Consider the following 47,328-nt stretch of genomic DNA (forward strand, 5'->3'; position numbering starts at 1 on the left):
GCGGCGGTGGCGGTGGCGGTGGCGGTGGCGGTGGCGGTGGCCAGGAGCATGCCACCGGCGAGGGCGGACGCCCATTTCCTGAACGCGTTCGCGCTCCGGTACCTGGACGCGTTCGCGCTCCGCGCGGGCCTCGCGCTCCGCGCGCCCTCGGCGTGCTTCGCGCGCAGCGCGCCCTGCGGGGTGGGTGTGCTCGTCGGTACGGCTCTGGGCACGGTTGCTCCTGGGGAGGTGTGACGACGGAAACGCAGGTCCGGTACCGGCCGGTAACGTTGCCGACATCGTCGTGTCCCCCCGCGCGGCAGGCCATGTACCCGAACACAGCGGTACGACGGCTGCGTTGTCCCCGTGCACAACCTCCCTGTGTGCTGCGCGCCTCTTTGTAGCCTGCCGGTCATGAGCTCCCCACCGCCGCCTCCTGCCGCGATCGCACCGGTCGCGGCCGCCCTGCTGAGCCGCGCGCAGCATCTGGGCGTCCGCATGGCCCGCCGCATCCGCGCGGAGGTCGGCTACTACGGCGGCGAAGGGCCCGTCACCCTGGAGGAGTTGACCGCCTCCTGCCGGCGCAATGCCGAGCTTGTTTTCGGGCAGTTGGCCGCCGGCACCGCGGTCGGCATGGAGCCGGCTCAGGAAACGGGGCGCAGAGCGGCACGCGAGGGAGCGCCGCTGGCGGAACTGCTGCACGCCTACCGCGTCGGTTCCGAGTTCCTGTGGTCCGAGCTGGCGGCCGAAGCCCGTGCCGCGGACGCGGTCACCACCGACACCATCGTGTCCCTGGCCGCGTGGTGGGTGAACGAAGGTCTGGCGGCGGCGGCCAGCGACGCCTACCGGGAAACGGCCTCGGAACTGCTGCTCCAGCGCGATCGTGAGCGGTCCGTGCTGGTCGAGGCCCTGTTCACGGGCGTGCTCACCGACCGCACCACCCTCTGGGAAGCCGCCGACGCACTCGGCCTGCCGGCCGAGGGGCCCTTCGTGGTGGTGGCGGCCGGTGTCCCCGCGCCGGGCCGGGAAGCGCTGCCCGGCATCGAGCCGCGGCTGCCGGCCGAGCAGATCCGGTCGGCCTGGCGGCTGCTGCCCGACGTTCAGATCGGCGTCATGGCGACCCGTGGCCCGGGCGCCGAGGACGCCGCCCTGCGCATCCTCGGCGGTTTTGCCGCGTCGAGGGTGGGCCTCAGCCCCGCCTACCGTGCCTTGCGGGACACCCCCCGGGCCCTGCGCCTGGCCCGTCTCGCGCTGGCCCGGGTGCGGCGGGAGGCGGCGGGTGTCGTCCGGTTCGACGACAGCCCGGTCGCCGCGCTGGTGGCCTCGTCACCGGACGAGGCCACCAGGATCGCGGGGGCTGTCTTCGCACGCGTACTGGAACTGCCGTCCGAGGAACGGAATCGGCTGCTGGAGACCTTGGAACACTGGTACGCGGCGGGCGGTTCGGCAGCCGGTGCGGCCCGGCGGCTGTACTGCCATCGCAACACCGTGCGCTATCGGCTGCGTCGACTGGAGGAACTGACCGGCCGCTCCCTCCAGGACCCCCGCGCGGTCACCGATCTCTCCGTGGCCCTGCATGCGCTGCGCCTGCTTCCACCTCCCTCCGAGAGCGTGTGAGCCGGCCGGGGCGGCGCGCACTGCGTGCCGTGGCGGACCCGTCACCACGACAGCGGCGGTAGGCGGTCGATGCGGGAAATCCTCTCCTCAGCGTCGGGGTACGGAGACCCTTTGTGCAGGTCAAGCGGTCGTGGCCGCCTTCGCGGACAGCAGCCCGGCCGATTGTCAGTGGCCGTCCCTAGAGTGCTTCCCATGGGAACGACGCCGTTGGAACAAGCGCTGCGCGAGGACCCGGACGACCTCGCCGCCTGGCGTGCCTACAGCGACATGCTGCTGGAGCGGAACGACGCCCGGGGCAGACTGGTCGAGCTGGAACTGCGCCTCGCGCGCGAGGTGCGGGATGACGGACGCGAGGCGCTGCAGCGCGAGATCGACCAGCTGACGCAGCAACATCAGGAGAGCTGGGAGGCCGAACTGCCGGAAGGCGTGGAGGCCGTCGCTCGCCGGTACGGCTTTGCCACCAAGGTGGCCGTCGACTGGTCACAGGAGGCACCTGCACGCATGGCCGTGGCCCTGCAGGGCCGTTTCGTGACCGCGCTGCGCATCCGGCCGGGCACCGCTGCGGAGGAAGCGGACGCCGAGTACTGGAGCGACGAGCCCGACTTCGACGAGAACGACATGCCGCTCCCGCCACCACCTCATGAAGCCGGTGCCCTCACGGACCTCGACTTCGGTGGGATCCGCGAACTGGACCTCTCGTACTTCCGTATCGCTGACCCCGGCGCCAAGAGCCTTGCCGCCGCGGCCTCGGCGGGGCGGATCGAGACGCTCGACCTGCGCTACTGCGGCATCGGCAGCGACGGCGCGGCAGCCCTGGCCGCCTCCGGGAACTTCGGCGACGTCCGGCGGCTGCACCTCCAGCACAACCGGATCACCGGCGACGGTGTGCGGGCGCTGGCCCGCTTCGAGCGGCTCGAGGAGCTCGACCTCCGGTACAACCAGATCGGCGTTGGCGGCGCACAGGCCCTGATCGATGCGCCGTTCGCCGGGTCCCTCAAGCGCCTCCTGCTCCATCGCCAGGACGTCTCCGACGCCGGTGCCGAGAAGCTGGCGTCCGCCCCGCAGCTCCCGACCACCCTGCGCAGCTTTTGGAGGAGCGTGTGAGCACGGAACTCCGCGACCGCTTCTTTGCCCTCTCGACCGGCTCGGCCTCCGAGGACGAGGTGGCCCGCTTCCGCACCGAGGTCGACGAGACCGACACCGAGGCCACCGCCGTGATCGACGGGCTGGCGGTCTCCTGGCACCCGACGGCACGTTTCAAGGCGGTGCGATTCGTCGACGCAGAGCGCCTCGAGGAGGCGGCGCGCGAGCTGTTCGCCCGGCCCAGCAAGGACGCGCCGCACCTGGCTGCCGTGTTCGTGGACCCACGCGAACTGTCTTTTCGCACCTTCGAGAACATCGTGCCTCTGGACCGGCTCTTCGAGAACGTTCCCCTGGACCTCGCACTCGCCGAGCCCGTGGAGCTCGCACAGGACGCCTACGCGGCGCAGCTGCACCTGCCGGACGACGCCCGCGGCCGCATCGAGGGACTGGACGAGCTGAACCTCTACGTCCCGCCGCTCAACTCCGGCTCTCGCGGCGGCGAACGCTTCATCTTCCACTCGGCGCTGCTGGCCGACGCGCTCACCAAGGCGCTGTCCACGGCACTGCCCGAAGCGGTGCTCGACGGCTTCTCGCACGTCAACCCCGTGTTCCGCTGCAACCGCTTCGATCCTGGAGACGCCAACTTCCACCATCACCGGGACACGCCCTACTACGACGCCGCCCGCGGACACGTCTCCCGGTACACGCTGCTGCTCTACCTCACCGGCGGCTCCGGCGAGTCCGCACTCGACCTTACCGGGGGCACCACGCTCACCGACATCGAGGCCTTCACCTGCGTCGTCTTCGACCAGCGGTACGAGCACGAGGGCGCGCCGTACCGCGACGGCCGCAAGGTTTTCCTGCGCACTGAACTGATCTTCCATCAGCCCGAGTCGGAGGTTGCGCACGACCCGGGGATCGGCGCGCTGTTCAGCAAGGCCTGCTACCTGACCGGCGAGAGCGTCTTCGCCCCGGAACTCGCCCGGCACGCCGACTCCTACTACAACCAGGTGGCCGCCGCGCACTGGAGCGGCCTGACCGCCGGTGACGTCCCGAGCGAGCCGTTCGTCCACAAGCGGTTCCGTGGCGTGGACTTCGTCGCGAACGGCTACGACTTCTGGTTCGCCAAGAACCAGGGGCTCTCGCTCACCGAGTGCGCCGCGATCACCCTGCTCGACTACTTCAACTGCACACTCGGCGAGCGGGCATTCCGTGACGCATGCGAGTCGTCCGTCATCGAGGCCAAGGGCACGGACTGGATCCCGGGCTTCCTCGCCCGTCAGCGCGGCGAGGGCAGCGACCGCGCCGCGGAGGAGGCGGTCGCGGCCTTCGACAAAACCCTGCTCTTCCCCGATTCCGAAGAGCCGAACGACGCCTGCTGCCCGTTCCACGACTGGGGCAATTTCGAGGCCACACGCTTCGGCGAGATCATCGACCTCAACGAGTCGGCGCAGACCTTCGCCAAGGCGCACATCATGCCGGCGCCCATCCTCATGCTCGGCCAGGACGTCGTTCTCGACCCGGAGAAGTTCATGGTCCGGGGCAACCAGATTCACGTTCTCGGCAAGGAGTCACTCACCCCGGTGAACTTCGCGGCCTGCTGGAACTCCGGTGGTACGCCCCCGAATTACATCGATGTGGCTGCCAAGGTCGATGCGGCACACTTCCTCGTCCCACCGATCGTCTTCTCCGAGACGGACGACTGCTGCCACCTGCAGTTCGACTTCTTCCGCAACACCTGGATGGTGAAGCACGAGCAGTTGCAGGTGCCCGTTCCCAGGATCCGCGACATCGAAGAAATGGACTTCGACCCCGACGACTGGGACACACAGGTCGAAGCGGCCGAGGCCTACCCCTGGATGAATGCGGTCGCCCCTTCGCTCATCAAGGAGTCCTCCGGGAAGGGCCAGGCCGCCCCCTGGTGGGCCGACGAGAGCCCCCTCGACGACGAGCTCTGCAGCCATCTCGATGACATCGCAGAGGAGTACGAAGAATACGGCGACGAGGAATAGGAGTTCGGCAAGGCGGGGGGCGGCCCCTGAGGACCACTGCAGTGGCGACACCACCAGGCGGCCGTGGGCCTCGCCCTCGACCACTGGTGGAGTCCCGACAGCGCCGTGAACGGGGCGGCGAGGGGGAACCTGAACCGGAGAAGGCAGGATCGCCCGCCCCGATGACCCCAGGCTGGCTTCGACATGACCAGCGATCAGATCGATGCCGGCACCGGCGAGGTCATTCCCCCGAGGGTCGCCTTTGCGGACGACGAGCGGTTTGCCGCTGCTTGGCGGGCGGTGTTCGCCGGTCTTCGGCTGTCTGGGGCTCGGTGTTCTGATGGCGTAGGTTCGTCCGGTGAGACCGGTGGTGGACATGACGGCCGGCCAGGGTTCGGTGCCGTGGCAGGGGCTTGCCCGTGGCAGTGGCGGGACAGAGTCGGCTCTCCAGGGTCCGTTGGTGCTGTGCCGGTTCGCTCGTGTCATGGTCTGCGGCGGGGCGGTCCGCCGACAGGCCGGCGGTGAAGCGGGGCCAGGCGAGCAGGACGATGGGGTAGATGGCGTAGCCGATGCGGGTGGCCGGGGAGAGCGCTATCGCCAGGGTCAGCCCCAGGGCCAGTCGGTCGGCGGCGGCAATGGTGCTGCGTGGCGGACGGACCAGCAGCGACACCCCTACGCCCAGGGCACTCAGCCCGATGAGGGCCAGTGTGACAGCCTTCCCGTCGGGAACCAGCGCAACGATCAGGTGACCGAGCAAGGGGCTCTGAGCGGAAGACGCCGTGCGTCCGAGACCCAGCGGATAGAGGACTGCGTTCTGGCAGAACGCACCGCTGTCCACCAGGGCCACGGGCAGGATGGTGAGCACGGCGACCCCCGTGGCAGCTGCCGCGCACTTGAACGCGGCACGCCTGGCGCCGCACACCACGAACACGGCGACGATCACCGGGATGGCCGGCCAGGCGGTCCACTTCAGGGCGGCGGCCGCCCCTATGGCCAGGCCCGCGCGCCCGGCATGACCGCGGTGCGTGTGGGCCAGGGCCAGGCAGATCAATCCGACGACCGGCGGGTCCACGCCACCGATGGTGAGCGGCAGCGCGACGACGGGGCAGGCGATCAGCCACAGGACGCCCGTCCGCCCGGTGGCGCCGGGCGCGGTGCCGTCCGGACCGATACCGATGTCCCGGCCCCTGGTCAACACCCGCACGGCAGCGGCTACGGCTGCGAGGAAGCCGGCGAGGAACCACAAGCGGGCGCTGGTGAACGGGGTGTCGCCGAACAGCATGTGCGGTATCCCGAAGAGCGCCATGCCGGGAAGGTAGGGATTGAAGTCGCGTACCGCATGCGGCGCGGTGTTGTACGGAGTTCCGGAGGAGAACAGCAGCCCGGCCGCGCGCTCCACCACGCCGACCTCCATCTGCGCCCTGCCGATCACCGTCAGGTACAGCAGGGGCATGGCAGCTGCACCGATGACCGCGATCACGGCGGGGGTACGGGCCCACGGCGTCGACGACCTCGCTGCGACCAGGGCGGCGCAGCCGTATCCCACTGCGGCGACCGAACCCCATACCTTCTGCGACGTGTCGGCGGGAGACAGCAGCCCCACCACGAGCGCCGACACCGCGCACACCACCAGCACCGGCCAGTCCCACCGCCGCCTGCCGCGAGGGGACTGGCTTGCGGAGCAAGCCTCCGACTCCTGTTTCCGACCGGCTTGTGGCATCAGATATCAACCCCTTGAAGAGGACATGAGGACATGAGGACATGAGGGCATGGGGGCATGGGGGCATGGGGGCATGGGGGCATGAGGATCGTTGAGGGGACCGCGGGGAGGGCCGTCCGTCCGGCGCCGGATTACGTCCGAAGCGCGTTCCGCATCACGGCCCCGGGGGTACGACGGTGGTCCCGCGACGGGGACGTCCCGGAGCTGGGCTTCGGTGGCCCGGTCGGCGACGACGATGCGCGGTCCGCCGCGGTGGAGGCCGCCGACCGCACGAACGGCTCGTGCGGTGGTGCCTCGCGGTCGTCGTCGCGCAGGTCTGCGGACCCGCCGCCGCGTTCGACGTCGACGAACCCGACTACGCGTCGACGTGCCAGGTGTTCTGCGAGGCGGCGACGGCGATCTCGCCGCTGGTTCTCACTGGGATCTTGGCATCGTCTCCGCAGCTTCGACCCCGGGGTCGCGCATGCTGCGCGACATCTCGGTGTTCCCAGCGCCGCTGTGCACGAGCCGCGCGGTGTGTGATCGCGGGGTGGGGTGGCGGGAGGCGGTCGTCCGCCGCCGGTCGGAGGCCTCGTGCTGCCCGCCGGTTCGCCGGGCCGGCTGCGGATGGCGAGGACCGGCGGTCATGCGGGGGTCTTCTCGCGGGGCGGGGTCCCACCGGTATGACGCTTCAGCAGGCGGAACGCGGCGAGGACCAGCAAGGCACCGACGGCGAGGGTGAGAGCGGTCGAGGTGAGCTGGAGCGGCCAGTAGTCGCGGAGGGGGTGGTAGTCGCGGTAGTAACTGACGGCGTCGAGCTTGTCGTACCTGGCGCGGCACGGCGCCCAGAGGATGCTGCCGCAGTAGGGGTCGGGCAGCCGGGCGCCTGTGGAGGTGAGGACGCCCTCGTCGACCGTCAGACCACTGCCTGCCGGGGCGGAGAGCCTCAGGCTGCTGATACGGGTCACGCTGGGCCACAGGTGGGGCAGTGCCAGGTGAATGATGACGAACACGCCGGCCGTGGCGACCACGGAGGTGATGAGGGCGGGCAGGGAGCGGCGCCAGACGAGGCCCGCCAGGGCGCCGACGGCGAGGCCCACAAGAGCCAGGGCGACGGTGAGGGGCGCGCCTGCATAGAAGGCCGGGGGGTCGTACCAGGCCTCGACGGTGTCGATGCGCCCCTGCCCGGCGGACCGGGCGAGGTGGTGCAGCCCGACCAGCAGGCTGGTGCCCACGGCGATGAGGGCGGCCGGGACGGCGAGCCTGGCGGTGAGCCAGCGGGCCGGGGACACCGACTGGGTCCAGGTCAGCCGGGCGGTGCCCGTCTCCAGCTCTCTGCTGGTCAGCGTGGCACCGGCCCAGGCTGCGACGAGGAACGGGACGGCGAGGACGGCGACCGTGGAGTACAGGTAGACATCCTTGTAGCGCAGGATCGCGGGCTGGTCGTAGGTGCACTTCGCTGCCATGCCGCATGCGTCGTAGTGCCGCCATGCCGCCGCAGCAGCGTCGGTGAGCGGGCCCCACAGCCACAGCAGTGCGGCCGACAGCACGATCACAAGCCCTGCCCAGACGCACAGCGCCGGGCGGTGCAGGCGCAGCAGCCACCGGGTCTGGCGGGGCTCGGCGGAAGAGCGCCGGGTGGCCGCGGGGGCGGTGGAGGCAAGGGCGGTCATGCGGTCGTCTCCTGGGACATGGCGGGGGTGGGTGTGGGGCCGAGAGTCAGTGGTGGCGCTGCCGGGCTGCGCAGGTGGGCGAGAACCAGCTCCTCCAGGGACGGTTCTCTGGTCTGCCAGTCGCCGGGCAGGGGGCCCGCGGGGCGGATGAGGGCGGTGAACTGACGGCCGGTGGTACGGGATTCCACCACGGTGCTCGGGCCCAGGTCGCGGACAGCGCCCGTGGCGGTCTCACGTGCGGGGCTGGTGATCCGGGTGTGGGCGGCCAGCAGGTCGTCGATGTCGCCTGCCAGGCGGACGCGGCCGTCGCCGATCAGCAGCAGGTGGTCGCAGGAGTCCTCCAGCTCCGCGATCACGTGCGAGGACATCACGATCGTGGTGCCGTACTGGGCGGCTGTGGCCATGAGGGTACCCATCAGCTCGTGCCGGGCCAGTGGGTCGAGGGCGGCCATCGGCTCGTCCAGCAGCAGCAGTTCGGGCCGCTTCGCCAGGGCGAGGGCGAGAGCCACGCGGGTGCGCTGGCCGCCGGAGAGCGAGCGGATCCGGGCCCCGTGGTCCAGGTTTCCGCCGGTCACGACCCGCTCCGCGGTGGCCGCGTCCCAGCGGCCGGGATTGAGGTCGGCACCCATGCGGAGCGTCTCGGCGACGGTGAGCTGCGGATACAGCGGCTTGTCCTGAGCAACGTAACCGATGCTCGGCCTGGCATGGGCCGGGTGCCCGCCGAGCACCGTGATCGAACCCCCGCTGGGGGCGATCAGCCCCGCCGCCAGGGCGAGCAGCGTCGACTTGCCCGCGCCGTTGGGACCCACGAGCGCGCAGACACGTCCGGCGGGCAGCCGGAATGTGCAGTCACGCAGCGCCCAACCACCGCGCCGCCGGAACAACTTGCCCAGCCCGGCCGCCTCGATGGCAGTCCTCGTCATCGCTGATCCCTTCCAGTGGGCTCGAAGTGCTCGTCCAGCACGAGAGCAAAGAGCGCCGAGACGTCGTCCCGCTCCAGGCCGGCAGCCCGGGCACGCATCGCCCACTCGGCGAGTTCGGCTCTCAGCGGAGAGTCGCCCGGTGCGGCGCCGAGCGACCTGCGCACGAACGTGCCGAGCCCCCGCCGAGCCTCGACCAACCCCTCCCGCTCCAGCTCCCGGTATGCCTTGAGCACCGTGTTCGGGTTGACCGCCGTGGCCTCCACGACCTCCCGGGCCGCGGGAAGCTTGTCACCCGGCTCCAGCAGACCGAGGCGCAGAGCCTGCTTGGTCTGCTGGACGATCTGCACATAGGTGGCGATCCCGCTGCGCCGGTCGATGCGATATTCGATCATCCGGGCCAACGCCCTTTCACTAATTAAGTAGTGAAAGGGTGGACCGAAGCAGGTGCAGCTGTCAAGGAGGTGCCCCGGCCGGGCCCCTGTGCGCAGGCCCGCCGGCGGCTGTCAGCGTTCTCGCAGGGTGCTGCCCGCGCGGCTTGCCGGAGTCGTCCTGCCAGGAGTGCCACCCCACGGGCCGGAACCTTCTCCGAAGGCACCGCATCTTTCTGCCCGCAGAGGCAGGGTGCCTCTCCACGGGGGGATGTCTTGACGGCACGAAGGACAGCAACGGTCGCCGTACTCAGCATGGCGGTTCTGCTGGGGACGGTCGCCTGCGGCGATCACAACAGCGCCGCCGCCTGCGGAACACCGCACCTGCGCTGGAAACTGACGCGCGTGACCGGCAAGGAGCGAGGCGCACCGGCGGCGACGCTCAGCGCCAGGAACACCGGCTCACAACCCTGCGCCTTCGACGGTTACCCGGAGCTCGACGCCCAGGTGGGCAAGGCGCAGGGCACAACGTCGAAGCCGAAGAAGGCCAAGGCGGCCCGGGTGGTGCTGAACCCGGGCCGCACGATCGACTTCCCGGTCTTCTACAACCCCTACGGCCTTCCCGACGGGTACTGCTTCATCACGGGTGACCTCACCCCGTCCCTCTATGTGACGCCACCCCACCCCGCTCCGCACGACTACGGAACCTCCACGTACCTGACCGACGCGAAGGGCCACCACCTCAACGCCCAGATATGCGAGGACACCATCGAGATCGGCCCACCGCATCAGCGATAGGCGCCCCGACCCGGCCGGAGCGCGTCCGATGAGCCGGAGCACCGGAGTGTGCCGCTGCGCCCGGCGAGCATTCACCGCAGCCGACCGCGCCGCCGCGGACAGCTTCTACGCGGCTGCCCTCGCGGTGGGTGCCGAGGTCCGGTGAGTCGAACGAACCCACGCCATGCGCTCTGAGAAAGCCGGGACCATGCTTCCACGCTGCTGCGGCGCTTGTTGCACTCCGGGCCGAAGGGCGGAGCACTTCCCTGCCTTCGTCGTCCTCGCCGCAGCCCCCATCGGCTGCTGCAGGCCGACCGAGTGACACCACTCCCCGCGGCCGAGCCCGCTCACCGTGTGTCCGCGGCGAGACCGTACTCCGGCAGTGCTATGTCCCCGGCCTTGGCGAACTGCGCCGCGAGCAGGTTCCGCATCGGCCAGCGGGTCATCTGCCGCATGGAGAGATCCCGCAGTCGGATGCCGAGCCGGCCCGACGGCGCGAATCCCGAGGCACCGCCCGGCGGGAGCTGCTGGGCCTGGCTCACGTAAGGGCGCATCACCTCGTCATAACCGCGGAAGGCGACCCGGTGGTCGCCCTCGGCAGCGGCGATTTCACCGGCCAGTACGTATGCCCCGACCAGAGCAAGGCTGGTTCCCAGGCCGGTCAGCGGCGTCGCACAGTATCCGGCGTCGCCCAGCAGCGCCACACGGCCGCGCGACCAGCGGTCGAGGCGGACCTGGCCCATCGAGTCGAAGAAGAAGTCCGGGGCATGGCGCATCGCCCGCAGCAGGCGTGGAGTCTCCCAGCCGACGCGGGCGAAACGCTGGGCCACGAGCTCCTGTTGGGCGGGGACGTCGCGGCGGTCGTGGGCGATCGGTGCCGAGCGGAAGCTGAGGCCGGCCTTGATCTCGCCGGGGACGCGGCCGGGCCGCGCGGAGACGACCAGGCCGCCCGGCGCGTTGTGCATCAGGTACCAGCCGTCGAGATCCCAGTCGTCGGTGGCGGTGAACCAGGCCGTGTAGAGGCCGAGCGGGTGGACGAACTCCCGCTCCGGGCCGAAGGCCAGCGCACGCACCACGGAGTGCGGTCCGTCGGCGCCGACGACCAGCCCGAATCGGCGAGTGGCGGCCTTCTCGAAAGTGACGGTGACCCCGTCCGCGTCCTGAGCGATCCCGGTGACGGTGTCGTCGAACAGGTACTCCGTGTCCGGCAGAGTGGACTCGTACAGCAGACGGGCCAGATCGCCACGGAGGATCTCGATCTCGGAGACGATCCCCTCGCCGCCGAAGCTGTCGGCGGGCACACGCGCGGTGGTACGGCCCGAGGCGTCGACGAGCGCGAGGCCGCGTTGGTCGACGCTCTCCGCCCTGGCCCGGTCCATCAGGCCCATCCGCTCGATCACGGTGCGGCCGGCACCGCGCAGATCGACGGTCTGTCCGCCCGGCCGTGGCGTCGGCGCGCGTTCCACGATCGTGACCGTGAAGCCTCTCCTGCGTAGCCAGTACGCCAGCGCAGGCCCTGCGATGCCGGCACCGCAGATGAGTATCTCGTCGTTCGGCATGATGCGAGCGTACGACGTACGCATAGGGCAAGCAAGCGCGAAACTGTCTTTCATCGCAGGGTGTTGGCCAGTACTGCACTAGTACTGCACTAGCACAGATACAGGCGGAAGGCGCTCGCGCGGGCATCGTCCGGCATCGGCGGCTAGGATGGCACCCATCCAGGTGCACTAGTGCGGAGGGTGTCGGTGAGCGGACAGGTGGTACCGCGCTACAGGCAGATCGTGGCCGAACTGCGGCGGCAGATCGAGACGGGCGAACTGGCGCCGGGCGACCGCGTGCCCTCGACCCGGGAGATCACCAAGGAGTGGGGCGTCGCCATGGCGACCGCGACCAAGGTGCTCACCGAACTGCGCCACGAGGGCATGGTCCGCGCCGTCCCCGGTGTCGGGACGGTCGTGGAGGCCCCGAGCCGCCCGGTACGCAACGCCCGCCCCGCGGCCGCCCCGCGGCCCGGCGGGGCGCCCGATGCACCGTCGGGCCGGGCGGCGCTCACACTCGGACGGATCATCGCCGCCGCCGTCACGGTCGCCGACACGGAAGGGCTGGCCGCTGTCTCGATGCGCCGGGTGGCCGCCGAGCTGGGGGTGGCCACCATGTCGCTGTACCGGCACGTGGCCGACAAGGACGACCTGCTGACGCGGATGATGGACACGGTCATCGCGGGGCACCCGCTGCCCGCCGGCCCGCCCGCGGGCTGGCGGGAGGGGATCGAGCTGGCGGCCCGGCAGCTCTGGGACCTGTTCCGCCGCCACCCGTGGCTCGCACCGGCCCTGTCGGTGACCCGCCCCCAGATGATCACTTCGGCACTGCCGTACAGCGAGTGGATGCTCAGCACCCTGAACGCGCACGGACTCGACCTGCACTCCGCCTTCACCGCGCACCTCATGCTGCTCAACTACGCCCGTGGAATCGCCGTCAATCTGGAGACAGAACGGGAGGCCGAGGCGCACAGCGGTCTCGACAGCGAGGAGTGGATGGACACCCAGGAGCCCGCGCTCCTCGCGATTCTGGCCGCCGGCCGGTTCCCCGCGCTCTCCCGCCTCGCGAAGGCCGGTTACGACCTCGATCTCGACGCCCTCTTCGAGTTCGGCCTCCAGCGCCTCCTCGACGGCCTCGCCCCACTTCTCGACGAGTGCTCCGCCGGTTGAACGCCACCGGCCCGATTCGCGGACCCGATGCACGGGCCCGCACCTCGTCTCGACGCGCTGTCGGCACCACGGCGTCACGCCGGCAGTCGCAGGGTCATCACGGTGCCGGTACCCAGGGCGCCGACCTCGGTCGCACCGTGGGCGGCATCAGGGTGGCCGGCACGATGGTCGTCTGCGTCCTGGAGCGGCGCCGGGAGATCGGACTGCGCGGACTCACACCTTCAACCGCTCCCGGTCTCCCATCACCACGACGGGGTACAGCGCGGGATCCAGGACGCGCAGGAGGGTCTTCATGCCGGCTTCCGGGACGGTGACGCAGGCCGACGTGCCGTCACCGTGGTCCATGTGCAGCCAGATTCCCCCGCCCTTCTCCACTCCGTCGGGCCGGCTCCAGTCGAAGGGCGGAGCACCCTTGAGCCGGTTGTAGTCGATGGCGATGACGTAGTCGAAGTCATGGGCGTGGGCTTCTTCGGGGTTCAGCATGGACGCGTAGGCGTTGTCGTCCTGCCAGTACTCCAGCCGGCTCCCGGGATCCTTGAGCGTGCCTCCCGCGTCGGTGAGGGTGAACACGCCGACGGGACTGCGCTCGTCATCCATCCGGTGGTCCGTCGTCCAGCCCAACCTGCCGTTGTGCGCGGGCCAGGCTGCCGTTCGTTCCCAGGTCGGGCCCCGCTTCTCATAGAGGACGGCGAGGCTGTCGGGCGAATCCCGGCGGTCGCCGTAGACCACCACCGCCTGCCTGGCACTGGCCGGTATCAGCTCCCGCATCCGGTCTCCGACGCCCGGAAGGCGGGTGCCCACAGCCTCGCCGGGAGAAGCGGACACCGCACCCGGTGCACCGCCGGGGGCCTTCCGCTCGGTCCCGTGGCCGCATCCCGTGCCGGTGGCCAGCAGGACGCCGCAGGCGAGAGCCGCACCTATGGCATGACGCACACCGCCGCGCCGCATCGGCCGACGAGGGGACGGGGTCACCGTGGATATCCGCATGATCACGATCCTGTGGCCAAGCGGATGCGGCCCGCATTCTGACGGGGCATCCGGCGCAACGGATGCTCCGCCCGGCTGACCCGGCCGGCCTCGCCGTCTCCCCGTCCACCGGACGAAATCGCTGCTCAGGCTCATCGAGCCGGTAGGCGGAGGGAGGACGCGCACACGGGGGACGAACAGGCCTGTGGCCTTCTCGTCGGCGCCGAGCTCGATCCGGGCCTTCGTGTCTGTCGCCGGGGCCCGGCCGAGACGCTCTCGGCAGCTCGCTCTGCGGCGTCGGCCACGCCATCGCCACGCTTGGGGGACGCGGTGATCGTGGGACAGCGACTGCGGCGACGCCGCGCCGAGCAGGCGGTCCCCTGAAGGATCTGCCGGCCGAGGTGCCGAGGAGACGGCGACAGGACCGCGCGCCGGGGAGAGGACATCGGGTTCTGGACGTACTGGATCGGCAACTCACCCCATCGGCAGGCGAGTCACCCGGGAATCCCGGCGACCGGCAGGTCGCATCAGAGGCACGTCAGGCCCCCGTCAGGGAGCCCTGCCAGTCTTGTTCACGTGAACGGCACGGGTCACCCGGGGCCGGGAACGAGGAGAGGTGCCCGGAGCGGCTGATCGGGGACCAACGAGCACGCCTCGAGGTCGGGCCTCACGAGGCCCACGCAGGTTCGAATCCTGCCCTCTCCGCCAGTACGGCCCCTGGCGCCCAGCTCAGGCCCTGCCGGGCGGCGCCCACGGCTTCTCAAGAGGCGGCGGACCCTCCAAGGCGCCGCGGAACCTATCCTTCAGACTCTTGGGCGGGGCCTCTCTCTCCTCCCGTGCATGCACGAGTCGCGCCGTGGTCACCCGTATGTGGCACTCACGGTGCCGCTGCCTCACCAGCACCACCCACGCACCGTCCCGGGCAAGAAAGGCATACCGTGCCGGCTCGTCTCCCGGCCGGGCGTGCCGGGCAAGAACCTGTGGCACGTAGCGCAGAGCCGCATCCTCGGCCGCTGCCACGGCCTGTCCCTCATCGCCCCCGATGTGGTGAGTGCCCACCAACTTCCAGCGGTGCACCCTGAGTTGCTGGCCCTCGACGTGCTCTGTCACTCGAGTGTCCTCCTCGATGAGGACGTACCACTCAGCAGTCATGGTCAGTGCCTATCTGCCTTCCGGGACCGGACGGGCCGACGAACGGTCGCACGAGCCCCGGCGAGGTCACCGGCGCAGGCGCTCCGCAACCGGCACGAAGCTCGCGCCGGTTGCTCGGCCTCGTGAATCCTGCCATGTGGACCACCGGCAGCGGATGCCAGGCGGCCGCACACAGCTTCCTCCCGGGGCGCTCCGGCGCAGGCCGCCCCGCCGCACTCCCCCGGCCGCCACGGAAGACCCCTCGGCCGCCGTCGGCACGAACTGTCAGCAGATCATTGCTACATTCCCATACATACCAGTAAATTTCGGACAACCGCTTCGAGATGTCACCGGCAGAGGGGGCCCAAGGATGAGCACGGACGACCGCGTCGCGGTGACCACCGGGATCGCACGACTGCACGCGTCGCCCGGACTCGCCGGGCCCGGCCGGCTGGGGCTGGTGACCAACCACACCGGCCTCCTCCCCGACCTGCGTCCGGCCGCGTCCGCGCTGCTCGAAGCCGGCACGCGCCTGGTCGCCCTGTTCGGTCCCGAGCACGGACTGCACGGCACTGCCCAGGCCGGCGAGAGCGAGGCGGACCAGACGGACCCCACCACCGGTCTGCCGGTCCACGACACGTACCGGCGCAGCGGTGAACGCCTCGACAGGCTGCTCCGCGACAGCGGCGTCGACGCCCTGGTGTACGACCTGCAGGACATCGGGGCCAGGTTCTACACCTACGTGTGGACGATGTTCGACCTGATGGTCTCGGCGGCCCGTACGGGCGTGCGGTTTGTCGTCGCCGACCGGCCCAATCCCCTCGGCGGGCTCGTCAGCGAGGGCCCGCTGCTCGACCCTCGGTGGGCCAGCTTCGTCGGGCGCGCCGCGCTCCCCGTCCGGCACGGGCTCACCTGCGGTGAACTCGCCCGGCATCTCAACGCCTCGGCGGTTCCCCAAGTGGCGGGCACCGCAGCCGACTTGACGGTGATCGAGGCCATCGGCTGGCGGCGCGCCATGGGCGCGGAGGCCACCGGTCTGCCGTGGGTCGCGCCTTCGCCGAACATCCCGACACCCGCCACTGCCGCCGTCTACCCCGGCACCTGCCTGTTCGAGGGTACGAACGTCTCGGAGGGCCGTGGTACCACGCAGCCGTTCGAGATCGTCGGCGCACCGTACATCGACGCGCGGTTCGCCCCCTCGCTCGCCGAACTGGCCCTGCCCGGAGTGCACTTCCGTGATCTGCGGTACGTACCGACGTTCCACAAACACGCCGGTCGGCCGCTGCGCGGGGTCCAGCTCCACATCACCGACCGCGAGGCGTTCGCTCCGGTACGGACCGCCGTCGCGATGCTCGCCACGCTGCGGCGGCTGTACCCGGACGGCTTCGCCTGGCGCACCGCGGACGGCGACACGGAGGGGACCGCCCACCGGCACTTCATCGACCTTCTGTGGGGATCGGACCGTTTGCGGCGCGCCGTCGACGCTGGCGAGGACCCGCTGCCGCTGTGCGATCCGCCCGCGCCGCCCGGCCGGTGGGCCGGCGACGAAGCGCTGCTCTACCCCTGAGACCCCTGCCCCACCGCGCGACCTGCTGCGCTGCCCCCGCGACCTGCGCATGGAAGGACACCCCCGTCGATGACCGATCGCACGACGACGTCCCGGGCCGAGATTCGTGGCTTTCGCGCGGGCGACGGACCGCAGGTGGTGGGCGCGTGGCGCCGGAGCGCGCCGGCAGACCCCATCGCCCCGGACCGCTTCCGCTCCCTGGTGCTGCTCGACGCCAACTTCGATCCGGAGGGGCTTCGGGTCGCCGGCGACGGCGACCGCGTCGTCGGCGCGGCCTATGCGGTACGCCGTCTGACGCCGATGACCGGAACCGACCTGGAGCCGGAGCAGGGCTGGATCCCGTTCTTCTTCGTCGACCCGGCCGCCCGCGGGCGCGGTCTCGGCCGCCGGCTGCTGACCGACGCCCTCGACTGGCTGCACAGCCACGGCCGCACCCGGGTGGACTTCTCCTCGTACACCCCGAACTACGTCCTCCCCGGCCTGGACGCCGATGCGTACCCGGAGGCGGACGGGCTCCTTCGGTCACTGGGCTTTCGCACCCTGTACGAGGCCGCGGCGATGGACCGGGGCCTGGTCGGCTATCGCTTCCCCGAGGACGTCGCGTGCCGCCTGGACGAACTGACGGCACAGGGCTACCGGTTCGTCACCCCGTCCGACGACGACCTGGTGCAGCTGGTCGCGCTCGCCGGGAGCCATTTCAACCCGGACTGGGCGCGCGCGATCAGGGAGTGCCTGGCCTCGGGCACGCCGCTCGACAGGATCGTCGTCGCCCGGAACCCTTCGGGCCGCCTGGTCGGCTGGGCGATGCACGGCGCGTACGAGTCGGTTGACGAGCGGTTCGGCCCCTTCGGTGTGCTGGAGCAGATGCGCGGAACCGGACTCGGCAAGGTCCTGCTCCACCTGGTCCTGGAGCGGATGCGGGCGCGGGGTGCGCACTCCGCGTGGTTCCTGTGGACCGGCGAGCGGTCCCCGGCGGGTCACCTGTACCGCAAGGCCGGTTTCACCACCACCCGGGTGTTCCGTGTGATGCGCCGGGAGATCACCCGATGACGCCGTCACGCCGCTGCGGGGGCCTGAGCCGCCGTCACTTCGCGCTCGCGCTCCCTTCGGCGCTGCTCGCCTCCGGATGCGCCGCACCGCACGAGGGCACCGGTCGGCCGGGGGATCCGATCGTCCTCACCCTGCTCTCCCACTACGCGAGCGGAGCCCTCAAGGAGGCCCTGCAGGGCCCGGTCGACGAGTGGAACGCCCGGCACGACCGGGTCAAGGTGCGCACGAAGGCCGTCGAGTTCACGGACCTGCTGACCACGTTCATGGTCCGGCAGGCCGCGGGCCAGGGCACCGACATCCTCCACCCGTACTGCCTGTGGAACGGTCAGCTCGTCCGGGCCGGTGTCCTGCGGCCCGCTCCGTCCGAGTACGCCGAGGAGATCAGGCGCGGCTACCGCGGGGCCGCGGTCGGCTCCTCGTCGGTGCGGGGCAAGGTCTACGGCTACCCCACCGAGGTGCAGACGTACGCCCTCTACTACAACAGGCGGCTGCTGACCGAAGCCGGCATCGACGGGCCCCCGCGCACCTGGCGGGAGCTGGAGGAGGCGGCCTACCGCACCGCCCGCCGGGACCGGTACGGCAACACGCTGGTCCAGGGCTTCGGGCTGTCGACCTTCGACGACTCCACCACCGTCGGCCAGACGCTCGCCCTGCTCAACGCCGCCGGCGGACGGTTCGTCTCCGCGGACGGAAGGAGTACCGCCATCGACTCACCGGCCGGCCGGGCCGTGTTCGAACTGGAGCACCGGCTCGTCGCCGAAGGCGCGAGCGCCCCCGGCGTCAACGTCTACAAGGCGTTCGCGTCCGGACAGGTCGCCATGGTGGTCAGCGCCGGCTGGTGGACCGGGACGCTGAAGTCCGTGATGGGCAAGGACTACCGCGATGTCGGCGTCGCGCCCGTGCCCGTCCCCGGGGCGGACGACGAACGCGCCACGCTCTCCACCGGCTTCATGCTGGGGGTCAACACGGCGAGCAGACACCCGCGCGAGGCCTGGGAGTTCCTGCGCTGGCTCAACGCCGAGAAGGTGCGTGTGAAGAGCGCCGCGAGGGTGCCGGTGAAGAGCGCCGCGAAGGGTCCTGCGGCGACCCGGATGAGTTCACTGCAGGTGTCGGTCGGCTCCCTGACCGGCCGCGCCGACGACATGCACACGCTCCTCGGCGAGGGCGGCGATCCGAATCTGCGGCCGTTCCTGGACGCGCTGGCGTACGCGGTGCCGGAGCCGAACGTGCCGGGCGCGCAGCAGGCCAAGTCGCTGCTGCGCAAGAACATCGAGGCGTTGTGGACGGGCCAGCAGTCGGTCGACGAGGCACTGCGCACCACACGCCGGCAGGTCGATCAGGAGGTGTCGCGCTCATGGTGAACGCCCTGGTGCCGGAGACGGCCGAGCGGGTGAGCGGCCCGTGGTCCGCCGGGCGCGGCGACGACGTCCGCAGGCGGAACGCGCACCGGCGCCGCCAGGCCGTCGTCGCCTATCTCTTCCTTGCGCCGACGTTGCTGTTCTTCGCGGTCTTCCTGGTCCTGCCGCTCGGCTTCGCGCTGCTGCTGTCGATGTCCCGCTGGGCCGGGTTCGACCTCGGCGGCATCCGTCCGGTCGGCCTCGACAACTTCACCGGCCTCTTCGCCGACGGATCGACGTTCCTGGCGCCGATCCTCACCAACACGCTGCTGTTCGCCCTCGGCACCGTCGTCCTCGCGCTCGCCGGCTCCGTGGTCGTCGCCACCTGCATCGACAAACTGCGGTTCCAGGGGCTGTGGCGCACCCTGTACTTCCTGCCGATCGTCACGACCGTCGTCGCCGTCGGCAACGTGTGGAAGTACATGTACGAGCCGGGCGGCCTCGTCAACGGCGCCCTCAACGCCCTCGGGCTCGGCTCGGTGGCGTTCCTGCAGGACCCGGACACCGCGCTGCCCGCGGTCGTGGTCGTACAGGCCTGGGCCTCGGTCGGCTCGGCGATCCTGGTGCTGACCGCCGGGCTGAAGTCCATTCCCGAGTCGTACTACGAGGCCGCCGCGCTCGACGGCGCCGGGCCCGTCACCGTCTTCTGGAAGATCACGCTGCCGCTGCTGCGGCCGTCCCTGCTGTTCGTGTGCATCACCCAGTTCCTCACCGGCCTGCAGTCCTTCGCGCTGATCATCGTGATGACCAAGGGCGGGCCGGGGGACGCGACCAATGTGGCCGCACTGGAGATGTACCAGCAGGCCTTCTCGTACGGCGACTGGGGCACGGCGAGCGCCGCCGCCTTCGTGCTGTTCGTGGTGGTCCTCGTGGTCACCCTGGTGCAGTTGTGGATCTTCCAGCGCAAGGGGGAGGACGCATGAACCGCCGCCGCTTCCCGTGGTTGTCGTATCTGGTGGTCGTGACCGGCGCCGTGCTCACGGTGGTGCCGTTCCTCGACATGGTGATGACGTCCTTCAAGGGGCCCGGCGAGGCCGGCACGCTGCCGTACCGGTTCCTGCCCAGGGCCTTCGACCTGTCCAGCTACCGGGCGGCGATCGACCAGCTCGATCTGCCGGTGCTCTTCCGCAACAGCGTCGTCGCCACCGCCGTGATCACCGGGTCGGTGCTGCTCACGTCGTCGCTCGCCGGCTACGCGCTCGCCAAACTCCGCTTCCCCGGCAGGGACTTCGTCTTCCGCCTCGTGCTGTCGACGATGATGTTCCCCCCGTTCCTCTTCTTCGTCCCGCACTTCCTGATCCTGGTGCACTGGCCGCTGGCGGGCGGCAACGACCTGTTCGGGCGCGGGGGCGCGGGGCTGACCGTCAGCATCGTGGCGCTCGCCATGCCGTTCCTCGTCAGCAGCTTCGGGATCTTCCTGATGCGCCAGTTCATGGTCTCGATCCCGGACGAGGTCCTGGAGGCCGCGCGCATCGACGGGGCCGGCGAGTTCGCGGTGTGGTGGCGGATCGTGGTGCCGCAGACCAGGCCGGTCGTGGTGACGCTCGGGCTGCTGACCTTCGTCGACGCCTGGAACGAGTACATCTGGGCGCTGCTCGTCTCGACCGCCAACCCGGCCGTGATGACCCTGCCCGTCGGCATTCAGCTCCTGCAGGACAACGTCGACCCGAACCGCACGATGCCCATCGTCATGGCCGGCCTCGTCCTCAGCATCCTGCCGATCCTGACCCTCTTCCTGCTGCTGCAGAAGTACTACATCCGCGGTGTCATGCTCAGCGGCCTCAAGTGAGGAGTCGCGGCGTTCACCCTTTTCGGCGCCCTGTTCCACGGGTTCCGGGGGACCCGTCCTCACTCGTGCCGATCAGGAAGTCCGGGCCGCTCGCCGGAAATTCGTAGAACTCAACCCGAAAGAGATACGAACTACGGGTCACCGGGACCGGAAGACCATCGGTGCCTCCGCCCTGGTCCGGGCGGACCGACGTTCCCCTCCCGGGCCGGGGGCAGACTGCACCGGCACACGGTTCGCGGGAGGGAGTGGGGTGGTCACCGGTGGCCCACCGGGACGGTGATGTCCGCTGTCTGCTTGGCCGCTGTCTGCTTGGCCGCAGTCTGCTTGGCCGCAGTCTTGTTGGCCGTAGTCTCGTAGGCCGGGTCCGCCTTGGTGAGGGTGCAGACTCCGTCGACACAATTGCGCTCCAGACGGCCGCGGGAGATGGTCTGCGCCAGCCCGACCATCCAGCAGGTGGGGCAGCCACGGAAGGCGATCAGGCCCAGCGGGGCCGCCAGCAGGGTGACCGGGCCGGCGACGGGCACCAGGGCGATCGAGCCGATGATCAGCCCGAAACCGATGACACCGCGCGCCAGATGGCGCGGCACGGACTTGCTGGCGAAGTTGGGCGCCGCGGGCCTCGCAGCGGCGATGCCCTGCGTGCTCTTCGTGGACTTCACGGTGTTCAGGGTGTTCACGGTCGTAACTCTCCTCCGGCTGATTGATCGACTGCTCGATCGGATGCCTGATCGGTCAGTGCCAGTGAGTGACGCAGTGCTGCGCGGGCCCTGTGCAGCCGCGACTTCATCGCGGCGGTGCTCAGACCGAGCGACCGGGCGACGACACTTCCGGGCAGGCCCTGGACGTCCCGCATGATCAGGACCTGCCGCTGATCACGGGGAAGGGAACCGACCGCGGCCGCGATCCGCTCCACCTCCAGCCTGCGCAGCACCGCGTCCTCGGCGGACGGCTCTGCGCTCGCCTCCGGTTCGGCCGCCCTCTCGTCGCTCCGCGAGACGAGCAGCCGTACCTGCCGGAGGCATTCGTTGCGCACGATCCGGAACATCCATGAGGCGAGCGCGCCGGTGGCCCGCAGGGTGCCGATCTTCCGGTACAGGACGATCAGCGCCTCCTGTGCCGCGTCCTCCGCGTCCTGCGGTGACGCGCACAGCGATTTGGCGAACTTGCGCACATGAGGCTGCGATTCCATGACGACGGTGGCGAGCGAGGCGACGTCGCCGTCCTGGGCGGCCTTGATCAGCCGCTCGTCCGGCCAGGGGAAGCGTCGGTTCATGTTTCCTACTCATACCCGGAAGGTGCAACGCGCGCAGGGCACACGGGCCACGCGCGCAGGCACTGGTCAGCTGCTGCTCTTCTTGTAGCGCCTCATCAGGTGCCAGCTGCACGCGGACACGAGCAGCAGGCCGATCACTACGATGCCAACGACCATGACGGTGTTTCCTCCCGATATCCACCGGCCCGCGCGGCCGGTACAGGGATAAGAGACGGGCAGGGCCGAAAAGGATTCACCTCCAGCCGCAGAACTTCCCGAGCGGGTTCACCACCGGGTACCCGGACGGCACCCGGGCCAGGGCCACACCGCCCGGGGCGCGGCGAGCGGGCCCGCCGGGCCACCCGGACGGGGCGATAGTAGCCATGTACGGTATCCGGCATGAGCAAGGCATCCGAAGGGGCGACCCCTGGTTTTCTGGTGTGGCGGCTGTCGACCAAGTGGCGGGTGGCGGTCGACCGGGCGGTGGCACCGCTCGGCCTGACGCACGCCCAGTACTCACTGGTGGCGTCGTTGTACGGCATGCAGCGCTCCGGGGAGCGGCCGAGCCAGCGGCGACTGGCCGACCACACCGGGATGGAGCCGCTGTACGTCTCCAAGCTGGCCCGCAGTCTGGAGTCGGCCGGACTGCTGGAGCGCGCCAGGGATCCGCGCGATCCGCGCGCCGTGCAGCTCGCGCTCACCGAGCGGGGCCGCGAGACCACCCGGCGGGCGATCGGCGTCGTCCAGGGCCTGCTGGCCCAGCTGCTGGAGCCGCTCGGCGGGCTCGACAGCGCACGGACCCGGCAGCTGACCGACGATCTGACGCTGCTGCTCGACACACCTGTGGATCCGGCGGCGGGCGGACCACCGACAGAGTAGTGGAATATTGAACCAACCAGCTCGGTTGTGGCGGCCGAAGGAGGTCACGAGTGGAGACGCAAGTGGAGACCACGTACTACGACCACGGAACCGCCGCCGAGCGCTGGGAGCGCGCGCAGCTGTTCTTCGAGGCCAAGGAGTACGCGGGCGCGGCGCGGGTGCTGGCCGGGCTGATCGAGGAGGTGCCGGAGCAGACCGGACCGCGCCTGCTGCTGGCGCGCGCCTACTATCACTCGGCCCAACTGCACCGCGCCGAGGCGGAGTTGCGGCGCATCGTGGAGCGCGACCCGGTGGAGCACTACGCCCGGCTGATGCTGGGCCGTACGCTCCAGCGGCAGGCACGGCACGAGGAGGCGGAGCAGCATCTGCGGATCGCCTCGGCGCTGGCGGGCGACTTCCCGGAGCTTGCGGAGCGGTAAGGGCGCGTTCGGGGCCCGGTCCGCCGAAGCGTCGTGTCCGGGCCCGCTTCCGCCGTGCGGTGCGTCCGAGCCCGCTTCCGCCGTGCGGTGCGTCCGAGCCCGCTTCCGCCGTGCGGTGCGTCCGAGCCCGCTTCCGCCGTGCGGTGGATCCAGGTCCCGATCCTGCAGTCGCGGCGCGTCCGGGGCCCGGTTCCCCCATGGGGCCGGGCCCTTCGCACGCCTCAGGGCGGCGGGTCCACGGTCCGGTTGACCACCCAGTGGTTCTTGCCCAGGCGGCGGGTGCGGGTGAAGCCCCGGCTCTCGAACATCGCCAGGGTGCCGTTGTGCAGGAAGGACGCCGACACCTTGCCCCCGTCCGTGTCCTGCGGGTAGCTCTCGACGGTGCCGCCGCCCTGCCGGGCGATCTCGCGCAGGGCGCCGTCGAGCGCTGCGCCGGCCACCCCGGAGCGCCGGTGGGCGCGGTGCACGAAGAAACAAGTGATCCGCCAGTCGGGCAGCACCGGGTCCCCGGCCTCGTAGGCCCGGCGGTGCTTGATGCGGGGCAGTTCATCGGTCGGCCCGAACTGGCACCAGCCCACGCAGGCGGTGCCGTCGTACACGAGCGCCGCGTGGGCCCGGCCCTCCCGCACCCGCCGCTCCTTCCCGGACCGGTTCTGCTGCGGGGTCGTCGTCCGGCCGACCCCCTCCTCGTGGAAGGCCATGCACCAGCAGCCGCCCCACACACCTTCGTGTTCCTCCACCAGCCGGGCGAAGTCCGGCCAGGTGGCCGTGGACAGGGGCTGTACCGCGAACCTCATCGGAGTCCTCCCGGGGTCACAGCGTGGTCACCGCGCGCAGGATCACGAACCGGGTGACGGCCGGGTTCGCCGACGACATCGCGGAGACCACGGCGCCGGCGGCGGCGCCCCGGACGGCGAGGCCGGCCGGGGTGAAAGGCCGACGGCCACGGTCCGGCCGGGCAGTGCGGCCAGGGCGCGCCGGGCCCGGCGGGAGACGCGGCAGTGGCGCCACACGGTGCGGGCGCAGGCGGCGACCACGACGAGGGCGGGGATCGCGGCGCGGCCCACGACCTCGTCGTACGGGACGGCGGCCCGTACCTCGGCGTCGGACCAGCCGTCCGGAAGAGGGTTGCCGGGCAGCTGGGCGGTGCGCACGACCATCAGCAGGGCCAGGCAGAGCGTGCTGCACCCGGCCATGACCACGGCGACCGCGGTGAGCAGCCGGGTGGCGGTGTGCGGATGCGGATGCCCCTCGGCGACCCGGGCGACCGGCCAGGCCGACAACGTCAGTACCAGCGGCAGGAAGACGAAGACCCCCATGGGCGGTCAGTCTTCCGTACCGCCGCCGTCGGTGTGTGCCGTCCTCCCGTTGTTCACCGCGCCGGGCCCGGCGGCGTCGAGCAGGGCCCGCAGCACCTGTTCGTCGCCGGGCGGCAGGGCGGTGACGAAGCTGGCCAGGACGGCCTCGCGGTCCCGCTCGCCGTCCAGCAGGCGGCGCATGCGCAGGGCGGCGAGCCGGGCCACGTCGGCGGTGGGGGTCCACAGGAAGGAGCGGCCCTGCCGTTCGCGGGCGACGACGTCCTTGGCGAGCAGCCGGGTGAGGATGGTGACGACGGTGGTGTAGGCGAGGTCGCCGCCGAGGCGTTCCTGCACCCAGGCCGCGGTGACCGGCCCGTCCGCCTCGCGCAGCGCGCCGAGGACCTGGCCCTCGAGTTCGCCCTGGCCGCGCCGCCGGGCCCGGCCGCCGTCCCGCACCATGACTCCCCTTTTGTGTGGCTCGGTTCGCCTCCGGGGCGCCGCAGTCGGTCTCGAGAGCTCGTGCTCAGCCCTTCGGGCCTCCGCGCGTCCGGGCTCTGGCCTCCGACGCGCCCCTTCGGCTCACCCGTCGCTCGGCGTCGCCCCGTCCGATTACGTTACTTCACGCCGGCTGCTCTCCCGTAGGTGCGGCGCCCGCGCCGGTGTGCGATCTCGCCGAGGGCGACGTCCACGGCGATGAAGGCGGCGAGGGGGATGCCGAGCAGCGGCACGAAATGGCCGAGTACCCCGATCGCCACCTGGGCCGGGACGAGAAGGTACGGCGGCACCTGCGCCCAGGCGCCGCGCGGGATCGGGCGGCCGAAGGCGTTGCCGCGGCCGCGCTGCCACCACATGCGGCAGCCCCACACGATCAGCAGGATCAGGGCGAGGGCGAGCAGGGCGAGGGCCGTCTGGCTGACGATCCCGATCAGGACGCCGGTGTGCAGGTCGATGCCCCGGCGGGTGAGCTTGGCGAGCAGCGGGTAGGCGGCGAACCGCAGCTCGTCGGTGACCTTGCCGGTGGCTGGGTCGACGGCGACGGAGTCCTGCTTCTCCGGCCAGCTGCGCCGGACCTGTTGGACGGCGTAGGCGCTGTGCGCGTCGGCGGGCCTCTACGGGGACTGGGGCCGACAGCGTGGGTGGTCCAGTAGTCGGAGCGCGAAGGGCCCGAGTTCCCCGGTGTGTTGGTGGGCCGTGCCACAGGGAGCGGCATGCGGGCATGGCATGCTGACGCGATGGCACCTCCCAGTGATCGCGCATCTCTCGTCGAGCGGGTCGAGGAACTCCTCGCTGCCGGCGGCCCCTTGCCCATCGCCGCGGCCGGCCTGCCGGTGCTGCGCGAGGGCACCGAACCGTACGAGGGTCAGCTCGGTCCATCGCTGCTGGACCGCTTCGTGGAGGCCCTGCGCGCCACCATGCACGCGGCCCCGGGCGTGGGCCTGGCCGCGCCGCAGGTCGGCGTACCGCTGCGGATCGCGGTCATCGAGGACCCGGCGCCCGTGCCGGAGGAGGTGGCACTGGCCCGGGGCCGGGTGCCGCAGCCCTTCCGCGTCCTGGTGAACCCGTCGTACGAGCCGGTGGGCACGGCCCGGGCCGCGTTCTTCGAGGGCTGCCTGAGCGTGCCGGGCTGGCAGGCGGTCGTGGCCCGGCACGCCGAGGTGCGGCTGCGCGGCGAGGACGAACGGGGTCGCGCCCTGGACGAGGTGTTCACCGGCTGGCCGGCCCGTATCGTGCAGCACGAGACGGATCACCTGGACGGCCTGCTCTACCTCGACCGCGCCGAGCTGCGTTCCCTGTCCACGAACGAGGCGGTGGCCGCCCGCTGGGGGCAGCCGACCCCTCGGGCGGCGGCCGAGGCGCTGGGCTTCGAACTGCCCTGAGCCGGTGGGTCAGTTGTCCCGGTAGGCCTCCATCAGCCGCAGCCACACCTCGCTCAGCGTCGGATACGACGGGACCGCGTGCCACAGGCGGCCGATCGGGACGCGGCCCGCGACCGCCACGGTCGCGGAGTGGATCAGTTCGCCGACGCCGGGGCCGACGAAGGTGACGCCGCGCAGGATCTCCTCCTCCAGGTCGACCACCATCCGGGCGCGGCCCTTGTAGCCGTCGCCGTACAGGCCGGCCCCGGCGACCGAGGAGAACTCGACGTCCACGGCACGCACCCGGTGGCCGGCCTGTTCCGCCTCGGCGAGGGAGAGACCGACGGCGGCGGCCTCGGGGGCGGTGAAGACGACCTGCGGTACGGCGTAGTGGTCGGCCGTGGCCGCGTGTGCCCCCCAGGGCTCGTCCAGGACGGTGCCGGCTCCGGCGCGGGCGGCGATGGCGGCACCCGCGATGCGGGCCTGGTACTTGCCCTGGTGGGTGAGGAGCGCACGGTGATTGACGTCGCCGACCGCGTACAGCCAGTCGGTGCCGGTGACGCGCAGGCTGTCGTCGGCCTCCAGCCAGGAGCCCGGTTCCAGGCCGACGGTGTCGAGGCCGATGTCGTCGGTGTGCGGGACGCGGCCGGTGGCGAAGAGGATCTCGTCGCCCTCCAGGCGGTCGCCCGAGGCGGTGACCACCGCGACGGTGCCGTTCTCTCGGGTGACGGATTCGACGGAGGTGCCGGTGCGGACGTCGACGCCCGCCTCGGTGAGGGCCTCGGCGACCAGTTCCCCGGCGAACGGCTCCATGCGGTTGAGCAGGCCCTTGCCCCTGACCAGCAGGGTCACCTGCGAGCCGAGGGCCTGCCAGGCGGTGGCCATCTCGGTGGCGACGACACCGCCGCCCACGACGATCAGCCGGCCGGGGGCCGCCTTGCCGCTGGTGGCCTCACGGCTGGTCCAGGGCCTGACCTCGGCCAGGCCCGGCAGGTCGGGCAGTTGGGCGCGGGTGCCGGTGCTGACGGCCACGGCATGTCGGGCGGTGAGTGTCGTCACGGTGCCGTCGGGGGCGGTCACGGTGACCGTGCGGGGCCCGGCGAGGCGGCCGTGGCCCCGGTGCAGGTCGGCGCCGATGCCGTCGAGCCAGCGGACCTGGCCGTCGTCCTTCCAGTTCGCGGTGAAGTAGTCCCGGCGGGCCAGGACGGCGGGGGTGTCGAGGGGTCCCTGCACGTCCTGGCCGAGGCCGGGCAGCCGTCGGGCGTCCGACTGGGCGATGACCGGTCTGAGCAGCGCCTTGCTCGGCATGCAGGCCCAGTACGAGCACTCGCCGCCGACCAGTTCGCTCTCCACGACCGCGGTGGTGAGGCCGGCCGCGCGGGTGCGGTCGGCGACGTTCTCCCCCACGGGCCCGGCCCCGAGCACCACGACGTCGTACGCAATGGATTCCGTTTCCGTCATGGGGTCAGTCTGGTGGGTGGTTGGCGCGGGGGCCACACGGGTACGCGCGCCGGATACGACCGTGCATGCTCCGAGCGAGCACGGAATAGGCGACCGGGGTGCCGTGTTTCCGCCGAGGGCACAACCCCCACACCAGGAAGAGGGAATCACGCCATGAGCACTGTGGAGCTCACCAAGGAGAACTTCGACCAGACGGTCACCGACAACGAGTTCGTTCTCATCGACTTCTGGGCGTCCTGGTGCGGGCCGTGCCGTCAGTTCGCGCCGGTCTACGAGAAGGCCGCCACGGACAACCCCGACCTGGTGTTCGGCAAGATCGACACCGAGGCCCAGCCCGAGCTGGCCCAGGCCTTCGGTATCCAGTCGATCCCGACGCTGATGATCGTCCGCGACCAGGTCGCGATCTTCGCCCAGCCGGGTGCCCTCCCCGAGGCGGCTCTCGCGGACGTCATCGGCCAGGCCCGGAAGCTGGACATGGACGAGGTCCGCAAGAGCATCGCCGCCCAGCAGGCGAAGGGCGAGTAGCGCTCCGGTCAGCGCCACGGGACCTGGACGGGGTAGGCGCCACGTCGCCGCGTACGGTCGTCCGGCGCAGCTCGGTGAAGGCCTCCGGGTCGGCCTCGACGCCGGAGCGGGCTCCGGTGCCGGACGCGGCGACGCCACCGAAGGGTGCGACGGCCTCGTCGTCGACCCTCTGGTCGTAGATGTGGACGTTGCCGGTCGGGATGCGTCGGCGAGGTCGAGGCCGCGTGCGGTGTCCCGTGGGACGGTGCCGGGGGGACAGGCCGCAGGCGCTGCCCGCCGCGAGCGCGGCCGCCTCGTCGGCGCCGGCCCGTGGACCGTGGTGCGCGGATAGCGGTACGCGGATAGCGGTACGCGGGTCGGGTTTCAGGACGACCGCGTTGCCGAGTGCGAGAGCCTGTGCGCCCGGCGGACGGCGAGGACCAGCGGGACGCTGGAGGGCGCGATCACCCCGACCGCTCCGCCCGGGACCCGGCGGGTGTACGGCAGCCGGGGCGCCTCGCCGGGCAGCGCCCCGGAACCCTGACCGCCGCCGCGGTCCGCTTCAGCTGGAGTCGCGCCGGACGAGCGATGCGCCCAGCACCTTGCGCACCTCGGGCTCGCCGCCGGGGTCGCGCACCGCGCGGTCGACCAGTTCCGCGAGATCGCGGCCGGAGGGCAGCTCGATGTGGACGGTACTGAGCCGGGGCCTCAGCAGCCGGCCGAGCATCAGGTCGTCGGCACCGACGAGGGCCACGTCCTGGGGGATGCGCACCCCTTCGTCCTGCAGGGCGCGCATCAGCAGCATCGCGTACTCGTCGTTGTAGGCGAACACCGCGTCGAGGCCCAACTCCGGCCAGCGGGCGGCCAGTTCAGCGGCACCCTGCTCCGTGTAGGCGAGCGGCAGCTCGGTCACGGCCGCCTCCGTGCCGGCGAGGGCCTGGCGCACGCCCGCGAGCCGGGGCCGGGAGAACACCTCCAGGCCCGGCTCCTCGGGGACGACCACACCGATACGGCGCCGGCCGCGGTCCCGGAGATGAACTCCGGCGCAGTGACCGACGGCGCCGTGGTCCGTCAGCAGGGCGTGCGCGCCGTCGACGCACTCGGGGCCGAGGGTCACCACGGCCCGGGCGCCGGCCCGCTTGAGGACCTCGACGCCCTGCGGGCCGAGTCCGGTGCCGGGCACCAGGACGGCCACGGGGCGCAGTTCGGCCCAGGCACGGGCGGCTTCGTCACCCTGGAGGCCGACCGCGCCGTACTGCACGACCGTGTAGTCGAGGCGGCCGAGGGCCGATTGGAGTTCGTCGAGGAAGCGGTTGTAGAGGGGGCCCACCGGGATCGCGGGGGCGGGCATCAGGACCATCCGGCTGTGCCCGGCGCGCAGGCTGCGGGCGGCCGCGTGGGGCACGTACCCCAGTTCCCGCGCGGCTTCGCGGACGCGGCGGCGCGTCGGCTCACTGATCCGTACGGCGCTGGTGTTGTTGAGGACGTAGGAGACGGTCGCACGCGAGACGCCGGCCAGCCGGGCCACATCGGCGCTCGTGGGCACGGAGCGCGCCGAGGGCGCAGCGGACGGGGGCGGTTTCGGTATCTGCACCATGACAGACCGCATCTTGGCAGAGAGGCCGGAGCGGGGGGCGGGCGGGGGAACGTCTTTCATTTCCGAACCATCGCCCCGCGCGTCCGCACCGGCGCATCCGCGGCCGAACACGGAGGCCAGGCCCACGGACGCCGGACGCGGGGCGGTCACGCACACCACTGGAGCGCACCCGTCCGCCGCAGGCACGCCGTCACGAACATGCTCGTCACGAACACCGACCTGACGAACTTGTTCGTAACGAACATGTTCGTTACGATCGGAGCATGACAGCAACTCCCCGCTCCCGCCGCGAACGCCCCGCCAAGCCCGCGCTCACCCGGGAGGGCATCGTCGGCGCGGCCGTCGCGATCCTGCGGGCCGAAGGGCTCCGGAAGGTGACCATGCGGCGGCTGGCGCAGGAGCTCGACACGGGTCCGGCCTCGCTGTACGTCTACGTCCGCAACACCGACGAACTGCACGCGGCCGTCCTGGACGAGCTGCTCGGCACGGTCGGACCCGCCCCCGCCGGCGGCACCTGGCGGGAGCGGCTGGAGCAGGTGCTCACCGCCTGCACCCGGATGCTCCTGGAACATCCGAGCCTCGCCCGCTCGGCACTGACCGCCCGGCCGAGCGGCCCCCACTACCTGAACCTGATCGAGACGCTGCTCGCCCTGCTCGACGAGGGCGGCATCCCGCGCGAGCAGGCGGCCTGGGGCGTGGACCTGCTGCTCCAGCACGCCACCGCGACCGCCGCCGAACACGCCGGGGAGGAGTCCCCGGGCGACTGGCAGGCGGTGCAGCGCGCCCTGCACGACGCGCCCGAGGACACCCACCCGCACATCGCCGCGAGCGCCGGCGCCCTGCTGTCGGGCGCCCCCGAGGCCCGGCTGTCCTGGGCCTTCCAGGCGCTGGTCAACGGCATCGAGCGGACCGCCGTACCCGACTGACACCTCTCTTCCGGAGGCCACCATGACCACCCCTTCCACCCCCCTCCCCCACCACCCCGTCGCCATAGTGGGCGCCGGACTGGGCGGGCTGACGCTCGCCCGGGTGCTGCACGTGCACGGCATCGCAGCCGCCGTGTTCGACCTGGACGCCTCGCCGTCCGCGCGTACACAGGGCGGCATGCTCGACATCCATGACGACTCCGGCCAGGAGGCGTTGCGCGCGGCCGGACTGCACGAGGAGTTCATGGCGCGGGTCCTCCCGGGCGGCCAGGCCCTGCGGGTCCTCGGCCAGGACGGCGCCGTCCGTCTGGAGGAGAGCGACGACGGCACCGGTGGGCGCCCCGAGATCGACCGTGGCGACCTGCGCGACCTGCTGCTCGGCTCCCTGCCCGAGGGCACCGTTCGCTGGGGCGCCAAGGTGAGCGGCGCACGTCCGCTCGGCGACGGACGGCACGAGGTGACGCTCGCGGACGGCAGCGCCTTCACCGCCGGCCTGCTGGTCGGCGCGGACGGCGCCTGGTCGCGCGTCCGCCCCCTGCTCTCCTGCGCCGAGCCGGCCTACACCGGCATCTCGTTCGTCGAGGCGGATCTGCTGGACGCCGACCGGCGCCACCCTGACGCCGCCCGGGTGGTGGGCGACGGGATGCTGTTCGCACTGGGTGCGGGCCGGGGATTCCTCGGGCACCGCGAGAGCGACGGCAGCCTGCACGTCTACGCCGCCGTCGAGGTGCCGGAGGAGTGGCTGGACGGCATCGACTTCGCCGACACCGAGGCGGCCAGGACGGCGCTGCTGAAGGAGTTCGACGGCTGGGACGAGAATCTGAAGGCGCTGGTCACGGACGCGGACGGGGCTCTGGTGCCGCGCCGGATCCATGCCCTGCCGGTCGGGCACTGCTGGGACCGGGTCCCCGGGGTCACCCTGCTCGGCGACGCCGCGCACCTGATGTCGCCGTTCGCGGGCGAGGGCGCCAACCTCGCACTGCTCGACGGTGCCGAACTGGGCCTCGCGCTGGCCGCGCACCCCGGGGACACCGAGGCCGCACTGGCCGCCTACGAGGAGAAGCTGTTCCCGCGCAGCGAGACGTCCGCGGCGGAGTCCGCGCACAACGGCGCGATGCTGTTTCGGGCCGACGCCCCGCAGGGACTGGTCGACATGTTCACCGGCGGCGAGGGCTGAACGGGCCCGGCGGCCGTTCCTGCAAAGAGGCCGACGACGCACTGTCCCGCACACTCACACCTGTCGGCCCGGTGCCCGTCACCTGGGCGGCTCGGTGCCCCTCACCGGCGGCCCGGTGCCCGTCACCCGGGTGACCAGGTCGATCCAGCCGGCCTCCAGCCGCTGCATGGGCATCCCGCACTGCCGGGCCAGATGGTTGATCAGCGCGGGGTCGAGATACGCCATCAGCGTCTGGGAGAGGAGTTCACAGTCGGCCGTGGGCACGATCTGCCGCAGGAGCATCGCGACATGCGTGCGCAGTGCCTGGACGGAGGGGTGGGAGAAGCGCCGGTTCGGCTCCGACTGGGCTGCCAGTTGCAGGTCCAGCTGCTCGGCCGAGCGGTAGAGCACCGCCACACCGAACGCGCACAGCCGCTCCAGGGGCGGCGCCCCGGGCCCCAGCGGCGGCGGCCCGCCGAGGAAGTCGGCCTGCAGCTGCCGCGCCGAGTGGTCGAGCAGGGCCATCAGCAGCCCGGTGCGGTCGCCGAAGCGGCGGAACACCGTCCCCTTGCCCACCTGGGCCGCCGCGGCCACGGCCTCCATGGTCACCCCGGCCACTCCGTGCTCGGCGATCAGCCGGGCGGCGGCCTCCAGCAGGCGAGCCCGGTTGCGGGCCGCGTCGGCGCGCAGGCACGGCTCGTCGGGACCCTGCTCGACCTGCAGCAACTGGGACGTGTCGACGGATTCCTGAGGCTTCGGGAAGGGTGGCAGGGCGCTGGACATGACGACAGCGTAAAGCATCGGGAAGAAAACTGGACCGCGGTCCGGTTAGCCTGGTAGAAATCCAAGCGGACCCCGGTCCGGATCGTGACAGCAATGTTTCAGCCCCTTGGAGTACCGCCATGTCTGTTCGCATCCTTGCGCTCGTCGGCAGCCTTCGCGCCGGTTCGCACAACCGCCAGCTCGCCGAGGCGGCCGTGAAGCTCGCGCCCGAGGGCGCCGAGGTCGTGCTCTTCGAGGGTCTGGCGGAGGTCCCCTTCTACAACGAGGACATCGACGTCGAGGGCAGCGTCCCGGCCGCGGCCGTCCAGCTGCGTGAGGCCGCCCGGGGTGCCGACGCCTTCCTGTTCTTCTCGCCCGAGTACAACGGCACCATCCCCGCCGTCCTGAAGAACGCCATCGACTGGCTGTCGCGCCCCTACGGCGCCGGCGCCTTCGGCGGCAAGCCCGTCGCCGTGATCGGTACCGCCTTCGGCCAGTACGGCGGCGTGTGGGCGCAGGACGACACCCGCAAGGCCGTGGGCATCGCCGGCGGCAAGGTGATCGAGGACATCAAGCTGTCCATCCCCGGCTCCGTGACCCGCTTCGCCGAGACCCACCCGGTCGACGACGCCGAGGTCGCCGCACAGCTGACCGAGGTCGTCGCCCGTCTGCACGGCAACGTGGGCGTGACCGCGGCCGCCTGAGCCGTACGCACCAGGAAGAGGCCGGAGTATGCTCCGGCCCCTTTCGTTCCGCTCGGCCGGGCGGAACGAAAGGGGCCGGTCAGCCGCTCCACCGCCGGGGCCGCGAACCGCTCGGTCCACCCGTGGACCGCGCCGGGCCGCGGGGCGAGGACGACCGTGTCGATGCCCAGCCCGGCGCAGCCCTCGATGTCCCGCAGGAAGGCGTCGAGGTCGCCCGCGGTCGCGTGCTCGCCCGTGTACACGAAGGTCTTGCGGATCGTGTCGTAGTCCCGTTCCACCGCCGCGCAGCAGTCGAGCTTGTGCCGCAGCGCAGCGTCTCCTCCAGGCACTCGAAGCGCTCGACGAGCGGCGGACAGGGCACGCCGAGTCCGCGGTGCCCACGGTCGTACCAGGCGGCCCCTCCGTCCCGGACGCGCGTCACCGGACCCATGCCGTGCAGCACTCGCAGAGTCCGGGGCATGCGCGGGGCGCCTTGGCCGGCCGCGACGGCTGCCGGCCCGGTGACGGTCAGCCCCCGTGCACCGCCACACCCAGGGTCACCCTCCGTGCTCCGCCGCCTTCTTGATCGCCTCCCGGATGCGGGCGTAGGTGCCGCAGCGGCAGATGTTCTCGATGGTGTCGATGTCGGCGTCCGTCGGGCGGGGAGTGCGTTCCAGGAGAGCCGCCGCCGCCATGATCTGGCCCGGCTGGCAGAAGCCGCACTGGGCCACGTCGCAGTCCAGCCAGGCCTGTTGGACGGGGTGGAGGGTGTCGCCGTCGGCGAGTCCCTCGATGGTGGTGACCGTGCGGTTCGCGCAGTCGGCGACCGGGACCGTGCAGGGCTGGATCTCGGCGCCGTCGAGATGACTGGTGCAGGCACGGCAGACGCCCACGCCACAGCCGTACTTGGGGCCGGTGACACCGAGCAGGTCGCGCAGGACCCACAGCAGGGGCATGTCGGCGGGGGCCTCCACGGTCACCGGTTCGCCGTTGAGGGTGAAGGAGTACGAGCGCATGGCTGCCTTCGGGTCGGGGGTTCAGAAGGTGAGCGGGAAGGAGCGGGGGACGGTGCCCGTCGCGCGGGCGTAGGCGTTGGCGACCGCTGCGGATGCCGCGGGCACACCCAGTTCGCCGGCGCCGCCCGGCTCCTCGGCCGAGGGCAGGATGTGGGCCTCGAAGACGAGCGGGGCGTGGCGCTGGCGGGCGTAGCGGAAGTCGGCATAGCTGCCCTCGCGGACGGCGCCCCGGTCGATGTGCAGGCCCGCCTGCACAACGACGGAGATCCCGTCGATCGCGGTGCCCATCAACTGGGCCTCCAGGCCACGGGGGTTGACGGCGACACCCACGTCGGCCGCCATCACCACCTTGGTCACCCGCGGGCTCTTCGGGTCCCTGGTGTCGATCTCGGCCAGGCAGGCCACGCAGGAGCCGTACTCCTCGTGCACGGCGACCCCCTGGGCAGTGCCCTCGGACATGGACCGCCCCCAGTGGCCCGCGGCCGCGACCTTGTCGAGGACGGCCCGGACCCTCTTGTTCCGCAGGGTCGTGCGGCGGAAGGCGACCGGGTCCCGGCGAAGGCTGCGGGCGATCTCGTCCACGACGATCTCCTCGGCCGTCCGCACCGTCCCGGAGTCCACCGACCGCCAGGCGCCGAGCGGCAGGGCCAGGCCGATACCGCCCGAACCGCCGGACACCCGGCCGAAGTTGTACAGGCCCGAGTCACTGGGCAGGGGGCCGGACCGGGTCCGCACCCCGCCCTGCGCCGACGGGCCCGTGCCGTCGTACGACTCCGCCACCGAGGCCGTCACCTGTTCGAAGGCGACCACCCGGCCCCCGGCCACACTGGCCCGGACCCGGTGGTGGCTCGCCGGGCGCATCCGGCCGTGACGGATGTCGTCGCTGCGGCTCCACATCAGCTTCACCGGGCGGCGGGCCGCCTTGGAGACCAGCGCCGCCTCGATCGCCGCGTCGTAGTTCAGACGCCGGCCGAACGAGCCCCCGCCGCGCACGACATGGACCCGGACCGCCGCCGCGCGCAGACCGACCGCCGCGGCGACCGCGTCCCGCGCGTCCATGGGGGTCTGGGAGGAGAACCACAGCTCCGCACGGTCGGCGCGGACGTCGGCCACCGCGGTGAGCACCTCCATCGGGGCATGGCTGACGAAGGCGAACGCGAACTCGCCCGACACCGGGGTGGATCCGTGGGGCGGGGTGCCGAGCCGGGGCACGGCGGCCTTGAGCCGAGCACGGATCTGCGCGTCCGACAGGGCGGCGAGCGGTCCCGGCGCCCAGGTCAGGCGCAACGCATCCCGGGCACGGAAGGCCTGGTGGAAGGTGTCCGCCACGACGGCCACCCCGCCGGGCACCCGGACGACCGCATGGACGCCCGGCAGGGCGCGCGCGGCCCGGTCGTCGACCGAGACCAGCCTGCCCCGGATCGTCGGCGGTCGGGCCACCACCGTGGGCTTCGCCCCGGCCACCGCCAGGTCCCCGGCGTACTTCGCCCGCCCGGTGACGATGTCCCGGGCGTCGATCCTGGTCGTCGGCCGTCCGATCACCCGGTGCCGGGAGGCCGGCTTGGGCCGGTCCGGGACGGCGGTGCGGCGGATGCGGGCCGCATGTCCGGTCAGCGAGCCGAAGGTGGCCGTGCGCCCGTCGGGAGCGACGACCATGGTGTCGCGGGTGCGCAACGACCAGGCGGGCAGCCGCCATTGGCGGGCGGCTGCGGTCACCAGCCTGGCTCGGGCCGTGGCGGCGAGCTGCCGGGCCGGGTCGTAGAGCGAGCTGACCGAACTCGACCCGCCGGTGTACTGGTTGCCCTTGCTGCGCGCGTCGGCGAGCGGGATGCGCACGTCGGCGAGGCGGGCGTCCAGCTCCTCGGCGACCATCATGGCGACCGCGGTGGTGATGCCCTGGCCGACCTCGGCCCGGGGCAGCCGGACGACGACCTGGTTGGCCGCCGTGACCTCCAGGACCAGCATCTCCTCGTCGGTGCCGGTGACCAGGACGTCGGAGCCGGTGCGGGCGGCCGGCTCGGCGCCCTGTGCGGGTGAGGAGGTGCAGGCGAGGGGTGCGGCGACCGTCAGGGTGGTCGCGGCGACCGAATACACCATGAACCGGCGCCGGGACAGCCCGGCGGAGGACGAGGGCTCGGTGCGGCCCAACGGGGGCTCGGTGCGGTCCAAACGAGGGCTCCTGTCGGCGCGGGGGCGGGCAGGGCACGGCACGGGAGGGGGCACGTGTCCCGGTACGGATCGCTCGACAGGTAGGAGGGGCCGGGCCGCGCACCGGTTGCCTGCCGGCTGCGGACCGCTGTCCCTGCGCACTGCCCTGCACGGCCGACCCGAGGTCCGGTTGCAGGGCATTCGGGGCAGAGTAGCCTGGATCTGACCGCCCCTTCCTGATCCTGGAGGTAGGCGATGTTTCTCCGACTACTGCGGCGTCGCAGTCCGCGGCGGCTCGTCCTTCTCGGCAACGGCCGCCTGATTCGGGGCTTCAGCGGCGGCATGTACGACGGCCACGGCTACCAGTCCTGACCCCGCCGCGGATCGCATGGGACCTGCCGCGGTGTGCCGCGGCAGGCCGATCTTGGAGGATGCGCGGTGGCAGAGGACACCGAGGCCCTGGTGGTCATGAGGCGGATCCTGTCACCGCACTGCCGTGTCGTCAGGATGTCCGGCGGAGCGATGATCGCGGACTGGAAGCGAACCCGATTTCTCGGCATGACGACGTCGGACATCCAGAAGTTCGCCGACGGAGACGCCGAAGAACGCGCCGAACTCGTCAGCGCCCTCGTCCATGCCGGATGTGCAACGCCCCGCCGGAAGGTGTACACGAACGCCGAGGTCGGGCTCTGGCTGCGCGGAGTCCACCTGCTGATCCGGACCCTCGGCTTCGGGCGCGTCCTTCGACTCCTCTCCTTGGCGGCTCCGGACTACACCCGTGCGGATTCCCCCGACACCGAGGACGTCGCACGGCTGAAACGAGCAGTGCAATCGCACAGCGGCAGCAGCTGGTTCGTCAACGACGACTGCAAGGCCGAAGCTGTGACGGCCTTCGTCCTGCTGCGGCGGTGCGGCCTGCAGGCCACGCTGCACGTCGGCGTGCGCGAGCACCCGTTCGCCCTGCACGCCTGGACGTCGGCGGCGGGGCTGAGCATCCCCGACGCCGAGCCGCGAGGGCACGCGTTCACCCCGGTTCTCTCCATCGACCGCGGAGGACGCTGACGTGGAAGCGGTCCGCCTCGAGTGGGCCGGGGGCGCGCCGAGGCTGCGGGCGGCGGAGGACATGGCCGGCCGGGGACTCGTCACGACGGTCGCCTCGCCGGCCGGCACCGCAGCGGTCGTCGGCTGGGTCGGCTCGGTCAGTGACCGTGTGGCGGGCGCGCACGGCCTCCTCGACGCCTTCGGCCGACCGGGAGCCGCACGACGCCTGCCGAACGGCGACTACGCGGCCGTCCTCGTGTGCCGCGACCGCATCCTGCTGATGAGGGACGCGCACGCGCGCATCCCCCTGTTCTTCAGGGCGTCCGGGGGCCGGGTGAGCGCGGTGAGCACATCGGCACGCAGTCTCGGCGGCGGCGCGGAGCTGGAACGCCGCTACTTCTGCCGGTACCTGACCGGGAACATGGCACAACCGCACTCGGAACTCACCCCGTACGCCGGGGTGCACCGGATCCTCGGCGGCGAGGTGGTGGAGCTCTCCCTCACCGGGCAGTTGCGCGGGCGTGTGTCGCGAGACATGTCCGACGCCCGCGGCCCCTTGCCGCCGTCGGCGGACGGAACCCGCCCCGGCACGGCGGCGAAAGACCTGCGCCGCGCACTGGAGAACGCCGTCGGTCGCCGCATGGGCACGATGACGGCATGCCACGTCTCCGGCGGTGTCGACTCCACCAGCGTCGCGTTGCTCGCAGCACAGATGCCGGCCACGGCACACGGCCGCTCTGACGGCAGAGACCTCGTCCTGCTCTCCGGACGCTTCGGCAGCGGGGAGCTGGCCGGGGAACGGCCGTACCTCGACGAGGCGATGGAGGCGATCCGCCGGCACGCACCCGCGGCCCGCCCGGTGATCGTCGATGCCGGCGACGTGGCCGACTTCGACGACTTCCGCCACCATGCGGGAGACGCCGACGAACCGCACGCCCACGCCTTCCGCGCCCCGTTCTGGACCAGGCTCCATGCCGCTGCGGCGGACCTGGGCTGCGACACCCTCATCACCGGTTGCGGGGCAGATCCCATCGCGGACGCCAACCCGCTTCACCTGCACCGGCTGGCCCGCACGGGACGGCTGAGGCACATGACCAAGCAGGCACGCGCCTGGGCCGACGGCAGCGAGCGGGGCTTGCGCGACATCGTCTGCGACTACGTGATGAAGCCGGCTCTTCCGCTGACGGCCGAACGGGTCACGGCGCTCACTCGGCCCGGAACGGTGCTCGGCGGTCTCGGCACCTTCGGCCGTCCCCGCTGGCTGCGACCCGGATTCGCGCGGGCGCACGGCTACCGTGAGGCCAGCATCGCCGAGAGCCGCTTCGTGTTCGGGCGCGCGCCGGAACAGTCCCTCTACGACGCAGCCAACTACCTGGCCGCTCCCGACCTGCTGTCCTGGTACCGCGCACGGGAGGACGGATTCTTCCTCTCGCACCCTTTCCTCGACCCCGAGGTCATCACCACGATGCGCCGTCTACCCTCGGAAGCCACGTTCTCTCCCGGCCGTCCGAAGTCGGTTCTGCGCGAGGCCATGGCAGATCTGCTCCCGTCCGGGATCCGCAGCCGGGCGGTCAAGGTCCCCTTCAACCAGCTGTACGCCCGCGGCCTGCACACCCACGGCGACGAACTCATCGGCCTGTGCCGCTCAGCGAGTCATCCACTGGTCGAGGAGATGTTCGACGTCGAGACGTTGTGCCGGGCCGTGAGGGAGGCTCAGCTGGGCATGGGGGACTCATACTCGTGGGACCGCATGAACAGCTCTCTGGCCCTGGTGATGTGGCTGGAGGGGCTGGTCAGCGCTGGCTCTTGATGCCCCACAGCGTCTGTTCGATCGGGCCCGCCAGTACGTCGACGAGACCGTATCGGCCCCGCGCATCGCGGTCTTCACTTTCCGTGGTCACGCGATTCGCCTCGCCCCTTCGCGTGATGGACTCCGAGACTTCCACGCCATGTACACCAAAGCGCCAATAGACGGTGACACAGCGAGCCTTTCTCGTATAGCTGTCGATTGCATTGTTCTCTCGCACGTCGGAACGGTAGACAATGGAGTCGTCACCTTTCCCCAAATCCTTCACCCATTGAGGAAGCTTGGCGCCGCGCCAGGAATATCCGATGGGATCGGATCTCCCCAGGCCGAGTCGATCTTTGCGTGCAAGACTCGCGGTGGCGTAGAACGCCAAATGGTCATACGGCGTGTCAATGGGGAGCTGAATGACCGTTCGAGCGATGGACTCGTCGTTTGCCTCGATCCAGTTCCCGGGGGCAATCCATGGTTGCGCCGCCACCAGCTGGCCGGGCTGGTAGGCCTCTCTGCGGGAGAGCGGGAGCTTCTCCCGGTATTTGCTCCAGTGTTCGGCATCGGCACGCCACTGCGTGTGGAGCCGGTCCCTCCCGCTCAGCGGCGCCTGTTCCCCCATGGCGTGGAACTCGGTGCCGAGCACGTAGAAACCCACATCACTGTGGTTCTCAAGCTTGATGTCGACCGGAACGGCGAACGCCTTGCGGTCCTTGCTCAGCACCGCCTTGCCCACCGTCAGATACACAAGGGGTTTGGCCCCGCGACGGTACGGTTGATAGAGGTTCTGGTAGCTGAAATTGCCGACCCCCAGAACCGTGGAGACGATCAGCGCCGCAGCGACCCGCTTCGGGGCGGGAATCTCGTCCAAGGTCCGCCACACCACGACAACAGCCAATACCGAACCCACCGTGAGCACACCGAACAGCACCGGGTAGCGGACCTTTTCACCATCGCTCCATGTCTGAACCAGGAGCAGGGCGTTCGTCAGCAACGCCACTCCGGCACTGATCAGAGCGACCACTCCGAGGTTGGAAGTCGGCCCCCGGACCCAGTAGTCCACGACCGCGGCAACACCCAAGAACATGATGAGGGCCACCACCATGAGGGCTGCTCCGGTCATACGACCCGTGAAAGTCAGAGCCTCGTTGAAGTCCCGGCGGCCGCACCAGCCCACCGGCACTGCCGTCAGGACCAGGACCAGCAGGACCCCTGCCATTTCCGCCCGTACCCATTTGGATTTCGGCAGCCCCCGCCGCTCCAGCACGGTCGCGCCGGAGCCGCCCTCGGGAGAACTCGTCACACGATCACCTCCTGACGCCGCATAGCGATCCGAGCACCATCGTCCGAGGCGATCCACGCGCCCACCAGCCGCATACCTCCGGTCGGACCAAAAGCCTGTGCGAAAGCTGTACGCGCGTACCCCATGTGACGTTACCGTTCAGTAGACATCGTGCCCCGAGCCCCCGGAGGTGCCCCGCCATGACGCCCGACCGTGCCGCAGGCCTTGTGGAGTCCGTCCGCGCGCTCGCCGACGGGGAGGTGACCTCGCGCGCGCTGGTGGAACAGGCGCTGGCCCGTATCGAGGCCACCCAGCCGACCCTGAACGCCTTCCGGCTCGTACGCGCCGAGGCCGCGCTCGCCGAAGCGGATGCCGCCGACCGGGAGTTGGCCGCCGGATCCCGGCGCCCGCTGCTCGGGGTGCCGGTCGCGGTGAAGGACGACATGGACGTGGCGGGCGAGCCGACCGCGTTCGGCTGTCCCGGCGACTTCCCGCCGGTCGCGACGGACGGCGAGGCGGTACGGCGGCTGCGCGCGGCCGGAGCGGTGATCGTGGGGAAGACGAACACCTGCGAGCTGGGGCAGTGGCCGTTCACGGAGGGTCCGGCGTTCGGGGAGACGCGCAACCCGTGGCACACGGGCCACACCCCCGGCGGCTCCTCCGGGGGCTCGGCCGCGGCGGTGGCCGCCGGTCTGGTGCCCGCCGCGCTCGGCTCGGACGGCGCCGGCTCGGTGCGGATCCCGGCCTCCTGGACCCACCTGATCGGCATCAAACCGCAGCGCGGACGCATCTCTACCTGGCCGCACGGCGAGTCCTTCCACGGCATCACGGTCAACGGCACGCTGGCCCGTACGGTCGCCGACGCGGCCCTGCTGCTGGACGCGGCGAGCGGCAACCACGACCGGGACCCGCACCGGCCTCCGGCTCTGACGGTGTCGGACGCGGTCGGCCGCGATCCGGGCCGGCTGCGCATCGCGCTCTCGCTGAAGCCGCCGTTCACGGCCGTACCCGCCCGCCTGCGCCCGGAGATCCGGGCCCGCATCCTCGAACTCGCCGAGAAACTGGCCGCGTCGGGCCACAGCGTCGAGGAGGCAGACCCGCCCTACGGCCAGATCGGGCTGACCTTCGTGCCACGTGCCACCGCCGGTATCGCCGACCGGGTCCGCGAGGCCCCCGACCCCGCGCTGCTCGACCCGCGTACCCGGGACGCCGCCCGGCTCGGCCGGCTGCTGGGCGGGGCCCCGCTGCGGGTGGCCCGGCGGGCCGAGGCGGTTCTGCACCGGCGGATCGGCGCGTTCTTCGGTTCCTACGACGTGATCCTCGCCCCCACGACGGCCGCTCCCCCGCTCGCGATCGGTGCCCTGAACCGGCTCGGCGGCCTCGCCACCGACCGCGCCATGATCGCCGCCTGCCCGTACGCCTGGCCGTGGAACGTCCTCGGCTGGCCCGGGGTGAACGTGCCCGCGGGCTTCGTCGGCGACGGCCTCCCGGTGGGCGCCCAGCTGCTGGGCCCGGCGAACAGCGAGCCCCTGCTGGTCTCCCTCGCCGCCCAGTTGGAGGCGCAGCTGCACTGGCACGAACTGTGGCCGCCCCGGAAGCCGGACGCGGATTCCAGGGCGGCGTGAACGCGTTCCGCCGTACCCTGTGACCATGGGCGATGCGTCGATGGTCGGACTCATGGGACGGGTGACGGGGACGATCGGGCCGGGCCTGGTCGGCGAGGTGATCGTCAGGGTGCGCGGCGGTGCGGAGCACTTCCTCGCCTACGCGGCCGACGGCACGGCCCGCATCGAGCCCGGCACGATCGTGATGGTGGTGGAGTACCTCCCGCCGAGGACGGTCTACGTCACCACGGCCTACGACAGTTGAGCATGCTCCACCCCAGGTGAGGGGGGTATGCGTCAAGATTGCAACAAGGATTCGTCAGCGCCTTCTCGGGGCGTCGCGCGAGGCGCACACTCCCTTCGTTCGGTGCCGAACGGGCACCATGCAAAGGGGGCGAATGCCGATGATCATCGGCGTCGTTGCGGGGGCGGCCGTCGTTGCCGCCCTTGTTCTGATCGGTCTGTTCAAGTTGATGTGGCGGGTCGCCGAGCCGAACGAGGCGCTCATCATCTCCGGGTCCAAGCACCGCACCGAGGGCCTTGAGGAGGGCATGGGATTCCGCATCGTCACCGGGCGCGGCACGCTGGTGCTGCCCGGTGTGCAGGCGGTGCGCAAGCTCTCCCTCGACCTTAACGAGACCGAGCTGCAGGTGGACTGCGTGACCCATCAGGGCATTCCGCTGAAGGTGCGGGGCGTGGTCATCTTCAAGGTGGGCGACGACTTCGTTTCGGTCGCCAACGCGGCCCGCCGGTTCCTGGACCAGCAGCGGATGATGTCGGAGCGGGTGCACAACGTCTTCGCCGGTCATCTGCGGTCCATCGTGGGCGGGCTGACGGTCGAGGACATGATCCGCGACCGGGAGAAACTGACGGGGCAGACCCGGGCGGCCTGCGGTGCGGAGATGGAGAAGCTCGGCCTGATCGTCGACTCGCTGCAGATCCACGAGATCGAGGACCCGACCGGGTACATCCAGAACCTGGCGATGCCGCACGCGGCGGCCGTGCAGCGGGACGCGCGCATCGCGCAGGCGGAGGCGAACCGTCTCGCCACCGAGGCCGAGCAGCAGTCGTACGCCCGGATGGCGGAGGCCACCCGGGACAGCGAGATCCTGCAGGCCGGCTACCAGGCCGAGCGGGACAAGGCGGGGGCGAAGGCCCGGCAGGCCGGTCCGCTCGCCGATGCGGCCGCCCGGCAGGAGGTCGTCGTCCAGGAGACGCGGGTCGCGGAACTGGAGGCGCACCGCAGGGAGCAGCAGCTCCAGGCGGACGTCCGCAAGCCGGCCGACGCCAAGGCCTACGAGAAGCGGACGCTGGCCGAGGCCGAGCGCGACGCACGGATCTCGGCGGCCGAGGCCAATGCCAAGGAGACGGAGCTCGCGGCCGCGGCCGAGGCGACCCGGGTCAAGACCGCCGCGGGCGCCGAGGCGGAGGCCACCAAGACCCGGGGTTCGGCAACGGCCGCGGCGACCCGGGCCACCGGTGAGGCCGAGGCCGCCGCCGCGCAGGCCAGGGGTCTGGCGGAGGCCGAGGCGACCAAGGCCAAGGGTCTCGCGGAGGCGGAGGCCATCAAGGCCCGCGCCGCCGCCCTCGCCGAGAACCAGGAGGCGGTCGTCGCCCAGCAACTCGCCGAGAACTGGCCGGAGATCGTCCAGGCAGGCGCGTCCGCCTTCGGGAACGTGGACAACATGGTGCTGCTCAACGGCGCCGACGGCATGGCCGAGTTGTTCGCCAAGGCGCTCACCATGGGCGGCACCGGCCTCGGCCTCGCCCGCCAGCTGCTCGCGTCCATGAACCAGAACGGGCAGGCGGGCAGCGGCACTTCACCGTCCCTCAACGGGGCCGTGCCGCCTGCGCCGCAGAAGGTGCCGGTGGAGCCGGAGGACTAGGCGACAGGGCCGGGGCCTCGCCGCGATCCCGGCCGGCCGTCGCCAGCAGCCGGTCGGTCGTGGCCGCGTCCAACGCCGGGTTCGCGGCGGCGGCATGGGCCAGTTCCTCGTCGTCGAGGAGTTCCGCGAGCCGGGGCCGCGGAAGGTTCGGATGGCGTGCCAGCGCGGCCCGTACGTCCGGGTCCGGGTCCCGGGTGAGCCGCTCCACGGTGGTCGGCGCGGTGTCCGGGTCGCGGGCGACCAGCGCGCGGACCTGCGGGTCCTCGTGGTCGGCGAGGGCGGCAAGACCGGCGTGCGGGAAGTTCGGACGGGTGATCAGGTTCTCGCGTTCGGGACCGGTGTACTCGAGGAAACTGCGCAGCAGGAGTGCCGCCGGGGCGTCCGGGTAGTTCTGGGCGAGCAGCACCCGTACGCCAGGATCGTCGTCCTCGGCCAGGCGGGCCACGAGCTCCGCCGGCAGCTCGCGGTCCTCGGCGGCCTCCCGGCGCAGCATCGGATGGCTGGAGAGCACCTTGCGGCGGACGGCTTGGGGGTCCCGGGGCACGGGCAGCACGGAGACGAAACGGAACCCGAACCGGCAGTCCATGGGGACCTCGTAGTCGATCCGCGCCCGCTCCTGCTCGGTCAGCGCGGGGTGGACGGACACGGCCAGCCGCACCTGCGGGTCGGTGTCCGTCGCGAGCGCGTCGCGCTCGGCGGGCCCGAGGTCGGCGTGGTACGCCACCGCTCTGCGCACCTGCGGGTGCGGATCGGCGACGAGGGCGTGACGTTCGGCGGCACCGAGGTCCGCGCGGCGCGCGATCTCCTCCCGTACCCGGGGGTCCGGGTCGGCGGCCAGCAGGACGACCACGTCCGGCGGGAGAGAGGAGTTCCGGGCGATCATCGACTTGTCGTCCTCGCCCGCCGGAGCCGTGAGCACGCTGTCCACGACGGCTCTGCTGAGGGCCTGGTGGAGCAGGGCGTGGGTACGGCCGTGGCTCGGACGGTCGGGCAGCACGCTCTCCACCCAGGCCGGGTTCTCGTACTGCAGGTGCTGCCGCACCCGCTCCCGCACTCTGTCGTCGGGGTCCGCCAGGAGCGCGGCCCTGACGCCGGGGGTCAGCCGGTCCCAGCTGCCGACGCCCCACAGGCGGACCTCCGGGAGCGGGTGCGTGGGCATGGACCGGATCAGTTCCGAGGACATCTGCTGGTAGAAGTAGTGCGAACCCAGCGGTTCCTCGCCGTTGTACGTGCAGATCATCCGGACGACGACGTCGTCGGGCAGCGGCTTCGGCCGGTGGGGAAAACGTATGCGGGGCCCCTCGACGAGGCAGGAGCGGACGATCCAGTCCGGGTCGTCCACCAGCCGTCCCCGCTGGGCCGGATCGACATGGGGGTTCTCGGCGAAGAAGCCGCGCGTACGCCGGTCGGGATGCTCGACCACGGCGTCCACGACGGCCTCGGGCAGGTCCCGGTCCCGGCACAGCACCATCCGTACGGCCAGGGGCGCGTCGGCGAGCAGCCGCAGCAGGACCTCCTCCGATGCGGACGGATTGAGCGCCAGACCGGCGAGCCGACGCGTGGGCAGGTCGGCTTCGTCCCACATCTGATCAGGCGTGGGCATGTCCCGGATTCCCCCCGTATGTGTTTTCTGCCCACCAGTACCCCGAACCGCGAGTCTACGGGCGCCCGTTGCCCCACGCGGCCGGACCACTAGGGTGCCTGCGTGAGCACGTACACCGACGAGAACGTCCCGGGCCGTCAGGGCCCGCACGCCACCACCGAGGCCGACCCGCGCGAGGTCGGCCGGGTGCGTACCGAGTACTCCCCCGCCCACGACGGCGACCCCGACCCCGGCGAGATCGTGTGGACCTGGGTGCCGTTCGAGGAGAACGACGGCCGGGGCAAGGACCGCCCGGTGCTGGTCGTCGCCCGGGAGGCCGCGGGCACCTTCCTCGCCGTCCAGCTGTCCAGCAAGCGGCACGACGACGACCGGGAGTGGGTGGCGATCGGCAGCGGCCCCTGGGACCGGTCGGGCCGTGACTCGTGGGTGGACGTGGACCGCGTGCTGCGGCTGCACGAGGAGGGCATGCGCCGGGAGGCGTGCGCGCTGGACCGGATGCGGTTCAACCTGGTCAGGCAGCGGCTCCACGAGCGCTACGGCTGGACCTGACGGGCACCGCGCAGTGAGCGGAGGTCACGCGCCGACCGGTGCGTCCTGCGCGAACGCCCGCGCGAAGGCCTCCCGGACCGTCGCTCCGGGCGTACGGTCCAGGATCCCGAACACCACGTGTGCGAACGTCCGCTCGAATCGGCCGCCGGGCCCCAGGAGCGCCCGGAAGGCGCCCGCGACCTGGGCCGGGTCGTTCTGGAAGACGCCGCAGCCCCAGGCGCCGAGCACCAGCCGTCGGTAGCCGTGGGCGGCGGCGGTCTCCAGGACCCGCTCGGCCCGTGCCGCCAGCGCGGCGGGCAGGTCGCCGGTGCGCTCCGGCGCCGTACGCCGTACGACGCCCGCGTTGGGCGCCGCCGCCGTCAGGAACCCCACGCCGTACGGGTCGGGCAGCAGCCGGCCCCGGTCGTCGCGGAAGACCGGGACGGCAGGGCTGTGGATCACCCGGTCCGTGTAGAACGGGTCGCGGTGGGCCCGGTGGTGGTCGTAGAAGGCACGGGCCCGGAGCAGGCAGGTGTACAGCGCGGAGGCGCGGCACAGGGCCTCTTCCTGGGCCTGGGCGCCGTTCAGATAGCCGCCGCCCGGGTTTCGGGCCGAGGCGAAGTTCAGGACGGCGACCGGGGCGTCGGCCAGCCGGCGGGCGGCCTCCAGGCTGCTCTCGCCCGTGACCTCGAAGAACGGCTCCTCGTCCGGGTCCGTGGACACCGGCACGGGCTCGGGTCCGTACATCCGTGTGCCGGCCCGGGCGGCCTCGATCGCCGCCGCCAGGGACACCTCACGGCCGTCCGGCGCGCGGTACCCGCCGGCTGCCACGATCCGCTCCGTCTCCGCGGCGATGCCACGCAGGCGCGCGCTCACGGCGCCACCCCCGTGGACGCCCTGATCACGGCCCGCGC

The 47,328-nt window shown here is 71.7% G+C and carries 43 protein-coding genes and 5 pseudogenes; 25 read left to right on the top strand and 23 right to left on the bottom strand.

Annotation, left to right across the window (positions count from 1 at the left end; all coding sequences use genetic code 11):
- From AB0H32_RS21745 to AB0H32_RS21760, 4 genes are all read left to right on the top strand, one after another.
- Window positions 1–234 (top strand): hypothetical protein (locus AB0H32_RS21745; protein ID WP_361122989.1); only part of this gene is annotated, 234 nt, incomplete at its 5' end.
- Window positions 235–393: 159 nt separating this feature from the next.
- Complete coding sequence (locus AB0H32_RS21750; RefSeq protein WP_361122992.1) at window positions 394–1,596, top strand: helix-turn-helix domain-containing protein; 1,203 nt, start codon at window positions 394–396, stop codon at window positions 1,594–1,596.
- Between the two features lie 192 nt (window positions 1,597–1,788).
- Window positions 1,789–2,700, top strand: a complete 912-nt coding sequence (locus AB0H32_RS21755; RefSeq protein ID WP_361122995.1) for a hypothetical protein — start codon at window positions 1,789–1,791, stop codon at window positions 2,698–2,700.
- Window positions 2,697–4,691, top strand: a complete 1,995-nt coding sequence (locus AB0H32_RS21760) for a hypothetical protein (protein WP_361122998.1) — start codon at window positions 2,697–2,699, stop codon at window positions 4,689–4,691. Before AB0H32_RS21755 ends, AB0H32_RS21760 begins: the two co-directional genes overlap by 4 nt.
- Before the next feature lie 220 nt (window positions 4,692–4,911).
- Here the strand turns inward: AB0H32_RS21760 and AB0H32_RS21765 are convergent, their stop codons facing one another.
- The 4 genes from AB0H32_RS21765 to AB0H32_RS21780 all read right to left on the bottom strand — a co-directional run bounded on the left by AB0H32_RS21765 (window position 4,912) and on the right by AB0H32_RS21780 (window position 9,357).
- Entirely contained in the window at window positions 4,912–6,288 is a 1,377-nt protein-coding gene (locus AB0H32_RS21765) for a glycosyltransferase 87 family protein (protein ID WP_361123001.1), read from the bottom strand.
- A 725-nt stretch (window positions 6,289–7,013) separates the two neighbouring features.
- Window positions 7,014–8,042 (bottom strand): ABC transporter permease, encoded by a 1,029-nt coding sequence (locus tag AB0H32_RS21770; RefSeq protein ID WP_361123004.1) that lies wholly within the window; start codon window positions 8,040–8,042, stop codon window positions 7,014–7,016.
- Complete coding sequence (locus AB0H32_RS21775) at window positions 8,039–8,965, bottom strand: ABC transporter ATP-binding protein (RefSeq protein ID WP_361123007.1); 927 nt, start codon at window positions 8,963–8,965, stop codon at window positions 8,039–8,041. Before AB0H32_RS21775 ends, AB0H32_RS21770 begins: the two co-directional genes overlap by 4 nt.
- Window positions 8,962–9,357, bottom strand: coding sequence for a GntR family transcriptional regulator (locus AB0H32_RS21780; protein ID WP_361123010.1), 396 nt, complete (start codon window positions 9,355–9,357; stop codon window positions 8,962–8,964). Before AB0H32_RS21780 ends, AB0H32_RS21775 begins: the two co-directional genes overlap by 4 nt.
- Before the next feature lie 291 nt (window positions 9,358–9,648).
- On the opposite strand from AB0H32_RS21780, the gene AB0H32_RS21785 reads away from it, so the two are divergent.
- The gene (locus AB0H32_RS21785) at window positions 9,649–10,131 is read left to right on the top strand and encodes a DUF4232 domain-containing protein (protein ID WP_361123013.1); all 483 of its coding nucleotides are present in this window, start codon (window positions 9,649–9,651) and stop codon (window positions 10,129–10,131) included.
- A 326-nt stretch (window positions 10,132–10,457) separates the two neighbouring features.
- Here the strand turns inward: AB0H32_RS21785 and AB0H32_RS21790 are convergent, their stop codons facing one another.
- The gene (locus tag AB0H32_RS21790; RefSeq protein WP_361123016.1) at window positions 10,458–11,669 is read right to left on the bottom strand and encodes an FAD-dependent monooxygenase; all 1,212 of its coding nucleotides are present in this window, start codon (window positions 11,667–11,669) and stop codon (window positions 10,458–10,460) included.
- Between the two features lie 186 nt (window positions 11,670–11,855).
- Here AB0H32_RS21790 and AB0H32_RS21795 point away from each other — a divergent pair, with 186 nt between their 5' ends.
- A complete protein-coding gene (locus AB0H32_RS21795; protein ID WP_361123019.1) occupies window positions 11,856–12,818 on the top strand; it encodes a TetR/AcrR family transcriptional regulator C-terminal domain-containing protein in 963 nt (320 codons plus the stop codon).
- 213 nt (window positions 12,819–13,031) lie between these two features.
- On the opposite strand, the gene AB0H32_RS21800 is transcribed toward AB0H32_RS21795, so the two are convergent.
- Complete coding sequence (locus AB0H32_RS21800) at window positions 13,032–13,805, bottom strand: hypothetical protein (RefSeq protein ID WP_361123022.1); 774 nt, start codon at window positions 13,803–13,805, stop codon at window positions 13,032–13,034.
- Between the two features lie 589 nt (window positions 13,806–14,394).
- Between AB0H32_RS21800 and AB0H32_RS21805 the strand changes: the two are divergent.
- A pseudogene (locus AB0H32_RS21805) lies at window positions 14,395–14,492 on the top strand.
- A 21-nt stretch (window positions 14,493–14,513) separates the two neighbouring features.
- Here the strand turns inward: AB0H32_RS21805 and AB0H32_RS21810 are convergent.
- Window positions 14,514–14,936, bottom strand: a complete 423-nt coding sequence (locus tag AB0H32_RS21810) for a hypothetical protein (protein WP_361123025.1) — start codon at window positions 14,934–14,936, stop codon at window positions 14,514–14,516.
- A 349-nt stretch (window positions 14,937–15,285) separates the two neighbouring features.
- On the opposite strand from AB0H32_RS21810, the gene AB0H32_RS21815 reads away from it, so the two are divergent.
- The 5 genes from AB0H32_RS21815 (at window position 15,286) to AB0H32_RS21835 (ending at window position 20,718) form a co-directional block, all read left to right on the top strand.
- Window positions 15,286–16,482, top strand: a complete 1,197-nt coding sequence (locus AB0H32_RS21815) for a DUF1343 domain-containing protein (RefSeq protein ID WP_361123028.1) — start codon at window positions 15,286–15,288, stop codon at window positions 16,480–16,482.
- A 69-nt stretch (window positions 16,483–16,551) separates the two neighbouring features.
- A complete protein-coding gene (locus tag AB0H32_RS21820) occupies window positions 16,552–17,532 on the top strand; it encodes a GNAT family N-acetyltransferase (RefSeq protein WP_361123031.1) in 981 nt (326 codons plus the stop codon).
- Window positions 17,529–18,893 (top strand): ABC transporter substrate-binding protein, encoded by a 1,365-nt coding sequence (locus AB0H32_RS21825; RefSeq protein WP_361123034.1) that lies wholly within the window; start codon window positions 17,529–17,531, stop codon window positions 18,891–18,893. The genes AB0H32_RS21820 and AB0H32_RS21825 overlap by 4 nt, the downstream gene beginning before the upstream one ends.
- On the top strand, window positions 18,887–19,852 hold the full coding sequence (locus AB0H32_RS21830; RefSeq protein ID WP_361123037.1) for a sugar ABC transporter permease: 966 nt from the start codon (window positions 18,887–18,889) through the stop codon (window positions 19,850–19,852). The genes AB0H32_RS21825 and AB0H32_RS21830 overlap by 7 nt, the downstream gene beginning before the upstream one ends.
- Window positions 19,849–20,718 carry a carbohydrate ABC transporter permease gene (locus AB0H32_RS21835; RefSeq protein WP_361123040.1) on the top strand — a complete coding sequence of 290 codons (870 nt, stop codon included), beginning with the start codon at window positions 19,849–19,851 and terminating at the stop codon, window positions 20,716–20,718. The genes AB0H32_RS21830 and AB0H32_RS21835 overlap by 4 nt, the downstream gene beginning before the upstream one ends.
- A 254-nt stretch (window positions 20,719–20,972) precedes the next feature.
- Here AB0H32_RS21835 and AB0H32_RS21840 read toward each other — a convergent pair whose 3' ends face one another.
- Together AB0H32_RS21840 and AB0H32_RS21845 are read right to left on the bottom strand one after the other, a co-directional pair.
- Window positions 20,973–21,377 (bottom strand): hypothetical protein, encoded by a 405-nt coding sequence (locus AB0H32_RS21840; protein ID WP_361123108.1) that lies wholly within the window; start codon window positions 21,375–21,377, stop codon window positions 20,973–20,975.
- 14 nt (window positions 21,378–21,391) lie between these two features.
- Window positions 21,392–21,991 (bottom strand): RNA polymerase sigma factor, encoded by a 600-nt coding sequence (locus tag AB0H32_RS21845; protein WP_361123042.1) that lies wholly within the window; start codon window positions 21,989–21,991, stop codon window positions 21,392–21,394.
- 378 nt (window positions 21,992–22,369) lie between these two features.
- Here AB0H32_RS21845 and AB0H32_RS21850 point away from each other — a divergent pair, with 378 nt between their 5' ends.
- Both AB0H32_RS21850 and AB0H32_RS21855 read left to right on the top strand, forming a co-directional pair.
- On the top strand, window positions 22,370–22,849 hold the full coding sequence (locus tag AB0H32_RS21850; RefSeq protein ID WP_361123045.1) for a MarR family transcriptional regulator: 480 nt from the start codon (window positions 22,370–22,372) through the stop codon (window positions 22,847–22,849).
- Window positions 22,850–22,911: 62 nt separating this feature from the next.
- Complete coding sequence (locus AB0H32_RS21855) at window positions 22,912–23,268, top strand: tetratricopeptide repeat protein (protein ID WP_361123111.1); 357 nt, start codon at window positions 22,912–22,914, stop codon at window positions 23,266–23,268.
- Window positions 23,269–23,489: 221 nt separating this feature from the next.
- Here AB0H32_RS21855 and AB0H32_RS21860 read toward each other — a convergent pair whose 3' ends face one another.
- The 4 genes and pseudogenes from AB0H32_RS21860 to AB0H32_RS21875 form a co-directional block, all read right to left on the bottom strand.
- The gene (locus AB0H32_RS21860; protein ID WP_361123048.1) at window positions 23,490–24,065 is read right to left on the bottom strand and encodes a GNAT family N-acetyltransferase; all 576 of its coding nucleotides are present in this window, start codon (window positions 24,063–24,065) and stop codon (window positions 23,490–23,492) included.
- Window positions 24,066–24,206: 141 nt separating this feature from the next.
- Window positions 24,207–24,587, bottom strand: a pseudogene (locus AB0H32_RS21865) (M56 family peptidase); the annotation flags it as partial.
- Window positions 24,588–24,593: 6 nt separating this feature from the next.
- A complete protein-coding gene (locus AB0H32_RS21870; protein ID WP_361123051.1) occupies window positions 24,594–25,025 on the bottom strand; it encodes a BlaI/MecI/CopY family transcriptional regulator in 432 nt (143 codons plus the stop codon).
- Between the two features lie 155 nt (window positions 25,026–25,180).
- Window positions 25,181–25,672 (bottom strand): annotated as a pseudogene (locus AB0H32_RS21875) (PepSY domain-containing protein); the annotation flags it as partial.
- A gap of 126 nt (window positions 25,673–25,798) precedes the next feature.
- On the opposite strand from AB0H32_RS21875, the gene AB0H32_RS21880 reads away from it, so the two are divergent.
- Window positions 25,799–26,443, top strand: a complete 645-nt coding sequence (locus AB0H32_RS21880; protein ID WP_361123054.1) for a peptide deformylase — start codon at window positions 25,799–25,801, stop codon at window positions 26,441–26,443.
- A 9-nt stretch (window positions 26,444–26,452) separates the two neighbouring features.
- On the opposite strand, the gene AB0H32_RS21885 is transcribed toward AB0H32_RS21880, so the two are convergent.
- Complete coding sequence (locus tag AB0H32_RS21885) at window positions 26,453–27,883, bottom strand: NAD(P)/FAD-dependent oxidoreductase (RefSeq protein ID WP_361123057.1); 1,431 nt, start codon at window positions 27,881–27,883, stop codon at window positions 26,453–26,455.
- Window positions 27,884–28,036: 153 nt separating this feature from the next.
- On the opposite strand from AB0H32_RS21885, the gene trxA reads away from it, so the two are divergent.
- Window positions 28,037–28,408: a thioredoxin gene (gene trxA / locus AB0H32_RS21890; protein WP_361123060.1), complete on the top strand. Its 372-nt coding sequence runs from the start codon at window positions 28,037–28,039 to the stop codon at window positions 28,406–28,408.
- A 37-nt stretch (window positions 28,409–28,445) separates the two neighbouring features.
- On the opposite strand, the pseudogene AB0H32_RS21895 reads toward trxA, so the two are convergent.
- A pseudogene (locus AB0H32_RS21895) lies at window positions 28,446–28,915 on the bottom strand (aldehyde dehydrogenase family protein); the annotation flags it as partial.
- Between the two features lie 34 nt (window positions 28,916–28,949).
- Complete coding sequence (locus AB0H32_RS21900) at window positions 28,950–29,984, bottom strand: LacI family DNA-binding transcriptional regulator (RefSeq protein ID WP_361123063.1); 1,035 nt, start codon at window positions 29,982–29,984, stop codon at window positions 28,950–28,952.
- A 263-nt stretch (window positions 29,985–30,247) separates the two neighbouring features.
- Between AB0H32_RS21900 and AB0H32_RS21905 the strand changes: the two genes are divergently transcribed.
- Both AB0H32_RS21905 and AB0H32_RS21910 read left to right on the top strand, forming a co-directional pair.
- Window positions 30,248–30,910 (top strand): TetR/AcrR family transcriptional regulator, encoded by a 663-nt coding sequence (locus AB0H32_RS21905; protein ID WP_361123066.1) that lies wholly within the window; start codon window positions 30,248–30,250, stop codon window positions 30,908–30,910.
- A gap of 22 nt (window positions 30,911–30,932) precedes the next feature.
- Complete coding sequence (locus AB0H32_RS21910; RefSeq protein ID WP_361123069.1) at window positions 30,933–32,087, top strand: NAD(P)/FAD-dependent oxidoreductase; 1,155 nt, start codon at window positions 30,933–30,935, stop codon at window positions 32,085–32,087.
- Between the two features lie 78 nt (window positions 32,088–32,165).
- On the opposite strand, the gene AB0H32_RS21915 is transcribed toward AB0H32_RS21910, so the two are convergent.
- Window positions 32,166–32,867, bottom strand: a complete 702-nt coding sequence (locus AB0H32_RS21915) for a helix-turn-helix domain-containing protein (RefSeq protein WP_361123072.1) — start codon at window positions 32,865–32,867, stop codon at window positions 32,166–32,168.
- Window positions 32,868–32,968: 101 nt separating this feature from the next.
- Here AB0H32_RS21915 and AB0H32_RS21920 point away from each other — a divergent pair, with 101 nt between their 5' ends.
- Window positions 32,969–33,532: an NAD(P)H-dependent oxidoreductase gene (locus tag AB0H32_RS21920; RefSeq protein ID WP_361123075.1), complete on the top strand. Its 564-nt coding sequence runs from the start codon at window positions 32,969–32,971 to the stop codon at window positions 33,530–33,532.
- An 80-nt stretch (window positions 33,533–33,612) separates the two neighbouring features.
- Here the strand turns inward: AB0H32_RS21920 and AB0H32_RS21925 are convergent.
- The 3 genes and pseudogenes from AB0H32_RS21925 to AB0H32_RS21935 form a co-directional block, all read right to left on the bottom strand.
- Window positions 33,613–33,932 (bottom strand): annotated as a pseudogene (locus AB0H32_RS21925) (LLM class F420-dependent oxidoreductase); the annotation flags it as partial.
- A 136-nt stretch (window positions 33,933–34,068) separates the two neighbouring features.
- Window positions 34,069–34,527, bottom strand: coding sequence for a (2Fe-2S)-binding protein (locus AB0H32_RS21930; protein ID WP_361123078.1), 459 nt, complete (start codon window positions 34,525–34,527; stop codon window positions 34,069–34,071).
- Between the two features lie 21 nt (window positions 34,528–34,548).
- A complete protein-coding gene (locus AB0H32_RS21935; protein ID WP_361123114.1) occupies window positions 34,549–36,624 on the bottom strand; it encodes a molybdopterin cofactor-binding domain-containing protein in 2,076 nt (691 codons plus the stop codon).
- A 489-nt stretch (window positions 36,625–37,113) separates the two neighbouring features.
- On the opposite strand from AB0H32_RS21935, the gene AB0H32_RS21940 reads away from it, so the two are divergent.
- A complete protein-coding gene (locus AB0H32_RS21940; RefSeq protein WP_361123081.1) occupies window positions 37,114–37,737 on the top strand; it encodes a lasso peptide biosynthesis B2 protein in 624 nt (207 codons plus the stop codon).
- A gap of 1 nt (window position 37,738) precedes the next feature.
- On the top strand, window positions 37,739–39,526 hold the full coding sequence (locus AB0H32_RS21945) for an asparagine synthase-related protein (protein WP_361123084.1): 1,788 nt from the start codon (window positions 37,739–37,741) through the stop codon (window positions 39,524–39,526).
- Here the strand turns inward: AB0H32_RS21945 and AB0H32_RS21950 are convergent.
- Complete coding sequence (locus AB0H32_RS21950) at window positions 39,510–40,814, bottom strand: hypothetical protein (RefSeq protein ID WP_361123087.1); 1,305 nt, start codon at window positions 40,812–40,814, stop codon at window positions 39,510–39,512. The two genes, AB0H32_RS21945 and AB0H32_RS21950, sit on opposite strands and share 17 nt — an antisense overlap.
- A 179-nt stretch (window positions 40,815–40,993) precedes the next feature.
- Here AB0H32_RS21950 and AB0H32_RS21955 point away from each other — a divergent pair, with 179 nt between their 5' ends.
- From AB0H32_RS21955 to AB0H32_RS21965, 3 genes are all read left to right on the top strand, one after another.
- Entirely contained in the window at window positions 40,994–42,418 is a 1,425-nt protein-coding gene (locus AB0H32_RS21955; protein WP_361123090.1) for an amidase, read from the top strand.
- 25 nt (window positions 42,419–42,443) lie between these two features.
- A complete protein-coding gene (locus AB0H32_RS21960) occupies window positions 42,444–42,662 on the top strand; it encodes a hypothetical protein (RefSeq protein ID WP_361123093.1) in 219 nt (72 codons plus the stop codon).
- Between the two features lie 133 nt (window positions 42,663–42,795).
- Window positions 42,796–44,283 (top strand): SPFH domain-containing protein, encoded by a 1,488-nt coding sequence (locus AB0H32_RS21965; protein WP_361123096.1) that lies wholly within the window; start codon window positions 42,796–42,798, stop codon window positions 44,281–44,283.
- Here AB0H32_RS21965 and AB0H32_RS21970 read toward each other — a convergent pair.
- Window positions 44,228–45,886 carry a hypothetical protein gene (locus AB0H32_RS21970; RefSeq protein ID WP_361123099.1) on the bottom strand — a complete coding sequence of 553 codons (1,659 nt, stop codon included), beginning with the start codon at window positions 45,884–45,886 and terminating at the stop codon, window positions 44,228–44,230. The genes AB0H32_RS21965 and AB0H32_RS21970 overlap by 56 nt on opposite strands.
- A 102-nt stretch (window positions 45,887–45,988) precedes the next feature.
- On the opposite strand from AB0H32_RS21970, the gene AB0H32_RS21975 reads away from it, so the two are divergent.
- A complete protein-coding gene (locus tag AB0H32_RS21975) occupies window positions 45,989–46,435 on the top strand; it encodes a type II toxin-antitoxin system PemK/MazF family toxin (protein WP_361123102.1) in 447 nt (148 codons plus the stop codon).
- 24 nt (window positions 46,436–46,459) lie between these two features.
- Here the strand turns inward: AB0H32_RS21975 and AB0H32_RS21980 are convergent.
- The coding region (locus AB0H32_RS21980) for a TIGR02452 family protein (RefSeq protein ID WP_361123105.1) at window positions 46,460–47,328 on the bottom strand (869 nt) is incomplete at its 5' end.

The organism is Streptomyces sp. NPDC020362, from assembly GCF_040642095.1.
Lineage (GTDB): Bacteria > Actinomycetota > Actinomycetes > Streptomycetales > Streptomycetaceae > Streptomyces.

Coding starts and splice junctions, on each gene's coding strand:
- AB0H32_RS21750 (WP_361122992.1), top strand. CDS start 394: ATGAGCTCCCCACCGCCGCCTCCTGCCGCGATCGCACCGGTCGCGGCC.
- AB0H32_RS21755 (WP_361122995.1), top strand. CDS start 1,789: ATGGGAACGACGCCGTTGGAACAAGCGCTGCGCGAGGACCCGGACGAC.
- AB0H32_RS21770 (WP_361123004.1), bottom strand. CDS start 8,042: ATGACCGCCCTTGCCTCCACCGCCCCCGCGGCCACCCGGCGCTCTTCC.
- AB0H32_RS21775 (WP_361123007.1), bottom strand. CDS start 8,965: ATGACGAGGACTGCCATCGAGGCGGCCGGGCTGGGCAAGTTGTTCCGG.
- AB0H32_RS21780 (WP_361123010.1), bottom strand. CDS start 9,357: ATGATCGAATATCGCATCGACCGGCGCAGCGGGATCGCCACCTATGTG.
- AB0H32_RS21785 (WP_361123013.1), top strand. CDS start 9,649: ATGGCGGTTCTGCTGGGGACGGTCGCCTGCGGCGATCACAACAGCGCC.
- AB0H32_RS21790 (WP_361123016.1), bottom strand. CDS start 11,669: ATGCCGAACGACGAGATACTCATCTGCGGTGCCGGCATCGCAGGGCCT.
- AB0H32_RS21800 (WP_361123022.1), bottom strand. CDS start 13,805: ATGCGGATATCCACGGTGACCCCGTCCCCTCGTCGGCCGATGCGGCGC.
- AB0H32_RS21810 (WP_361123025.1), bottom strand. CDS start 14,936: ATGACTGCTGAGTGGTACGTCCTCATCGAGGAGGACACTCGAGTGACA.
- AB0H32_RS21815 (WP_361123028.1), top strand. CDS start 15,286: ATGAGCACGGACGACCGCGTCGCGGTGACCACCGGGATCGCACGACTG.
- AB0H32_RS21820 (WP_361123031.1), top strand. CDS start 16,552: ATGACCGATCGCACGACGACGTCCCGGGCCGAGATTCGTGGCTTTCGC.
- AB0H32_RS21825 (WP_361123034.1), top strand. CDS start 17,529: ATGACGCCGTCACGCCGCTGCGGGGGCCTGAGCCGCCGTCACTTCGCG.
- AB0H32_RS21830 (WP_361123037.1), top strand. CDS start 18,887: ATGGTGAACGCCCTGGTGCCGGAGACGGCCGAGCGGGTGAGCGGCCCG.
- AB0H32_RS21835 (WP_361123040.1), top strand. CDS start 19,849: ATGAACCGCCGCCGCTTCCCGTGGTTGTCGTATCTGGTGGTCGTGACC.
- AB0H32_RS21845 (WP_361123042.1), bottom strand. CDS start 21,991: ATGAACCGACGCTTCCCCTGGCCGGACGAGCGGCTGATCAAGGCCGCC.
- AB0H32_RS21850 (WP_361123045.1), top strand. CDS start 22,370: ATGAGCAAGGCATCCGAAGGGGCGACCCCTGGTTTTCTGGTGTGGCGG.
- AB0H32_RS21860 (WP_361123048.1), bottom strand. CDS start 24,065: ATGAGGTTCGCGGTACAGCCCCTGTCCACGGCCACCTGGCCGGACTTC.
- AB0H32_RS21870 (WP_361123051.1), bottom strand. CDS start 25,025: ATGGTGCGGGACGGCGGCCGGGCCCGGCGGCGCGGCCAGGGCGAACTC.
- AB0H32_RS21880 (WP_361123054.1), top strand. CDS start 25,799: ATGGCACCTCCCAGTGATCGCGCATCTCTCGTCGAGCGGGTCGAGGAA.
- AB0H32_RS21885 (WP_361123057.1), bottom strand. CDS start 27,883: ATGACGGAAACGGAATCCATTGCGTACGACGTCGTGGTGCTCGGGGCC.
- trxA (WP_361123060.1), top strand. CDS start 28,037: ATGAGCACTGTGGAGCTCACCAAGGAGAACTTCGACCAGACGGTCACC.
- AB0H32_RS21900 (WP_361123063.1), bottom strand. CDS start 29,984: ATGGTGCAGATACCGAAACCGCCCCCGTCCGCTGCGCCCTCGGCGCGC.
- AB0H32_RS21905 (WP_361123066.1), top strand. CDS start 30,248: ATGACAGCAACTCCCCGCTCCCGCCGCGAACGCCCCGCCAAGCCCGCG.
- AB0H32_RS21910 (WP_361123069.1), top strand. CDS start 30,933: ATGACCACCCCTTCCACCCCCCTCCCCCACCACCCCGTCGCCATAGTG.
- AB0H32_RS21915 (WP_361123072.1), bottom strand. CDS start 32,867: ATGCTTTACGCTGTCGTCATGTCCAGCGCCCTGCCACCCTTCCCGAAG.
- AB0H32_RS21920 (WP_361123075.1), top strand. CDS start 32,969: ATGTCTGTTCGCATCCTTGCGCTCGTCGGCAGCCTTCGCGCCGGTTCG.
- AB0H32_RS21930 (WP_361123078.1), bottom strand. CDS start 34,527: ATGCGCTCGTACTCCTTCACCCTCAACGGCGAACCGGTGACCGTGGAG.
- AB0H32_RS21935 (WP_361123114.1), bottom strand. CDS start 36,624: ATGGTGTATTCGGTCGCCGCGACCACCCTGACGGTCGCCGCACCCCTC.
- AB0H32_RS21955 (WP_361123090.1), top strand. CDS start 40,994: ATGACGCCCGACCGTGCCGCAGGCCTTGTGGAGTCCGTCCGCGCGCTC.
- AB0H32_RS21960 (WP_361123093.1), top strand. CDS start 42,444: ATGGGCGATGCGTCGATGGTCGGACTCATGGGACGGGTGACGGGGACG.
- AB0H32_RS21965 (WP_361123096.1), top strand. CDS start 42,796: ATGCCGATGATCATCGGCGTCGTTGCGGGGGCGGCCGTCGTTGCCGCC.
- AB0H32_RS21970 (WP_361123099.1), bottom strand. CDS start 45,886: ATGCCCACGCCTGATCAGATGTGGGACGAAGCCGACCTGCCCACGCGT.